The organism is Roseibacterium elongatum DSM 19469 (genome assembly GCF_000590925.1).
Lineage (GTDB): Bacteria > Pseudomonadota > Alphaproteobacteria > Rhodobacterales > Rhodobacteraceae > Roseibacterium > Roseibacterium elongatum.
This window is the reverse complement of sequence record NZ_CP004372.1, coordinates 2,635,757-2,691,738: the sequence shown is the minus strand read 5'-3', so window position 1 is coordinate 2,691,738 and position 55,982 is coordinate 2,635,757. Positions and strand designations below refer to the sequence as shown.

The following is a 55,982-nucleotide window of genomic DNA, read 5'->3' as shown; positions in this document are numbered from 1 at the left end:
GCCGATGTGGCACCCGGTCGACACGCCCGACACAAGGCCCGACGAGCCCGACGACGGCGACGACCCGTCCCAGCCCGCGCGCGGATTGATCGTGCAGTTCATTCTGCTCATGGGCATCATGGGCGTGGCTGGCTGGATCGTGGCGCAACTGGCGGGCGTGGTCATCGCGCGATACGAGCTGTCCTCGTCGGTCGTCGGTGCGCTGATGACAGCGGTCGTGACCTCGTTGCCGGAGCTTGTCACGACCCTTGCCGCCGTACGGCGCGGGGCCCTGCAACTGGCGGTTGGCGGCATCATCGGCGGAAACACCTTCGACATCCTGTTCCTGACGATTTCGGACATCGGGTATCGCGACGGGTCTCTTTTTCACGCGGTCGGGTCAGGCGACCTGTTCTGGCTGTCGGTCGCGCTCCTGATGAGTGCTGTCCTGCTGCTGGGTCTGATCTACCGCGAACGCTCGGGTCCGGGCCGCATCGGGCTGGAGAGCGCCGCGATGCTGCTCATCTATGGCGGCGCCATCGCGATCCAGACGCTCTGACGCAAAGGAACCCAAGGCGGGTCCTGCGGTTAGCACCATGACACCGACGGTAAGGAGATGTCCCATGGGCGATGCGAAATTCGACCTCCACTGGATCGACTATACAATTGTAATCGTTTATTTTTTAGGGGTGATCGCGCATGGGGTCTATGTCTCGCGCAAGAACGAGGAAGGCGCAGATGGCTATTTCCTCGCCGGACGCGCCCTGCCCTGGTACCTGATCGGGTTTTCGCTGTTTGCCTCGAACATGTCGGGCTCCAGTTTCGTGGGCCTGATGGGCGGCGCCTATGCCAACGGCATCGTCATTTTCAACTATGAGTGGACGGCCGCGCTTGTTCTGATCCTGTTCGCGATCTTCATTCTGCCGTCCTTTCTCAAGGCCAAGATCTCGACCGTCCCAGAATTCCTGGAAGAACGCTATGACGTCCGCTCGCGGCGCGCCTTCTCGATCTTCACCATTCTGGCAATCCTGTTCATCGATACGGCCGGCGCGCTTTATGCGGGCGGTCTCGTGATCTCGAATGTGACGGGGTATCTCAACCTGTGGACCGCGGTGGCCGTACTGGCCCTTGTGGCGGGCATCTACACCATTCTCGGCGGGCTGTCCGCCGTCGTGGTGACCGACACGGTGCAGGCCATCCTGCTCATCGTGGGGGCGGCGATCCTTTTCTGGCTGGGCCTGGACGAGATCGGCGGCTGGCAGGAGTTGTTCGTCGACGTGCCCGAAGGCCATCAGCACCTGATCCTGCCCGCCGATGACGACTTTCTGCCATGGACGGGCCTGTGGGGCGTCGTGCTGCTGGGCTTCTACTACTGGACGATCAACCAGTTCGTGGTGCAACGCACCCTGGGTGCCAAGAACCTGAAGGAAGGTCAGATCGGCGCGCTGTTTGCCGGGTTCCTGAAACTGCCCAACATCTTTCTGATGATCATCCCGGGCGTCATCGCGCTCAAGCTGTATCCCGAACTGGAGACGCCCGACCTCGCCTTTCCCACGCTTGCCTTCGAACTGATGCCGATCGGCGTGCGCGGGCTGATCATGGCGGCCCTGATCGCCGCGATCATGTCGTCGCTCGACAGTGCCATGAATTCTGCCTCGACGCTGGTGGTGAAGGATTTCGTCGAACCCATCTGGGATGTCAGCGAGGAGCGTCAGGTCTGGCTGGGCCGCATCGTGACCGGCATCGTGATGGTGTTCGGCGCCATCTACGCCCCGTCGATCGCCGGCTTCGAAAGCCTGTTCAGCTATTTCCAGTCATCCTTGAGCTACATTATCCCGACCATCGTGGTGGTGTATATCGTGGGCCTCTTCGTGCCCTGGCTGAACGGCAACGGCGCCTTCTGGACGATCATCCTGGGCCTCGTGGTGGGTATCCCGCTGTTCATCCTGAAGGAAGTGACCGGCATCTGGTCCGATCTGGGCCTGCCTGAAATTCACTACACCATCATGTCCACGATCATGATGTGCATCGGCCTCGTAACGCATTTTGGCATCTCGGCGCTGACGCGCACTCAGGACAAGGAAAACATCGAGGAACTGGTCTGGTCCGCCGCCGACACGCGCGAAATCTTCAAGCAATGGGAAAGCCCGATCTGGCAGGACCGCACGCTTTGGGCCGGCTTGCTGATCGTGTGTACCATCGGCTTCATCATCTGGTTCTGGTAGGTCATGGAACGCCTTCGAACCATTCTGGCGGAGGTGACGACGGCGGCGGGTCAACTGCCGGATTTCGTCACCCCCGCCGCGATCCTTCTTTTCACGGTGCTGGCGGCCCTGCTGCTGCACCGCGTCGCCTTCGGTGCGATCGGGCGGATCGGCGATACCGACAGTGGTCTTGCCGGCTCGTTGATCCGGCGGGCGCGCCGGCCGCTGCGGCTGGCCTTCGTGCTGGGCGGGCTTGCCCTTGTCATTCCGCGCCTCGACCTGCCGTTCGGGTGGGAGGACACGCTCGGCCACCTGTTCCTGATCCTGTTGATCGTCTTTGTCGGCTGGACGTCGATCACGCTGGTCAATCATTTCTCGGAACGGGCCGTCCGGCGGCACCGGCTGGATACTGACGACAATCTCGTGGCGCGCAAGTTCGTCACCCAGGTGCGCGTGCTGCGCCGGACCTCGAACATCGTGCTGGGCATCTTCACCGTCGCCGCCGTGCTGCTGACCTTCGAAAGCGTGCAGCGCTACGGGGTCAGCCTGTTCGCCTCGGCCGGCGCTGCGGGCCTGATCCTGGGGCTTGCGGCCAGACCGGTTCTGGCCAACCTGATCGCCGGCATTCAGATCGCCATTACCCAGCCCATCCGGATCGACGACGTGGTGATCGTCGAGGGCGAATGGGGCTGGATCGAAGAGATCTTCGCCACTTACGTGGTCGTGCGCATCTGGGACTGGCGGCGCATGGTCGTGCCGCTCAGTTACTTCATCGAAAAGCCATTCCAGAACTGGACACGGGAAAGCGCGTCGATCATCGGCGCGGTGTTCTGGTACATGGATTACACCGTCCCCGTCGCCGAGGTGCGCGACAAGCTGCAGGACATCGTCGGCACGTCGCCCCATTGGGACGGACAGGTCGTCAACCTGCAGGTGGTCGATACCGACAAGGACACGATCCACCTGCGCGGATTGATGAGCGCGCGCACCTCGCCCCAGGCCTGGGATCTGCGCTGCGAGGTGCGTGAGAAACTGATCGCCTGGCTGCAAGCCGAATACCCCGACGCCCTGCCGCGCCTGCGTGGCGAACTGGACATGAACCGTCCCGACCAGAGCGGCGGCGCCCGGAACGCGACATCACCACAAGAGGCCGCGTGACGACCTGCATGGGGCCGGGAACCCACGCGCCTGTCGCCGGTTTTTCAACCACAACCCACGCCAATCACCGAAACGGAGACTGACATCATGGACCTCGGCCTTACCGGAAAGACCGCGCTCATCACGGGCGGCGCGTCTGGGATCGGGCGCGCCACGGCGCGCCTGCTGCTGGACGAAGGCGCGCGCGTCATCCTCGTCGACCTGAACGGCGACAAGGTGGCCGACGCCGCCGAGGCGCTTGGAAAGGGGGCGCACGCGTTGCAGGCGGATCTGGGCGAGACCGACCAGGTCAAGGGCCTTGTCGAAACGGTACAGGAGCGCTTTACCCTGCCCGACATCGTCGTCTGCGCCGCCGGCGTGACCGGCGCCAAGGGCCATCCGCTCGAGATGACCGATGGCGATTGGGACGAAGCGTGGAATGTCGATTTCATGTCTGTCGTGCGAACCCTGCGCGGTTTCGTGCCACCGATGGAGAAAAAGGGATGGGGCCGGGTCGTCATCGTCTCCTCGGAAAACGCCGTACAGCCCTATGCCGACGAGGTCGTCTATAACGTTGCAAAGGCCGGGCTGCTGAATTTCGCCAAGGCGCTGAGCCGGGTCACCGCGGCCAGCGGTGTTCTGGTCAACACCGTGTCGCCGGCCTTTATCGAAACGCCGATGACCGATGGCATGATGGACAAGCGCGCCGAGGCCGAGGGCATTGGCCGTGACGAAGCCGTGAAGCGCTTTCTCGACGAAGAGCGCCCTTTTCTGGAACTCAAGCGCCGCGGCAAGCCCGAAGAGGTCGCCGCCGCCATCGCCTTTTTGTGCTCGGACCAGGCGAGTTTCGTCGTGGGGGCGAATTATCGCGTCGATGGCGGCTCGGTCGCGACAATGGCCGTCTGAGGCAGGCGACCCCCATCGCACGGGCACCAACCCCGCGTGCATCCGGCTCCCGCAATCCTGCGCGGCGCTGTGGCTGTCGCGCCGGGCCGGGCGGCCACGGGCCTTACATGGCCCCGCTGCAACCGGCCGGGAACCGCCCCCGGTTTCGGCGGTTGCCTCCTCAAGCAGAAGGATTGGATATCATGAGCACCGAGAAGATTGCCGTCGTTGCAGGCGGCACCGCAGGGGTCGGCCGCGCTACCGTCGACGCCCTTGTCGCCGAAGGCTACAAGGTGGGTGTCATCGCCCGCGGCCGCGACCGGCTGGCCGAGGTCGCCGATGCCTACGGCGCGCGCGTCATGACCTTGCCGGTCGATGTGGGCGATGCCCGCGAGATGACGCGTGCCGCCTCGGCCTTCGAAGAGGGTCTGGGCCCCATCGACGTCTGGATCAACTGCGCGATGCTCACCAGCTTTTCGCCTTTTGACAGGATGGCCCCAGAAGAGTTCGAACGCATCGTCGACACCACGTTCCTCGGCGTGGTGAACGGGACCCGCGCGGCCCTGTCGCTGATGAAGGCGCGCGGGGTCGGCAAGATCGTGACGGTGGGCTCCGGGCTGGGCTATCGCTCGGTGCCGTGGCAGTCGGCCTATTGTGCCTCGAAGCATGCGATCAACGGCTTTCTGTCGTCGGTCCGGTCCGAGTTGATCCATAACGGATCCGAGATCACCATCGGCGTCGTGCAACTGCCGGCGATCAACACGCCGCAATTCGACTGGGCCAAGAACCGGCTGGAAACACGACCGCAACCCGCGCCGCCGATCTACCAGCCCGAACTGGCCGCCCGCGCCGTGTTGCAGGCGGTCAGGGATGGCAATCGCGAGCTTCTGGTCGGGCAATCCGTGCTGCAACTGGTCTTTGGCGACATGGTCCTGCCGGACGTCATGGACCGTGTGCTGGCCCGTGCCGGTACCGAGCAGCAGAAATCGGACCGGCCAGATCCTGGTGATCGGCCCGACAATCTGCACCGCCCGGTCGAAAGCATCGGCGCAAACGCCCGCGGCAGCTACGGCGACAGCGCGCAGGACACCGGCCTGATCGTCGATGGCGACCAGGCGCGCATGGGCGTGTTCTTCGGCCTGCCGCTTGTGGCGCTCGGGCTCGGGCTCGCCGTTGGCTCGGCCATCGCCAAAACCCGTCTTCCCCGCTGATACGCCCATTCCGCGCCTCAGGAGAAATCCAATGTCCAAGCAATCCGCGATCCCCGGCCAGTCCCAGACTACGATGCCGGCCGATGAACACAAGATGCACCCCGCCCCCGACTACACGCCGCGCCATCGCGGTGTGGGCAAGCTGAAGGGCAAGCGCGCGATCATCACCGGCGGCGACAGCGGCATCGGTCGGGCCGTTGCCGTGCTGTTCGCCCGCGAGGGGGCCGATATCGGCATCATCTATTTGCAAGAGGACCAGGATGCCCAGGACACGCTGCGCCTGATCGAGAACGAAGGGACGCAAGGCCATGCCGTGCGCGCCGACATCGGAGATAGGACGCAGGCGTTCGACGCCGTCAACCACCTGGCCGACAAGCTGGGCGGTATCGACATTCTGGTCAACAATGCCGCGCAGCAATGGCTGGAGATGGACCTGCACGCGATCACCGAAGACCACCTGCGCCGCAGCTTCGACAGCAATGTCATGGGCTATTTCTTTTGCACGCAGGCCGCGATCGACCACATTCCCGAAGGCGGCAGCATCGTCAACACCGCATCGGTCAATGCGTTCAAGGGCAACGGAAAGCTGATAAGCTATTCCTCGACCCGCGGCGCGATCACCGCGTTCTCGCGCTCCATCGCGACGCAGCTGGTCGAGGACGGTATCCGCGTCAATTGTGTGGCGCCCGGCCCGATCTGGACGCCGTTCATCCCCGGCACGATGCCCGCCGAGATGGTCGAGGGGTTCGGCGAACACGTACCCATGGGGCGTCCCGGCCAGCCATGGGAGGTCGCGACCTCGTATCTTTTTCTGGCCTCCGATGACGGCGCCTATTTCACCGGCCAGACGCTGCACCCCAATGGCGGCGTGATCGTCGGATCCTGAGCGGTGGCATTGCAGGGCGACCGGCCCGAAAACCCGGTCATCTACCAGATCTATCCGCGGTCCTTCCGCGATACGTCGGGCACCGGCGAGGGCGACCTTCGCGGGGTCGTGGAGGGGCTCGATCACGTGGCGTCGCTGGGCGTCGACGCGATCTGGCTTTCGCCGTTCTTTCGCTCGCCGATGTGCGACGGGGGCTACGATGTCGCCGATCACTGCGCCGTGGACCCGCGATTTGGCACGATGCAGGATTTCGACGATCTTCTTGACCGTGCGCACGCGCTCGGGCTGCGGGTGATGGTCGATCTGGTGTTGAACCACACCTCGGACACCCATGACTGGTTCGCCAGATCGCTTGCGCGCGAAGAGGGGTATGAGGATGTCTATGTCTGGGCCGACCCCAAACCCGATGGCAGCCCGCCATCGAACTGGGTCTCGTTCTTCGGACACCCCGCCTGGCGCTGGCACCCGCAGCGTCGGCAATACTGTTTGACCAAGTTCCTGCCCTGTCAGCCCTGCCTCAACCATTACGACACCCGGGTCGGTCAGCGGCTGGGTGAGATCACGCGCTTCTGGCTCGATCGTGGTGTGGACGGGTTTCGCTACGACGCGGTCACCAGTTTCTTTCACGACCGCGCCTTCCGCGACAACCCGGCGGCCACCGACGCGCAAGCCGCGCTGATCCCCGGGCCGTCGAGCAACCCCTTTACGTATCAGTCCCATCGCCACGACGTCATGCCCAAGGATTGCGCCGCGTTCTGCACCCGCCTGCGCGAGATGGCCGGACCGGCTGCGTTCCTGCTGGGCGAGGTGAACAACGGCCCCCGCTCGATCGAGGTGCTGCGCGACGTCACGGCAGACGGACGCCTCGATGCGGCCTACACCGTCGATCTGCCCGAGCGCGGCCCGACGCAAGAGGTCCTGGCCGATGTCCTGACCCGACTGGACGGCGATGGGGGGCTGGCGTGGTGGCTGTCCTGCCACGACCAGCCGCGCCACGTCTCGGCCCATGGCGATGGCACGGCGCGGGACGCCAAACTTTTCGCCACGCTGCTCTGCGCCTTGCCGGGACCGCTGCTGATGTTTCAGGGCGAGGAACTGGGGCAGCCTCAGGCAAAGCTGGGCTTGGACGACCTCCATGATCCCTATGACCGGATGTACTGGCCCCAGCCTATGGGTCGTGACGGCGCCCGCGCGCCGATGGCTTGGGACGCCACGCTGCCCCGCTGCGGGTTCAGCGGCAACCGTCCGTGGCTGCCCATCCACCCCCCCGAGGATGGGGGCGCGGCCCAGCAGGCGGAAAACCCCGGTTCGGTCCTGTCCTTTTACAAACAGGCGCTTGCCTTGCGCCGCGCCCATGCGCTGTCGGGTGGCAGGATGAGCCTGCTTGATGCCCCGGACGGAACGATCCGGGCGCGGATCGAGACGGGCGACGCGCGTCTGCTGCTGGCCGTCAACCTGCGCGACAGCGACTGGACACCCGAGGTCGCGCCCACCGCCCCCTGCGCGTCGATCCTGCAGAGCGCCCCGCCGGGACCGGGCGGCGCCCTGGCGCCGCGCAGCGCCGCGTGGTGGCTGGAACCGGCGGACGGGCGGACGGGTTGACCCCGCAAAACGGAGCCCGCCACATGCAACCCATTCTCGATGAAGTCCTGACCCTTACCGCGCTGCCGTGGCAGGTGGTCCTGTTGCGGCTGGCCGGCGCGCTGGTTCTGTGCGGCCTGATCGGCCTGGAACGGGAGTCGCGCAAACGCCCGGCGGGTCTGCGCACGCATATGCTCGTGGGGCTGGCCGCATCGCTTTACTGCCTGATCATGCTCGAGGTTCTGGACGGGGCCGACGAATACACCGACCGCGTCGCGATGGACCCGCTGCGCCTGATCGAGGCGGTGACCAGCGGCGTGGCGTTTCTGGCGGCCGGAATGATCATCTTCAACGGCGGCAAGGTGAAGGGTCTGACCACCGGGGCCAGCCTTTGGCTGGCGGCCGCCATCGGGCTGAGCGCGGGGTTCGGCTTCTGGTTCATGGCGGGTGCCACCACGCTCCTTGCGTTGGTCATCATTCGCCTTGTCAAGCTCGGTGAGGATCACGCGCACAGCAGCCCCGAAGAGGACCGCCGCAAGCTGTAGCGCATTTTTTCCGGAACCCGAGCAGACCGGGGACGTTTTCAACCCAAGGGTCAGTCCACGAGGAGCCAGATGCCCAATTCCTTTTCACGTCGTGCCGTTTTGCAGGCTGCCGGGGCAAGTGGCGTGGCCGCCGCGATCGGGCTTCCCGCCATTCCGCGCCATGCCTTCGCCCAATCCGACACACGTCCCTGGGCCATCCTGACCGACACGCAGGCACGCTGGCTTGCGGCCGCCTGCGACGTGTTCATCCCCGAGGACGAGTTTCCCTCGGCTAGCCAGGCCGGTGTGGTCGATTTCATCGACCTGCAGATGGCCACGGGTTATGGCCGCGGCGAAGGTCTGTACCTGCAAGCGCCGTTCTACGACGGCACGCCGCAACAGGGCTGGCAGATCGACATGACACCGGCCGAGCTGCTGCTGGGGGGCATCGACGCACTGACCACCGAAACCACCCCGATTTTCGATCTGGATGCGCGCGGCCGCGCAGACCTTGTCCAGGCACTGTCGGAACGGCGCCAGCCCATCGGCGGCGACATGCCCGCAACCGATTTCTTCACCCTGCTGCACAGCCTCACGAACGAGGGCTATTTCGCCGACCCGATCTATCTGGGCAATCATGACTATGCGGGATGGCGCATGGTCGGCTTTCCCGGCGCTCATGCCTACTATCTCGACCGGGTGGACGATCACCGCCCCTCGGCCCCGCCCCCGCCCGACTGGGCATCGCCCATCAGCGCCGTGGCCGCGCCACCCCGCCACGCCCCATTCCGACCGGAGGGACGCGCGATGGCTGATCGGCGCTTGCCCAAAACGGATGTCGTCATCGTCGGCGGCGGGTGGACCGGGCTGACGGCCGCTTACGAGCTCGCCCATGCCGGTCAGCGCTGCGTCGTGCTGGAACGCGGCCATCATCGCCACGATGCGACCCATTTCGCCGGCCCGGCAGAGCATGACGAACTGAAATACGCGCTGCGTTACGGCCATATGCAGGACGTGAAGAAGGAAACGCTGACCTTCCGCAACCGCCGCGATCAGCGTGCGCTGCCGATGCGGCGGCTGGGTTCCTTCCTGCCCGGCACGGGACTGGGGGGCGCCGGCATCCACTGGAATGGCCAGATCTGGCGGCCCCTGCCCTCGGACCTGGAAATGCGCAGTCACTACGAGGCCCGCTATGGCGCGCAGTTCATCCCCGAAGACCTGAGCATTCAGGACTGGGGCGTGAGCTATGACGAGTTGGAGCCGCATTTCGACTTCTTCGAGAAGATTTGCGGCGCGGCGGGGTATGCCGGCAACCTGAACGGCGAAACCCGCGCAGGCGGCAACCCGTTCGAAGGCGTCCGTGCCAATGACTACCCCAACCCCGCCATGCGGCAGCCGATCTCGAATACGCTCTTCGGCCAGGCGGCAGAACGGTTGGGCTACAACCCCTTCCCGATGCCGTCGGCCAATGTCACGGCGGCCTACGAAAACCCCTATGGTGCGCAGCTGCACCCCTGCCCCTATTGCGGCTTTTGCGAACGTTTCGGCTGTGGCTACATGGCCAAGGCCGATCCCATCATCTGTGTCTACGACCGCATCAAGGATCACGAGAATTTCGAGATCCGCTTCGATGCGCAGGTGCTGCGCGTGACCAAGTCGAACGACGGTCGGACAGCCACCGGCGTCGTCTATCTCGACGAGGACGGACTGGAGGTGTTCCAGCCGGCCGACACGGTCTGTCTCAACGCCTATGCGCTGTGGAACGTTCACCTGATGCTGGTCTCGGAACTGGGTCGGCCCTACGACCCCGAGACGCGGCAAGGCACGGTGGGCCGAAACTACAGCTATCAGACGATTGCGGCCGTCGATGCCTTTTTCGACGACAGCGTGCAGACCGATCCCTTCATGGGGGCGGGCGCGCTCGGGGTCGTGGTGGATGATTTCAACGGCGACAATTTCGACCATGCCGAGCTGGGCTTCGTGGGCGGTGGTTATATCGCCTGCAAACAGTATCACGGGCGGCCGATAAGCTATCAGCCGGTGCCCGAGGGTACGCCGCCCTGGGGGGCCGAGTGGAAACGCGCAGTGCGCGAGAGCTATGCGCGCCATGCCGATCTGGTGATCCACGGATCCAGCATGTCGACACCCGAGAACTACCTCGATCTCGACCCGACCTGGACCGACGCCTATGGGCGGCCGCTCCTGCGCATGACCTTCAACTTCCCGCAGAACGATCGGCGCATGTCGGACTATGTCATGACCCGCGCCGTCGAGATCGCGCAGGAGATGGACAACGTCACCTCGGTCTCGAGCGTGAACCTCGCCGCCGAGGGCAACGACTATTCCATCGTGCCCTACCAGACGACCCACAATGTCGGCGGGGCGGTGATCGGCACCGATCCGCAGACCAGTGTCGTCAACCGCTATGGCCAGATGTGGGATCATCACAACGTCTTCGTCTTCGGCGCGTGTCTGTTTCCGCAGAACCTGGGTTACAACCCCACCGGTCCGCTCATGGGGCTCGCGTATTGGACGCTCGAGCACATGAAACGCGACTACCTCCCCAACCCGCGCCCCCTGATGGACGCCTGAGAAAGGATCGCCATGTCGACGCGCAAGACTGTCATGATCACCGGAGCCGCCACCGCCCTCGCCGCAGCGATGGCCGTGCCAATGCTGACCAATGCACAGGATTACGCCGCCGATCCTGCCATTTCCGAGCTTGAAGCCATGCTCGTCGACGACCGATCGCGCTTTCGTATCGAGGTCGAGCGCGACGTCACCGACGACCTTCTGGAACTCGGACGGCTGGTCGCCATGGGCGGCTCGCAGGCCGGTGGGTCGGGGATGGCCTGCATCGCCTGTCACGGCGTCGAGGGCGAGGGCGACGGCTCGGGCGCCTTTCCACGGCTTGCCGGGCAATCGGGCTGGTATCTCTACAAGCAACTGATCGACTACGCCTCGGGCGCGCGCCCGAACGACGTGATGAGCAGCGTCGCCGAACGTCTGACCGAACATGAAATGGAGGCCGTGTCGGCCTATTATGCGGCCATCGATGCGCCTTACGCCCCGGTGATGGGCGATATCGACCCCGGCATGCTGCAATGGGGCGGTCAACTGGGCGCGGTGGGCTCGGCCGAACGGGGCATCCCGGCTTGCGTGAATTGCCACGGCCCCTCGGGCACGGGCATGCCCCCCTCGGTGCCCTATCTGGCCGGCCAATACGCCAATTACATGACGCATCAGTTGCAACTCTGGGCCGATGGGGTGCGCGACAACGACGCCATGAACGTGATGTCCGCCATCGCCGACAAGATGACCGAAGAGGACATGCGCGCCGTGTCGGAATACTACGCCCGCGTCCGTCCGGCCGAGCGCGGCGAGGCCGAGATCGCCATCGAAGTCGACATGACCGCCCGGACCGAGTGACCCCCTGTGAGACGCCTCCGCACATACGCCATAGTGCTGGCCTTGATCGTGCTGTCGGTGATCGCGATGAGCTGGGCCGCGATGCGTCCCGGCGACGGCATGTGGCGCGCCCTGGCCGACACCGTGGACCAGACCGCCGCCGATCTGGCGCAATGGTATCGCGACGGTCCGGGTGACGGCCATCCCGACTGGGACGGCGCGGCAATCCGGATCTATGGCGCGAATGCCGATCGCGGCGCCCGCGCGATGATCGCCCATGGCTGCGGTGCCTGCCACACGATCCCCGGCGTGACCGGAGCGCGCGGCTCGGTCGGGCCGCATCTGGGCGGGTTCGCGGACCGCGCCTATGTCGCCGGGGTGTTGCCGAACACCCCCGACGGGCTGGTGCGCTGGCTCGTGAACCCGGTGGTCCACGCCCCCAGAACCGCGATGCCCGACCTCGGCGTGACCGAGGCGCAAGCGCGCGACATGGCGGCCTATCTCTATACGCTCAGGGGGCGCTGATGGACGAGGAGTTCGATATCCTCGGGGGGCGCACCCTGCGCGAGGCGCTGGGTCTCGAAGCCGAGGCACCCCTGCAGCCGGTCCCGCGCCCGGACACGGCGCAAGAGGCGCTCGCGGCTCTGGGCGAGCGATCGGCCCTCGACATCTTCGGCTCTCAATCCAGCCTGACCGTCGCGGGGTTGGGCGCGGATCGCATCTATGACCTCACCCTGTGGATGACGATCGGGTTCGGCCTGGTCTTCGTGGCTGTAATGGGCCTTGTCTGGCTGGCCTGGGCGCGTCACCGTCCCGCAGGGCACTGGTGGGTCTGGTCGGGCGGGATCGTCCTGCCGCTGGTGGCGATCATGACGCTGATGCTGGCCTCGACCGCGGCGCTGGTCGCCACCACCCGAGACCACCCCGACGCCCTGGTGATCGAGGTCACCGGCCACCAGTTCTGGTGGGATGTCGTCTATGACCCCCAGGGCATCGCCCTGCGAGATGCGAACGAACTGATCCTGCCGGTCGGCCAGCCCGTGACGCTGCGGCTACGCTCGGCGGATGTGATCCATTCCTTCTGGGTCCCGTCGATCGCGGGCAAGATGGACATGATCCCCGGGCGCGTGAACGAGCTGACGATCACCGCGACCGAAACCGGCCAGTTCCGCGGCCAATGCGCCGAGTTCTGCGGCCTGTCGCACCCGTTGATGGCCTTCGAGGTGACGGTGCTGCCCGCCGAGGCCTTCGCTCAGTGGCTGTGGGACACTCAAGGCGAGGCCCGTGATGCCGCCCGCCCCGACCTGCTGGCGGGACGCGACGTGTTCCTCGCGGCGGGCTGCGCCGCCTGCCACGAGATCCGCGGCGTCGCCGAGGGCGGGCGTCTGGGGCCGGATCTCACGCGGCTGGGCTCTCGTGCCTCGCTCGGGGCCGGCATGTGGCGGATGAACCAGGGCAATGTCGCGGGCTGGATTGCCGATGTGCAGGACATGAAACCGGGTGCGCAGATGCCCTCTTACAACCATCTGAGCGGCCCGGATCTGCGTAACCTTTCCGCTTATCTGGTGAGCCTGCGATGACCGACATTCCCCATGACACCGGCCGCGACAGTGACGTCGTCCCGCAACCCGAGGCGCAGGAGCCGGCCTATGACCGCGCGCCCAAGGGCGCGCAGGGCAAGGATTTCGAGGCCATCTGGGCGCAACCGCCGGGCTGGCGGGTCATCAGCTCGGTCTCGCACCGGGTCGTCGGCAAGCGGTTCCTGATCACCGGTTTCATCTTCTTCCTGATCGCAGGGGTGTTCGCCCTGCTGGTGCGGCTGCAACTGCTGGTGCCGGAAAACACCTTTCTGGACAGCGAAACCTACAACCAGCTTTTCACGATGCATGGAACGATCATGATGTTCCTCTTCGCGATCCCGATGCTGGAGGGGTTTGCCGTCTACCTCATCCCGCTGATGATCGGGGCGCGCGACCTTGTGTTTCCACGGCTCGGCGCCTTCGGCTACTGGTGCTACCTCTTCGGCGGAATCATCGTGCTGTCGTCCTTTCTGTTCGATGCGGCGCCCGCGGGCGGCTGGTTCATGTATGTGCCGCTGTCGACCAGCGCCTACACCGAGGGGCTGTCGGCCGATTTCTGGCTGATCGGGATCACATTGGCCGAAATCGCCAGCGTGACCGCCGCCGTCGAGATCATCGCTGCGATCCTGTGTTCGCGCGCGCCGGGCATGACGCTGACGCGCATGCCGATCCTGATGTGGTATTTCCTTGCCGCCGCCTTCATGATCGCGGTCGCCTTTCCGCCGCTGATCATCGGCTCGATCCTGCTCGAGGCCGAGCGGCTGTTGAACCTGCCCTTCTTCGATGTCGCTCTGGGTGGCGATCCGCTGTTGTGGCAGCACCTTTTCTGGCTGTTCGGCCACCCCGAGGTCTACATCATCTTCCTGCCGGCGGCCGGCATGGTCGCCACGATGCTGCCGGTCTTCGTGGGAAAGCCGCTGTTCGGCTACGGGTTCGCGGTGGCGGCCATCGTGACCATGGCCTTTCTCAGCTTTGGCCTGTGGGCGCATCACATGTTCGCCACGGGCCTGCCGGAAATGTCGCTGACCCTTTTCTCGGCGGCCTCGACCATGGTGGCGGTGCCGACGGGCGTGCAGATCTTCTGCTTCATCGCCACGCTGACCCTGGGAAAACCGCGGCTGACGGTGCCGATGCTGTTCATCCTGGGCTTCCTCTTCATATTCGTGCTTGGCGGGCTGACGGGTGTCATGCTTGCGGCCGTGCCCTTCAACCTTCAGGCCCATGACAGCTACTTCGTGGTGGCGCATCTGCATTACGTGCTGATCGGCGGGTTCGTCTTTCCGATGTTCGGCGCCCTCTATTACTGGGTGCCGCATTTCACCGGCCGCATGATGTCCGAGACCTTGGGCAGATGGGTTTTCTGGCTCATGTTCGCGGGCTTCAATCTGGCATTCTTCATGATGCACCTGACGGGTATGCGGGGCATGCCGCGGCGGGTGGCGACCTATCCCGCCGATATCGGATGGGACCGGCTGAACATGCTGTCGACGGTCGGTGCCTTCATCCTTGCCGCCGGGATCGCCGTCTTCATCTGGGATTTCTTCCGCCACCAGCGCGTGGGCAAGCCGGCCGGCCGGAACCCTTGGGGCGCGGCCACGCTGGAATGGCTCTATGCGCCCGCCCCACCGGGCTACAATTTCCGCGCCATTCCGCGCGTCACCTCGCGAGAACCGCTCTGGGATCAGCCCGAGCTGACCGAGAGACCGGCCGCCGAGGTCGACGGGGCCTTGCGCCGCTACCCCGACCATCGCCGCGAGACGCTGGGCTGCGACCCGATCAGCGGCGAGCCGATCCAGATCCTGCGCTTGCCGCACCCGACCTGGTTTCCGCTGCTTTCGGCCACCGGCCTGGCCATTCTGTTCGCCGCCACGCTGGCCGGGGTCTACTGGCTGTGCGGTGTCGGCGCGCTGATTGCCCTTGTCGGCATCACCGGGTGGGTGTGGGAACCCTCGGACAGCGGCGTCGCCCGCGACATCGGCCTCGAGGGGCTGCGTCTGCCGGTCAATGCCGTGGACAAACGCAGCCATCTGCATGTGGGCCTCATCGGGACGAACCTGATCCTGTCCGCCCTGTACGCGTCGCTGCTGTTCGCCGGTCTCTACCTGTGGAACACGCAGCCCGTCTCGGCCGAACAGACACAGCGCCCCGAGCGCATCTTCGCCCTTATGTCCCTGGGACTGGGCGTGATCGCTTTCGCGCTGAGCTGGATGACCGGTCGGGCCGCCGCGCGCGCGCAACTGTGGATGAGCGGCGCCTTGAACCTGTTGCTTGCCACCATCTTGGGCGCCCTTGCCTACACCATGGCCCGCGCACTCTTGCCGGTTGACCCCTGGAGCACCGCCTTTGCCGCCGTGGGCTGGGCCATGGGCGCCTTCCTGGCGGCGGTGTTCGGCGTCGCGCTGTACTGGGCCCTGTTCAATGCCCTTCGCAAGGCAGTGGGGGCCGTTCACCCCAGCCAGGGCCTGCCCGACCTGTTGCTGGGCAGCTATGGCAAGGTCGTATCGGTCATGGCGCTGGTGACGGCCGGCGCGTTCCTTGTCGCGGGGACGCCGCAATGACCCGCGCCAGCCTGTCGATATTCGGCCCCGTACTGATCTGGGCCCTGCAATTCGCAGCCGTCTACGCGCTGATTTCGGCGGCCTGCGCGCCCCGGGGCCTGCTCGAGGCCGACACGATGGCCGCGATCGTGGCGCTGCTGACGGGCCTTGCCGGCATTGGTTGCCTGGCCTTCCTGATCAGCGCCCGACGCCGCCGTCGGCGTGCCGAGGCGTTGGCGCTTGCACAGGCTGCCTGGTGGTCGGCGCTGATCTCGCTTCTGGCTGTCTTCGCCAATGCCTGGCCGATCGCAGTGCTGCCGGGATGCACGGGCTGAGCCAATGGAGGACACGATGGACACATACATTCCCTTTTGCGGTGCCCCGCCCCTGCCCGCCGAACTGTGGTCGCGCTGGACCCTGGAGCCCACGCTTCTGATCGGGTTGGCGCTCGTCTGGGTCCTGGGGTGGCGCATTGCCGAAAACCGCCTCCGCTTTGCGATGGCCTGGGGTCTTGTGACGGTTCTGTTCGTCTCGCCGCTCTGCGCCGCCTCGATCGCGCTGTTCTCGGCACGGGTGGGCCAGCATATCCTTCTGACGCTGGTGGCGGCGCCGCTCCTGGCCGCAGCGCTGCCCCGCCTGCGCTGGCCGCCCCTGCCTTTCGCGGCGCTGTTCGCCGGTCTGTTCTGGGTCTGGCATGCGCCTGCGCCCTACCAGGCGACGCTGGAAAGCGATGGCGCCTATTGGGCGATGCATATCAGCCTGTTCGCCGCTGCGACGCTGCTTTTTGCAACCATGCGTGCGCGCCCCGAGCGCGCGTTGCCCGCCGCGGCGCTGACGGGCGCGCAGCTGACGCTCTACGCCACCCTTCTGACGCTGGCCCCGGCCGCCTGGCATGGGTGGCACATCGCCACGACACCGCCCTATGGCCTCACGGCCCTGGCGGATCAGCAGCTGGCCGGTGCCTTGATGTGGGTCGCGGGCGGGGCCTTGTTCCTGACCTCGATCGCCAACCTCACCTTGCGGTTCTTCCGCGACACCCACCCCGACCGTCCGACCTCGTGAAGGAGAAGCCCCATGCAAGACGACACCCCGTTCCAGATGTCCCGGCGCGACCTTCTGCAGTTGATCGGCATGGCCGGCGGCGCCAGCGCGATGATGGGCGCGATGACGGCGATGGGCCATGCCCTGCCCTCGCCCTACGACGGGCCGCCCGACCTGCAAGGCGCGCCCCAGGGGGCACGGGTCCTGATCCTGGGCGCGGGCCTTGCGGGGATGACGGCCGCCTACGAGTTGCGCAATGCCGGCTACGACGTTCAGATCCTCGAGTATCAGCGCCGCGCCGGCGGACGCTGCTGGACCCTTGGCGCGAATGACGAGGTCGAGGAACTGGGCGGCTACCGGCAGACGGCGAATTTCGCACAGGGCCAGTACATCAATATCGGGCCGTGGCGCATTCCGCATCATCACCGGGCCGTTCTGGATTATTGCCGCCGCCTGAACGTGCCGCTCGAGGTGTTCGTGCAGGAAAACCAGAACGCCTATGTGCATTCGATCCGCGCCTTCGATGGCCGGCCACAGCGCTATCACAAGATCTGGGCCGACTATGTCGGTGGCATCAGCGAAATGCTTGCCAAGGGCGTGAACCAGGGCGCGTTCAGCGATCAGATCACGCAAGAGGACGCCGAGATGGTGCTGGAAAGCCTCAAGAGCTTTGGCGTTCTGGACGACCGCTACCGCTATGTCGAGCGTCTGGATGTGTCGTCCTATCGCGGCTATCCCGATGACGGCGCGCCCGGCGGGGGGGTGGATGAACGCCGAGCCGATGGCCGAACGCCCGATCGACCTGGGCGACATCGTTTCGTCGCGCTTTTGGCAGTACCTGCGCAACCACACCACCTATCGCCACCATGCCCCGATGTTCCAGCCGATCGGCGGCATGGAGGAAATCCCACACGGGTTCGAGCGCCAGGTTGGCGATCTCATCACCTACAATGCCCGCGTCACGCGGATCATGCAGGACAATGGCGGGGTGACGGTTGAATACGACGCCTCGGACGGCGCCGGGAGCGACATCCGGCGCGCCACGGCAGACTGGTGCGTATGCACCATCCCGTTCAGTGTTCTCAGCCAACTCGAGGTCGATGTGTCGGCGGATATGCGCGCCGCCATGCGGGAACTGCACTATCATGAGTCGGTCAAGGCGGGGCTGCAGATGCGCCGGCGCTTCTGGGAAAGCGACCATGCGATCTACGGCGGGATCACCTTTACCGACCTGCCCATCGCCGAAATCGGCTATCCCTCGAACGAGATGCATTCCTCCGGACCGGGCGTGTTGCTTGGCGGGTATATCTACGGGCCACAGGCCTATGCCTACAACTCCATGTCGCCCGACGAGCGGCTGGAAAGCATCCTGTCACAGGTCGAGCAGATCCACCCCGAGGCGCGCGAGGAATTCGACACCGGCGTGGTGTTGAGCTGGCATCGCGTTCCCTGGATGCTGGGATGCTATTCGAACTGGGACGAGAGGGGCGAAAGCTACCGTGCGGCCGCCCGGGTCGACCGCCGGATCGTCTGCGCGGGCGAACACCTGAGCTATCTGCCGGGCTGGCAGGAGGGCTCGATCCTCTCGGCGCTCGATGCGATCCGCCGCTTGCACGAGGTTGCCGCCAGCGGGCTGTACTCCACGCAACAAGGAGATGGCCAATGACCCGATTTGCCACCACCTGCACGGCCTTGACGCTGGCGGCCGCGTTGCCGGTCGCCGCCCAGGACAGCGAGGAAGGCCGGCACAGCGAAACCTCGGGCGCCTCGGCCGACCTGGGTGCCACCACCGAGGGCTTTCTGGCCGAAGACGGCGCGACGCTCTACCGGACGGCCTGCGCCGGGTGCCATCAGCCGCAGGGCCAGGGCGCTGTCGGCGCGGCGGCCTATCCGCCGCTGGCGGCCAATCCCCGGCTAGCGGGCTTTCGCTATCCGACATGGATCCTGCTGAATGGACAGGCGGCAATGCCGGCTTTCGGCGACTGGCTCAGCGATGCGCAAGTGGTCGCGGTGGTTAGCTACATCCAGCAGAATTTCGGCAACCGCTATGACGCGACCGTCACCGAAGCCGATGTCGCGGCCCTGCGCGACGCGCCCGCACCCTGAGTGTCATACGCGCGGCACATGACACTTTGCGCGCGCGCAGCCGCTGCCGCGACCCCATCAAGCGGCGGCGGGCAGGCCGCGCCCGATGCGCACGGCAAGCGCAATCATCAAGGCGCCCCAGACCGCCAGATCGATCCCGAGCAGCACGCCCAGAACCCATGTGGCGCTGAAAGGCAGGCCGAACCAGAGCATCACCGCGACCGCCACCGACAGGATGCCGAAAGCCAGCATCCAGCCGCCGCCCGAGCCGGAGTTGGCGCCGAGGCTCTTCGCGCCGTACCAGATGCGCAACAGGCCGCTTGCCCCGAACCAGGCGATGACCAAGGTCGTGAGCGCGAAGACGCCCGCGACAGGCTGCAGGAAAATCAGCACGCCGACGACGATCGACAAAAGCGCCACGGCGAAGGCGGCGGCGACGTGCCATCCTTCGTGACGGCGAAACGCGGTCAGCAGGCCCATCAAGCCACTGGCCACCAGGGCCGCGCCGGCCACGAACGCCGCCGCAAACGTTCCCAGAAGCGGCATCGCGATGGCGATGACGCCGCCAAGGATCGAGATGATGCCAAGGGCGTAGAGAACCCATTGGTTCGCGCCTGCGTGGCGGCCGGCATCATAGGCCGCTGCCTGCGCCTGCGGATCGCCGTCCTGGCGCGGCATCTGGTCGGAAAACTCGTTGCTGGACATGGGAAACCCCTTTGTGCGTGAAGTCGTCTGACAGGAAAATGCGCGGGCGGCCCCGCTGGTTCCGCCGTTCGCCCGGACAGATCGGCGCATCGGGATCCGCCGCACACCATCGAGGTCGCACGCTGCTGCGCCCCCGCCCGCGGCATGTCGCCCTTGCGGCGCAAACGGGGCTGGATCTGAGCAGAATGGGTCACGGCGGGGGACCGAGCGCGGCATCACCCGCGCGCGCGACCGTCAGACCATCGCCTGTGGAATGCCCGGCGCGCGACGGCCAAAGGCCCGCGCCGGTTCGGGGTCATGGGGCACCAGAAATCCCTTGCGCTCCTCGGGGGCGACCTCGAGGTTGCGCTGTGCGCGGGCCCTGATGGCGGCCACCGCCGTGTCGGGATTTGTAAAATCCTCCTCAGGTGGGTCGCCCAGCCAATGGGTCAGCACGCGCGCGCGAAAGTCGGTGATCAGCGCGGGATCGGTCAGTTCGATCCCCGCCTCGGTGTCCCATTGCAGACTGCGGCCATTCAGATTGGCCGAGGAGATGATCGCGCTTGTCGTGTCGAAGATCGAGACCTTCGCATGGACATAGATGATCGGCGATCCCGCGCTGCAATCGCGCCCGCCGCTGTCGAAGGCCTGCGGCCGCACGGGCGAGCAGATGGCGGCACGCGGGCCGAACGCCTGCTCTACGGTCTGGATCGCGGCGGCCTGCAGCCCTTCGCCGTAGCGCGCATCCATCGAGGTCTTGCCGTCGAAGGCCACGTCCTCTGGGGCTGCGGGCAGCACCAGGACCAACCTTAGATCGGGATTTGACCTCGCGGCACGGGCGAGGGCCTGTGCGATGCCGTGGTCACGGAAGAACTGCGTTTCCAGGTAGATCAGACGCCGCGCCGACCCGATCCGCGCCAGATGAGCGGCCTCGAGCGTGCGTCGCAGGGGTTTGGGCCCCATGAACGGCGTGGTGACCTGGCGCTTTCGCGACAGGGTGCTCAAGAGATGCGTGGCCGGCGGCGGATCGCTGTGGCCCGCAGTGACCTTGAGGAATGTCTCAAGATGGGTCTGCGCCTCGTCGACCGCCGGGCCGCCGCGGACCATGACCTGCACGTCATGCCAGGTCTCGTCGCGGCGGCGGCGATGCTCGGGGTCGTCATAGCGGCGTTCGTCCAGATCCAGCCCACCGACACACAGCAGATGCCGGTCGAAGACCGCTATCTTCTGGTGATGCGTGGCCGGCAGCAGGTCGGCAGGCGGCCATTTCTTCGGCCGCAAGGCGCCTGTGTCGCAACGCTCGACATGGCGGGCCAACCCCGGGAGGTGATGCAGCCGGCGGTCGCGGGTGGCCGGGTCGAGGGCATTGAGCCCATCGACCGTTTCCTTCAGACGCCGCCGCACCCATGGCCAGAACAGCAGCCGGTGCGGGCGGCCCACGCGCGCGGGATGGGCGGCCGCCACGAGGTCGAGCTTCGCCCCCTCGCCCGCCAGTTCGGCCGCCGCCAGAAAGGCCCGCATCGAACGCCATGTGTCGCGGTGAAGCGCGGTCGCCATGATCGGGTCGAAATCCGACAGCGCCATGTGGATATGCACACCGCGGCGCAACGTGTGCGTGATCAGGTCGAACCAAGTGTCGCCGATGGCGCGGCCCTCGGGGCTGCGCAGCCGCGTGAACAGATCGAACACCCGGTATCCGGCCCAGATTTCGTGCTGCGCCTCGAGAAAGGCGCGCTCCATCGCCGGATAGACCTCGGCAGCGGTAATCAGGGGAAGGATGGACGGTTCGGGGTCGAGGTCGGTATCGGATTGGGGTTGCGTCAGCATCTTGGCCTTTCGAATGGCGGCATCGGGGAACATGGTCTTGTGTTGCAAGGATAACGGATTTGGGTCGCGCATGTTCCCCGCACGGCAGATTGGTGTCATGACCCATGGAACCGGGACGCCCGCAATCGCGTTCACGCAGGATGAAACCGCATGACATCCCCCGACCAACGGGCCGGCGCGCATCATGAGCGACGCCGCCCCCGACACCCTGACCCGCACCCCCGTCGCCCGCGCCCTGCTCAAGATCAGCGCGCCGATGTCGCTCGGCATTCTGGGCGTGCTGCTGATTGGCCTGGCCGACGCGTATTTCCTGGCGCGCGTGGGCGAGGCGGAACTGGCCGCGATCGGCTTCGTCTATCCGGTCATTGTCGCCGTAAGCGCCTTTTCCATCGGCATGAGCGCCGGGGCGAACACGGCGCTGTCCCAGGCGATCGGTCGCGAGGCACCGCGCCCCCACGTGGCTAGGATGACCTTTTATGCCACGGGCTTCGGGGCGGCGCTGGGGTGTGCCATCGCTGCGTTGCTGGCGCTGTCCGCGCCTTGGCTCTTTGCCGCGCTGGGTGCGCGCGGGGCGGTTCTGGACGCGGTTCTGGCCTATATTCCGTGGTGGGCGGCCAGCTTTCCGATCCTGGTCGTCACCATGATCCTGAATGCCGCCTTCCGCGCGGCAGGCGACGGCGCCACGCCCTCGGCGATGATGGTGCTGACGGCGGTGCTCAACATCGCGTTGACCCCGCTGTTCGTCTTTGGTTGGGGCCCTATCGCAGCGTTCGGCATGGCCGGGGCGGGCATCGCGACGCTGATTGCACGGGCGATTGCCGGGGCGGTGGTCCTTGCGCTGGCCATCCGCCGCGGCCGCCTAAGCGCCGCGCGATGCGAGGGACCCAGCCTGCGGGCATCGATTGCCGAGATGACATCGGTCGGGCTGCCCGCCGCCCTGTCGCGCGCGATCAATCCCGCCGGCATGGCCCTTGTCACCGCGGCCGTGGCCACGGTGGGCGATCAGGCCGTCGCGGGTTTTGGCGCCGCCGCGCGCGTGCAATCGGTCACACTGGTGCCGTTCTTCGCCCTGTCGGCGGGCCTTGCGCCGATCGTCGGCCAGGCCTGGGGCGCCGAATTGCCCGACCGGGCACGCGAGGCCGTGCGCATCGGCACCTGGTTTGCCGTCGCCTACGGGTTGATCGCCGGTCTGGCGCTTTGGGTTTTCGCCATGCCGCTTGCGCAGCTGATGACCGACAGCGGAACCGCCGCCGAGTTCACCGCCCAATATCTGGGCATCGTCGGCTGGAGCCTTGCAGGCTATGGCCTGGTGATCGCGGCCAATGCCGCGTTGACGGCGCGGTCGCGCGCCGCCTGGGCGCTGGGGCTGAGCCTGACGCGGATCGGCCTGTTCTATGTGCCCCTGGCCTGGCTCGGCGTCAGCCTGTTCGGCTATGCCGGCATTCTGGCGGCCGCGGTGATCGCCAACGCGATGGGCGCATGGCTTGCCCTGTCGGCCACGCAGGTCAACGATCTGACGCGGGCGCGATGGCGTTTTCTGACCGCCCCGGCCGCCGCCATGCAACGTCTGTCGAGGCCCCGCCATGGCTGACCGTGTCCGCCCCTTGACCGAGCGGCTCGCCCGCCACCGGACCGGGCTGGGCGCCCTGTCCTTTGCCGAAAGCACGGTGGTGCCCATTCCGCTGGAAACCGTCGTCGCCCCCCTCGATGGTCGGCCATCACCGCCATTCCACCACGATTGCGGCGTCGATCTGGGTCGGCTGCCTGCTGGGGGCGGCGCTGTTCTATGGGGTGGGCCTGTGGCTGTTCGATCCCGTGGTGCGGCCCGTTCTGGAATGGATGGGATTGCTGGAGGATTTCAACGCCATGTCCGAGAACCTGGAGGGGAGCGGCTTTTTCTGGTCGGTGTTCCTCGTGTCGTTCTCGCCCGCCCCGATGCAGCTTGCCACATTGGGCGCGGGCGCGGTCGAGGGGAGTTTTCCGCTGTTCATCGCGGCGATCGCGGCCTCGCGCGGCATCCGGTATTTCGGACTTGCGGCACTGGCACATCTCTTCGGCCCCCGCATTGCGGAACTCGACATTCCTACGGGTCGTATCGTGCTGATCGTGCTTGTGCTTGGCCTCGGTGCGTGGGCGGTGATGCAACTGCTTTGACGGCGGGCGCGTGCCGCGCGGCATCCGCGCGCGTCTCAGCCGGGCCGCTGGCCCGTGCTCGGCGCATCCGGCGGCACGGCCGGGACGCCGGCCATCTGGCGCAGTCGCGCGGCGACGGCTTGTGGCGGAAAACAGGGCGCCCCTGTGGCCAGATCCACATGGACAAGCCCACTTTCAACCGTGGCACACAGCGTGCCATCATCCTTCGCGATCCGATGCCGCAGACGCAAATCGATACCATCGGCCCGGACCACATGCGTGTCGACCGACACATTGTCTCCGGCCGACAGCCCATGGGTATGGCACAACGCGGTTTCGCGGGCGGCCAAGCCCCAATCCGCCACGCCGCCCGCCACATCGCAGCCGACAACCTGCCGCAAACGATCCTGCGCCTGCGCGGCCAGCCGCAGGACCTGCGCCTCGCTCACACGACCCTGCGCATCGGCCCAGCTTTGCGGCACTCTGCGCCGGACCGTCAGAGGCGCGGGCAAGGCGGCCTCATGGGCGGTGATCGTGGCACCGGCCCCGCTCTGCGATCGTTTGAGCGTACGCAGGATGCCGACAAGGTTGTCATCGCGCAGGCGTTCCAACTCCCGGATCGACATATGCCCCGATTGCGCATCGGATTGCGCCGCGATCTGGTCGACAAGTTCCTGGGTTAAGTCGGGCACATCGGTCAGTTTCGTCCACGGCCAGCGCAGCGCCGGGCCGAACTGAGCCATGAAATGTGCCATGCCGGCTTCGCCGCCAGCGATGCGATAAGTTTCGAACAGGCCCATCTGCGCCCATCTCAGGCCAAAGCCCATGCGGATGGCCTCGTCGATTTCCTGCGTCGTGGCGACGTCGTCCTGGACCAGCCACAGGCTTTCGCGCCAGACCGCTTCCAGCAGGCGGTCTGCGATATGGGCGTCGATCTCGTGCCGGATGTTCAGCGGGAACATCCCGACCTCCCGCAGGATGGCGCTGGCGCGGGCGCGGTGATCGGCCGCGCCCACCAGTTCGACCAAGGGCAGCAGGTAGACCGGGTTGAACGGATGCGCCACGATCACGCTCGCGCCCTCGCGCGCCAGGTCCGAGGGTTTGAACCCTGAGGTCGAGGACCCGATCACCGCCATCTCGGGCGCGAACCGGGTCAGATCGGCATGCACCGCGTGCTTGAGATCGAGGCGTTCGGGCACGCTTTCCTGCACCCAATGAGTATCGGTCACGGCCTCGGCGAGGTCGTCATGGAAGCTCAGCCTGCCCTCGGGCGGAAGCGCCCGGTCATAGAGCGACGGCAGGGACCGGCGGGCATTGGCCAGAACTTCGCCGATCTTGCGTTCGGCCTCGGGGTCTGGGTCGAAAACGGCGACATCCCAACCGTTGAGCAGGAACCGCGCCGCCCACCCGCCGCCGATGACGCCGCCCCCGACGATCGCGGCCTTCCTTGCGCCCCTCATGACGGGACCGGGGCGCGCTTGGTCAGGCCCAGCCGGGCGCGCACCGCATCCGGGCCGATCACCCGCGCGCCCATGCCCTCGATCACCGTGACCGCGCGGTCGACCAGTTGCGCATTGGTGGCCAGAACGCCCTTGTCGAGAAACAGGTTGTCCTCGAGCCCGACGCGAACATTTCCCCCGGCCAGCACCGCCGCGGCGGCATAAGGCATCTGATCGCGTCCCAGCGAAAAGGCCGACCATGTCCAGTCGGGCGGGATCGCGTTGACCATCGCCATCAGCGTGTTGAGGTCGTTCGGCGCGCCCCACGGCACCCCCATGCACAGCTGCACCAGCGCCTGCGGGGCCAGCGTGCCCTCCTCCACCAGCTGCTTGGCGAACCACAGGTGGCCGGTGTCGAAGGCCTCGATCTCGGGCTTGACGCCCAACTCGGTCATCATCCGCCCCATGGCCCGCAGCATGCCGGGCGTGTTGGTCATGACGTAATCGGCCTCGGCGAAATTCATCGTGCCACAATCCAGCGTGCAGATCTCGGGCAGGCATTCGGCGATATGGGCCATGCGGGCAGTGGCACCGATCATGTCGGTCGCGTCGGCCTTCAGCGGCAGGGGCGCCTCGGTCGGGCCAAAGACCATGTCGCCGCCCATTCCGGCGGTCAGGTTCAGGACGACATCGACCTCGGCGGCGCGGATACGCTCGGTCACGTCGCGGTAGAGATCCAGACGGCGGGACGGCGCCCCTGTCTCGGGATCGCGCACGTGGCAATGCACGATGGCCGCCCCGGCCCTGGCCGCGTCGATGGCACTGTCGGCGATCTGCTTGGGCGAGCGTGGCACATGGGGGGATCGGTCCTGCGTGGCGCCCGACCCCGTGATGGCACAGGTGATGAAAACCTCACGGTTCATGGTCAATGGCATCTCATCCTCCCGTGTGCCGGGGCCCTGCGCCTTACCCCCTGCCCGGCGAGAGTGACCGCTTTTCCGCCGGATAGAAAGAGGGGCGCGCACGCCAAGGGCGACACCACGGTTGCCCCCGCGGCCCAAAGGCTTTATGCGCCGCCGCAACGCGGTCGGGTCCATCCGGTTTCCGGGCCGAGGCCCCTTTGGTGCCCGGCCCCGACCCGAGACGGCAACAGCGTGGGCGCAAGACGACGGATGCGCGCCCGCCACAGCATCGCAAACGGACAGGCAAAACATGATCTCCCTCGACGCGTATCGCGGCCAGTGGCTGGGCAATATTCGTGGCGACCTGCTGGCCGGTCTGGTCGTGGCGCTGGCCCTGATCCCCGAGGCCATCGCCTTTTCCATCATCGCGGGCGTGGACCCGAAAATCGGGCTTTACGCCAGCTTCTCCATCGCCGTGATCACCGCCATCACCGGCGGGCGGCCCGGCATGATCTCGGCCGCGACGGCGGCCACGGCGGTTCTGATGGTGACGCTGGTGCGCGACCATGGCCTGCAATATTTGCTGGCGGCCACGATCCTTGCAGGCTTGATCCAGATCGGCGCGGGGGCGCTGAAGCTGGGTTTCGTCATGCGCTACGTGTCGAAATCGGTGATGACGGGCTTCGTGAACGCGCTGGCGATCCTGATCTTCATGGCGCAACTGCCCGAGTTGGACCCGCGCAACGTCACCTGGCTGACCTATGCGCTGGTGGCGTTCGGGCTGGCGATCATCTACCTGTTTCCGCGGATCACCACGGCCGTTCCATCGCCGCTGGTGACGATCATCGTGCTGACCTCGCTGACGCTGGCGCTGGGGCTGGACGTGCGTACGGTGGGCGACATGGGCGAATTGCCCGACACGCTGCCGGTTTTCCTGATCCCCGACATTCCGCTGACCTTCGAGACGCTGGCGATCATCCTGCCCTATTCCATCGCAGTGGCGGTGGTGGGCCTGCTGGAAAGCCTGATGACCCAGAACATCGTCGATGACCTGACCGACACGAAATCGGATCGCAACCAGGAATGCATTGGCCAGGGCCTGGCCAATACCGCGACCGGGTTCATCGGCGGGATGGCGGGCTGCGCAATGATCGGCCAGTCCATCATCAACGTGAAATCGGGCGGGCGTGGGCGGTTGTCTTGTTTCGTGGCGGGCGTGTTCCTGCTGATCCTGGTGGTGGGCCTGGGCGATCTGGTGTCGGTGATCCCGATGCCGGCGCTGGTGGCGATCATGATCATGGTCTCGATCGGCACGTTCTCGTGGTCGTCGATCAAGGCGCTGCGGGTGCATCCGCGCTCCTCCTCGATCGTGATGATCGCGACGGTGGCGACGGTGGTCTACACCCATAACCTCGCCATCGGGGTGCTGGTAGGCGTTCTGCTGTCGGGGATCTTTTTCGCCGGCAAGATCGCGCAGCTGTTCCGCGTGCGCAGCGAGATCAGCGCCGATGGCCGGGTGCGCACCTACCATGTCGAGGGGCAGCTTTTCTACGGGTCGGTCGAGGATTTCATGGACGCGTTCGACTTTCGCGAAGCGCCCGAGCGCGTCGTTATCGACGTGAGCCATGCCCATATCTGGGATATTTCCTCGGTTCAGGCGCTGGACATGGCGATCCTGAAATTCCGTCGCGACGGGGCCGAGGTCGAGGTCGTCGGCATGAACGACGCCACCGAAACGCTGGTCGACAAGCTGGCCATCCATGACAAGCCCGGCGCGATGGATGCGCTGACCGATCACTAGGGGAAGACACGGCCATGAGTGACAAGATCATCGCATTGGTGGACGGCTCGATTTATTCCGAAAGCGTCTGCGAACACGCCGCCTGGATCTCGGGGCGCACGGGGGCCCCGGTCGAATTGATCCACATGCTCGACCGACGCGAGGCCCCGGGCAAGCAGGACCTGTCGGGCTCGATCCGGCTGGGCGCGCGCACGGCCCTGCTCGAGGAACTGGCCGAACTGGATGCGCAACGCGCCAAGCTGGTGACCCATCGCGGCCGCGCTATCCTCGAGGACGCCCGCGCCATCGTGGACAAGGCCGGCGTGGACGAGATCACGACGCGCCTGCGCCATGGCGACATCGTCGAGGGCATTGCCGATGTCGAGGCCGAGGCGCGCGTGATCGTCATCGGCAAACGCGGCGAGGCCGCGGACCTGGCCAAGGGGCATCTGGGCTCGAACCTGGAACGCATCGTGCGCGCGGCGCACCGGCCCGTTTTCGTGGCCTCGCGCGCGTTCACGCCCATCGAGACGGTGCTGGTGGCCTATGACGGCGGGCGCTCGGCGATGAAGGCGGTCGATCATATCGCGCGCAGCGCGCTCTTTGCCGGGTTGTCGGTGACAGTGGCGACGGTGGGCGCCGACACGGCGGCCGCCCAAAAGGAGCTTGCCGATGCCGAGGCCCTGCTGAGGGCCGCGGGGCTGAACACATCGACGCGCGTTCTGTCGGGACAGCCCGAGACCGCCCTTGCCAAACTGGTCGAGGATGAGGGCTTTGGCATGGTGGTCATGGGTGCCTATGGGCACAGCCGCATCCGCAGTCTCGTCATCGGCTCGACCACCACGGCGATGGTGCGGACCTGCAAGGTGCCGGTCGTCTTGATGCGCTGACCGGGCCGCGGCGGCGCCGGTGATGCGGCGCGTCCCGCCAAAGGCTCAGATCACGAAGCGCAGGTCGCGAAACCGGGCCCGAAACGTGCGCGTTTCATCGGCAAGGTCGGCGGGGTCGCCATCGCCCAGGGCCCGCGCAATCAGGTCGGCCAGGGCGGCCATGTCGCCCGCCTCCATGCCGATCCGCGCCAGTTCCGGGGTGCCCACGCGCAGCCCGTTCAGGTCACCGGGCACCTCGGTGATCGGCAGGCCGATGCCACAGGCCAGAAGCCCCGCCTGCCGCAGCCGCTTGGAGGCCGTCTGCCCACCGCCGAACCGCGCCGCCTCGACCGCGAATTGATGGCCCTCGGTGGCCTCGGCCCCGGCAAATATGGGGATCTGCCGCGCGGCAAGGGCCCGTGCCAGCGCGCGGGCCAGATCGACCATCGCCTTGGCATAGGCCGCGCCATGCACGCGCCAGTCGATCAGGGTCATGGCCAGCGCCGCCGATTTCGCCGCGTCGAAATTCGCCGTCATGCCGGGAAAGGCGATGGCATCGAGCCGCTGCGCCAGGCCGGCATCGCGCGTCACGATCAGGCCACCGGCCGGGCCGCCGAGGCTTTTGTAAGTGCTCATCGTCATCAGATGCGCGCCCTGCTCCAGCGGGTTGGGCCATTGGCCACCCGCGATCATCCCGCATTGATGGGCGGCATCCATCAACAGATACGCCCCGACCTCGTCGGCGATGGCGCGCAACGCGGCCACCGGGTGCGGCGCCAGATTCAGGCTGCCGCCGATGGTGATCAGGCGCGGGCGTTCGCGCAAGGCCATGTCGCGCAGGGCGTCCAGATCGACCGTGTAGGCCGCGGCATCGATCGGCGCATCCAGAATGCGCAAGCCGAACAGGCCGGCACAGCCCGCATCGTGATGGGTGACATGGCCGGCGATCGCGGCGGGTGGCGCGATGATCGTATCGCCCGGCTTGCAGGTGGCCATTAAGGCATAAAGGTTTGCCATAGCCCCCGAGGCGACGCGGATCTCGGCATGGGTGGCGCCGAACACCTCGGCGGCCAGTTCGGCGGCGATGACCTCGATCTCTTCGATCGCCTCCAGCCCCATCTCGTACTTGTCGCCCGGATAGCCGAGAGAGGGCCGGGACCCGATGCCTGAGGCCAGCAGCGCCTCGGCGCGCGGGTTCATGATGTTTGTCGCGGGGTTGAGGTTGAAACAGTGGCGTTCGTGAATCTCGCGGTTTCTGACCGCCAACCCCTCGATCCGCGCGGCCAGGGTGTCGCCGTCCTGGGCGGCCACCTCAGCCGCCACCTGCTGGATCAGATCCTCGCTTGCCGCGGGCACCCAGCCCCGTCGCACCAATGCCGTCATCCCCGTCCATCCCTGTTGGCGTTGCTTCCGTGCAGATTGGCCTGTTGCGCGTGCCTGCGCAAACGAGTCATCCTGAAAACTCGCTTTAGAAAAACTAGGGGTTAGAAATGTCACTGGCACCGCGCCGCCCGCGCCTGCCGCCGCTCAACGCCTTGCGCGCCTTCGAGGCGGCGATGCGTCTGGGCGGGTTCGCCCAGGCCGCCGAGGAGTTGGGCGTGACGCCGGCCGCCGTCTCGCAGCATATCAAAACGCTGGAAGGGTGGGCGGGCGCGGCGTTGTTCGACCGCCATGCCCGCGGCGTGTGCCCCACGGCCACCGCACGGCGGCTGGCCCCGGCGCTGAGCGGCGCCTTCGACCAGATCGCCGCGGCGCTGACCGATCTGCGCGAGGCGCATCCCCGCCCCACCTTGCAGATCGCGGCCCTGCCAAGTGTGGCGCAGATCTGGCTGGGGCCGCGCCTGCCGGCCCTGCGCACCGCCCTGCCGGGTGTCGAGATCGCGGTCCATGCCATCGAGACCCCGCCCGACCTGAACCGCGAGATGTTCGATCTGTCGATCTTCTTTCGTCCAGACGCGACCGGCGACCACCCGCTGCAGCGCGACGCCCTGTGCCCGGTTTGCGCGCCCGCGCTGGCCGAGCGGCTGACCCGACCCGAGGATCTGGACCATGTCGTGCTGTTGCATGACGAGGTCTGGGCGAGTGATTGGGCCACATGGGCCGAGGGGGCGGGTGTCGCCCTGCCATCGGCCCCGTCGAATGCGCGCTACTCGCTCTACAGCATGGCGCTGGCCGAGGCGATGGCGGGCGCGGGCGTTCTGATCGGTCACATGCCGCTGGTGGCCGATGCACTGGCCTCGGGCGCTCTGGTGCGCCCCTTCGCCGCCATCGTCGATACCGGGCAAGTGCTGTCGGTCGATCAGCGCCGGGGCAGCCGCCGCGCCGCGCAGGCCTTCAAGGTTCTGCGGGAGGCCCTGTAACCTTTCGCCCTACGCGCTACGATTGACGCGCGCGATCAGGCTTTCGCCGGTTTCCTTGCGCTCGCTGTAACGGTCGACCAGATAGTCGGCGCGATCCCGCGTCAGAAGCGTGAATTTCACCAGTTCCTCCATGACATCGACCATCCGGTCATAGAAGGGCGAGGGTTTCATGCGGTCATCGTCGTCGAATTGCTGAAACGCCTTGGGCACCGAGGATTGGTTGGGGATCGTGATGCAGCGCATCCAGCGACCCAGCACGCGCAACTGATTGACGGCGTTGAAGCTTTGCGATCCGCCGCAGACCTGCATCACCGCCAGCGTCTTGCCCTGCGTCGGGCGCACCGCCCCCAGCGACAGGGGGATCCAGTCGATCTGGCTTTTCATCACGCCGGTCATGGCGCCATGGCGTTCCGGCGAGCACCAGACCATGCCCTCGCTCCACTGCACCAGATCGCGCAGGTCCTGCACCTTTGGGTGATCGGCCTCGGCGTCGTCGGGCAGCGGCAGGCCGGAGGGATCGAAAAGCCGCGCCTCGGCCCCGAACCGGGCGAGGATGCGCGCGGCCTCTTCGCTCATCAGGCGGCTGAAGGACCGTGCCCTGAGCGAGCCGTAAAGCAGCAGGATCCGCGGCTTGTGCCCGGCGCGGGGCGGGGATAACAGGCGCTCTTCGTCAATCGGTTGAAAATGCGCCTCGGACAGCTGCGGCGTGTAGGTCATTGTCGATCTCCTTCTGCGGCGGCGGCGGTGGCGGTGGCGGACGGTCCCGGAAACCGCGCACGCGTGCGGTTGGCAAAAGCCACCAGCGACAGCATTACCGGCACCTCGACCAGAACACCGACCACCGTGGCGAGCGCCGCGCCGGAGTTCAGGCCAAAGAGGCTGATCGCGACGGCAACCGCCAGTTCAAAGAAATTCGACGTTCCGATCATGGCACAGGGCGCGGCGACGCGATGCGGCACGCGCAGCAGGTAAGCCGCACCGTAGGCCAGGGCAAAGATGCCGTAGGACTGGATCAGGATCGGCACCGCGATCAGGGCGATCAGCAGCGGATTTTGCAAGATCACCTGCCCCTGCAAGCCGAACAGGATCGCGACCGTCGCGATCAAGCCCACGACCGACCAGGGTTTCACGCGGGCGGTGAAGGCCGCGATCCGCTCGGGCCGGCGCAGCACGCGCCGCGTGGCTAGCCCCGCCATCAGCGGCAGCACGACATACAGCACGGTGGCCAGAACCAGCGTTTCCCACGGCACGTAGATCTCGGTCACACCCAGCAGAAAGGCCACGATGGGCGCGAAGGCCACGACCATGATCAGGTCGTTCACCGACACCTGCACCAGGGTATAGGTCGCGTCGCCCCGCGTCAGTTGCGACCACACGAAGACCATCGCGGTGCAGGGCGCGGCCCCCAGCAGGATCAGCCCCGCAATATATTGCGCGGCATCCTCTGGGTTGATGAGTGGCGCAAAGACATGGTCGAAGAACAGCACGGCAAGCAAGGCCATGGTAAAGGGCTTGATCAGCCAGTTGACCACCAGCGTCACCAACAGGCCCTTGGGCTGGCGCGCCACGCCCGCCACCGCAGCCAGATCGACGCTGACCATCATCGGGTAGACCATGGCCCAGATCAGCACCGCCACGACCAGATTGATCGAGGCGATCTCGGCGGCGGCAATCGCGGCGACAAGGCCGGGGGCGATCGTGCCGATCCCGATCCCAGCGATCATGGCAAGGGCGACCCAAAGGGTCAGGTAGCGCTCGAAGACGCCCATGGCGCCGCTGCTTTGGCTGGGTTCGGTCATCTGGGGCCTGTTTCGTTCAAGGACATGGAGAGGGGGACAGAAGATCGGCAAACCGCGCCGGGTCGATATTGCCGCCGGTGATGACGGTCGCCACGCTGCGGCCCGCGACGGGCACCTGCCCGTTGAGGATGGCGGCCAGACCGACGACCGCGCCGGGCTCGGCCACGATCCTGAAATGGTCGTAGGCAAAGCGCATCGCGTCGCGCACCTCGGCATCGGTGGCGGTGACGCCGCCCGCCAGATGCCGTCCGTTGATCGAAAAGGTCAGCTCGCCGGGAATGGGCGTCATGATCGCGTCGCAGATCGTGCGCCGCCCCTTGGGGTTGGGAACCCGCCCGCCGGCCAGAAGCGAGCGGCGCGTGTCATCGAACAGGGCAGGTTCGGCGGCGAAGACCTGTGTATCCGGCGCGGCCTCGGCCATGGTGATGGCCATGGCCGCCGTCAGGCCACCGCCGCCACACGGGACCAGAACCGCATCCAGCGGGCCCGCATCTTCGAGCAGTTCGAGCGCGGCGGTGCCCGCCCCGGCCAGCACCTGCGGATGGGCGCTTGGGGGCACCTCGACCCGGCCGGTCTCGGCGATGAGGCCGGCCACGACATCGGCGCTGTCCTGGCTGTCGCGGTCATAGGTCACGATCTCGGCCCCCATCGCGCGCACCGCCGCCATCTTGGCACCCGGCGCATCATCAGGCATCACGATCACGGCCGAGGATCCCAGCAGCTGTGCCGCGCGGGCCAGCCCAAGCGCGTGGTTGCCCGAGGAATAGGTTACCGCGCCCCGCGCCCGCTCGGTCCCGGACAGGCCCAGCATCCGGTGATAGGCGCCGCGGATCTTGAACGCGCCCGTGCGCTGCATGGTCTCGGCCTTGAGCAGCAGCCGCCCACCCAGCATCGCGTTCACATCCGGATTTTCCAGCACCGGTGTGCGGATCACGACGCCGCGCAACGCCACGGCCGCCTGCCTGATGTCGGACAGCGAAATGGGGCATCCGGGCATGTCAGGGGATATCCGCGGCAATCTGGAACAGGGCATCGCCGCGGCGCACCTGCGCCATGGGACGCAGGGCCAGAACAATCCCGCCAAAGGGCGAGGTCACGGCGACCGGCATGGCATCTGGCGTGTCGGGGCGGTGGATGCGCGCGACGACCTCGCCCTCGGAGACCGGGTCGGCGAGGCCCTTCAGCGGCTCGAACAGGCCCGCGTCATGGGCCGGGACCGTGCCCTTGGCGTGCAAGGCGCGGGTCCCGCGCCGCGCGTCGGGGGCATAGCCCGGCAGCATTCCCACGGCGTGCAGAATGCGCCGCAAGCCGCGCTCGGTCAGGGCCAGCACCTCGGGGCAGATACGCCCTGCCCCGCCCAGTTCGACCATGACGTTGATCACACCGGCCCGGTTCGCCGCGCCCATCGCCGTGCGGGCGGTGCTGGCCCGCCCGCCACCTCCGGTAAAGACCCAGGCATAGGGCAGATCGAAAGCGTCGCGCAGCAGGCGCAAGCCCGCCTTTTCCCCGGGCGAATGCGCTGGCCCATACAACAGCGTCGCGGGATAGTGCAAGGACGTGCCGCCCGAATGCAGATCGACCGCGTAGTCGGCCATCGGCAGCAAAACCGTTTCGTGGTAATGCGCGATCATCTGGCTGGGCGTGCCCAGCGGATCGCCCGGGTACAGCCGGTTGAGATTGCCATCATCCAGCGGCGAAACGCGCAACCCCGCCTCGCAGGCGGGCGCGTTCAGCATCGGCAACAGGATCAGGCGGCCGCGGATCTCGGCAGGCCGCAGGCGGTGGGCAAGATCGGCGACGGCGATCTGCCCCTCGTATTCATCCCCATGCACGCCAGCCGTCACGATCAGGGTCGGCCCGGCGCCGTTGCGGATCATCGTCACGGGCACGGGGATCCAGCCATAGGCCGAGCGGTGGACCGAATGCGGCACGCGCAGATAGCCGGTCTGCCGGCCCTCGGCCTCGAAATCGATCTCGGACTGGATCTGCGATCCGGCCATGCCGCCCCCCGGTTTGACATTTCGGCAGATGCCGAAGTGATCTCGGGCTACGCGGACGGGGCACCCTTGTCAAGCTTCGGCATTTCGGCCATTAACGAAATATGGAGGATCACGACGCCATCGATGCCTTGTCGGCCCTGGCCCAGACCAGTCGCCTGTCGGTTTTTCGGCTCTTGGTACAGGCCGGACCCGAGGGGCTGCCCGCGCTGGAGATCGCGCGGCGCCTCCACATCGTGCCCTCGACCTTGTCCGGCCACCTGGCGATCCTGAAGCGGGCGGGCATTCTGACCGCCACGCGCCGCCAGCGCGAAATCCACTACAAGGCCGATCTGGCCTGCATGAATGCCTTGATGGAGTTCCTGCTGTCGGATTGCTGCAACGGCCAGATCGACGATTGCCGCGGGGCATTGCCATCCTTCTGGCCGAAGGCGGCAGCCGAAGCCGACCCAAGCCCCGACGGGTAACGCCACGCATCGCGGAGATGGGCACCGCGCCCCCGACGTAGATGCCCCCGTGATGGCATGGGCGTGTTGGAAAGCATGGTCCTGATCAGTGGCGGAGAGACAGGGATTCGAACCCTGGAGACGGTTTCCCGCCTACACGCGTTCCAGGCGTGCGCCTTCGACCACTCGGCCACCTCTCCGTGCGGTGATGCGATAACGCAGGCACATGGCCGGTTGCAAGGCGCAAAACGCGCGAGACCCCGGTTCAGGCCAGAGAGATCGTCACGCGCCGGTTTTGACGCCCTTTCTTTTCGATCTTGCCGATGCTCAGCTTGCCGATCTCGCCGGTGCGCGCGACATGGGTTCCGCCGCAGGGCTGCAGGTCGATCTGCGCATCGCCCGCGCCGATCCGCACCAGCCTGATCCGTGCGGCGCCGCGCGGGGGCTGAACCGACAGGGTTTTGACCAGATCGGGGTTGGCGTCGAGCTCCGCTTCGGTGATCCAGTCCTCGCTGACCGGCAGGTCGCGGGTCACCAGCGCGTTCAACCGGCCTTCGAGCACGGTCTTGTCCTCGGGGGCGTCGGGCATGTCGAAATCCAGACGCCCCTTCTCGGCCCCGATGGCGCCGCCGGTCACGGGCAGCGGGATCACGACGGACAAGAGGTGCAGCGCCGTGTGGATGCGCATGTGGCCGTGGCGGCGGTCCCAGTCGAGCTGCTGTTCGACCTCGGCGCCGATCGGGGGCAAGACGCCGGGTTCGGCCGGCACGAGGACGAGATCGTCACCCTCGCCCTTCACGGCGGTCGCGATGGGCAGCTTGCCGTCCGCCCAGACCAATCGGCCGGAATCGCCCGGCTGGCCGCCGCCGCGCGGGTAGAACACCGTCCGGTCGAGGATGATCCCCCCTTCCCCGGTCAACCCGGTGACCTTGGCGGTGGCCGATTTGCGATATGGATCGGTGCGGAAAAGCATGTCGGTCATTGTCACGTATCCTGTGGCCCGTCGAAGACCCCGTCGTCCTGGGTCATGGCATCTTCGATCTGGGATTGCTCGGTGTCGAGATCGCGGTCCACGGGGTCGTGGCCCACGGCTTTCGGGGCGGGGCGCAAGGCCTCGGGGTTGCGCAGCCAGATATCGCGCTGGGCGAAGGGGATCTCGATCCCCTCCTCGGCGAAGCGTTCGGCGATACGGTGGTGGATCTCGGTCTTGACCGACAGCATCTGGTTCACGTCGCGCAGGATGACGCGGATGCGGAAATCGAGCGAATCCGCCCCGAAGCCCAGGAAATCCACCCCCGGTTCGGGGAAAGCCGCGACCACCGGGTGCTCGCGGGCGATGGCCATGAGGATGTCCTGCACCTTGCGGGTATCGGTGCCATAGGCCACCCCCACGGTGATGACCGCCCGCCCGATCGTGTTGCCGCGCGTCCAGTTGGTCACCGTGCCCGAGATGAAATCCGCATTCGGCACGATGACGTCGGTCTTGTCGAAGGTCTCGATCCGGGTGGAGCGCACCGAGATCCGCTTGACGATGCCCATGTAGGAGCCGACCTCGATCCAGTCGCCTTCGGAAATCGGGCGCTCGACCAGAAGGATGATGCCGGAGACGAAGTTGTTGACCACGTTCTGAAGGCCAAAGCCGATGCCGACCGACAGCGCCCCAAGCACGAAGCCAAGCGCGGTCAGGTCGATCCCGCCGGCGGTGATGGCGATCATCGCGGCAAGGCCGATGCCCACATAGCCGATGCCCGACACCACCGCGTTGCGCGCCCCGGCGTCAAGCTTGGTGCGGGGCAGCACGGTCGAGCGCAAGGCGCCCTGCAGCAGGCGGGTGGCGATGTAGCCAAGCGCAAAGACGAGAATGACCGCAAAGACACTGCCCGGCGTGATGCGGGCATCGCCAAGGGTCACACCCTCCCAGAACCGGCTATACACCTCGGATAGCTGCTGCGGTCGCATGCCCCAGGTCAGCGCCAGCAGCGGCAGCGCGCCAAAGGCCAACAGGAAGTTGACCAGAATGGGCAGCAGCGCTTCGGCGGCGGCATCGCGGCTGGTCCGGAAGATGACGGCATAGGCGTCGCGCACGACCGGCTGCAGCGCCACCAGCACCCCGAAGATCGCAAGGCTGACGGCGGTGGGCACCATCAGCCCCTCGGCGGCATGGACATAGCCGACGACCGCCAACGCGGGGCCGACAATCGCCACGAGGACCAGCGCCTGCCGGACCACGCCCAGGATGCGCCGCATGAACCCGGGCGACTCGTCCTCGGCCAGGTCTGTCCGGCCCCGGCGCAGAATGCGCGCTGCGCGCAGATAGGCCAGCGCGAGGCCGATATAGACGGGCAACTGCAAGACGCCCTGGCCGGCGGGCGGGATTTCGTCCATGGCGGAGATGGTTTCCATCAACACCGCCAGTCCGACCATGACGCCAATCAGAAAGACCGTGCGGCGCGCCGAGGCGCGCTGATGCGCATCCAACTCGATCACACCCATGGGCAGCTCGCCCTCGGGGAACAGACGCCCACCGAGCCAAAGCGCGAAATAGGATGCTATGGCCAACCCGGCCAAGGGTTCGAGCAACGTGCGCGCGTCGGTCCCGATCAGGCCCGAGGCCACCAGCCCACCCAGAACGAAAACCACCGCCACAACCGGGATCAGCATCTGCAACAGCGAAACGAAGAACACCAGTGTCGGGCGGCCGCGCGTATGGGTCCGGCTCTCCAGCCTGTGCGTCAGCCGCGCAATCCAAAGTCGCCCGCGCAGCAGGGCCACAAGCGCCACAAGCGCGATGATCGCCAGCGCAGGCGCGCTATCGAGCAGCAATTCGCGCTGCGCGGGGTTGGTCAGGCGGTCGGTCAGATCGGTCTGCAACGACACCGCCAGCGCCCGCAATCCCGTCAGCGCCGCCGGCCAGTTGACCGGGTTGGCGGGACTTGGCGACAGTTCCAGCATCTGCTGCTGCTGGCGTTCGCTGAGCAAGGTATCGATCTCGGCAATCAGGCCATCGGCGCGGGTAAAGGCCTGGCTGGCGTCGATACGGGGCAGTTGCGCCTCTTGCAACTGGTCGTTCAGGATCCGGCGCCGGTCTGCGATGGCGTCGGGCTCGGGCTGGCCGTCCGCCGGCACGGCCCCAAGGGCATCGATCTGGGCTTGCAGCGTGTTGATCCGGGCCGAATTCGCGTTCTCCGCCTCGAGAAACCGGGTGCGCCAATCGACCAGCGTGGCGCGGAGGTTCTCGAAGAACGCGGTCGAGGCCGTGCCGGCCTCGAGCAGGTTTTCGGCGCGGGTCGCGTCCGCCTCCCAAGCCTCGTAATCGATCCCGGCGCCCTCGGCGGCGGCTGGGGCGGACTGTGCAATCGCCGGACCCGGCACTGAGGGTGTGGCCGGCGGGGCCGCTGCCTCGGGTACTTCCGCGGCATCCGGCGCTTGCATCTGGGCCCGGACCGGCGACAGATCGAGCACCGCCAAGGTCGTCAAGACGAGCGCCAGGCTCAGGACGGCATGGCAAAGGGCCATACGAAGCGAGGACATGCGGTCAATCCTCGAAAACGGCGGGAATGTCGCGCGGCGCGGCCACCAGCCACTCGGGCACCGGCAGACCTTTCTCGCGCAGGAACTCGGGGTTGTAGAGCTTGGACTGGTAGCGCGTGCCGTAATCGCACAGGATCGTCACGATGGTATGACCCGGCCCCATCTCGCGCGCCATGCGTACCGCGCCCGCGACATTGACGCCCGAAGACCCGCCAAGGCACAGCCCCTCTTCGGCCAGCAGGTCGAAAACGATGGGCAGCGCCTCGCTGTCGGGGATCTTGTAGCAGGCATCGGGGGTGAACCCCTCGAGATTGGCGGTGATGCGCCCCTGCCCGATGCCTTCGGTGATCGAGTTTCCGCCCGCCTCCTGCCCGGTATAGAGCTTGTGGAGCCCCGAGCCCTCGGGATCGGACAGCGCGACCTTGACCCCCTTGGGTTGCAGCGCCGCGCCCACCCCGGCCAGCGTCCCACCCGAGCCGACGGCGCAGGTAAAGCCATGAACCGTCCCTGCGGTCTGGTCCCAGATTTCGGGGCCGGTCGTCTCGATATGGGCCTGACGGTTGGCCACATTGTCGAACTGGTTGGCCCAGATCGCGCCATTGGGCTCCGATTGCGCCAGCCGCTCGGCCAGGCGGCCGGAGTAGCGCACGTAGTTGTTCGGGTTCGCATAGGGCACCGCCGGCACCTGAATCAGCTCGGCCCCCGCAAGGCGCAGCATGTCCTTCTTTTCCTGGCTCTGGGTCTCGGGGATGACGATGACGGTCTTGAACCCCATCGACGCCCCCACCAGCGCCAGGCCGATCCCGGTATTGCCGGCCGTCCCCTCGACGATGGTGCCGCCGGGGCGCAGCAGGCCCTTGTCCATCGCGTCGCGGATGATGAACAGGGCGGCGCGGTCCTTGACCGATTGGCCGGGATTCATGAACTCGGCCTTGCCCAGGATCTCGCAGCCGGTTTCGTCGCTGACCTTGTTCAACCGGATCAGCGGGGTGTTGCCCACGGCGGCGGCGAGGTCTGCATGAACGGTCATGGCGGGCCCTTTCGGCTCTGGAAGGTCGGGGGTCTAGGGATAGGTGGGGTGCGGCCGATGATCAAGCCGCCGTCGCGGCCCGCAGGCGCGCGCGTCGGGCCATCAGCCACTGCATCGAGATGACCAGCGGGGCATTGGCCATGTCGCCCTGCTCCAGCATCTCGACGGCCAGATCGAAGGGCACCAGATGGCTCAGGATATCCTCGTCCTCGCCCGGATGGCCGCCGGTGCCGATGACGCTGTCGGGCAGATCGGCGATGCCGACATAAGACAGCAGCACCTGCGCGATGCCGCCCGGCGAGGGATAGTAGCGCGCGATGAAATGCAACGCACCAAGCGTCAGCCCGGCCTCCTCGATCGTTTCGCGCCGCGCTGTCTGTTCGGGGGTCTCGCCCGCGTCGATCATACCGGCAATGGGTTCCAGCAGCCAGGGCGACGGATCGCCATGCGCCAACGGGCCAAAGCGCAACTGCTCGATCAGCAGGATGCGGTCGCGCACGGGATCATAGGGCAGGACGGTGACGGCATCGGCGACGTGAAAGACGGCCCGATCGACCAGATGATCGCCCGCGCCATCGAACCGACGGAACCGCGCGCGCATTTCTTCGACGGCGAAAAACCCGTCATAGGGGTGGCGGCGGTTCTCGACCTGCACATCGGCCAGGGTCAGGCCGGCACCGATGCGCCGCGGACGCCGCCATTGTGCCGTGCTGAGACGTGACTGGGCGCGCGAGCGGACGATGCCGGCCACCCTGGCCGCCTCGGATGCGGGCACCTTGCCGAAACGGCGCATCATGTCTGCCGCGGCCATGGCCGTCACCGCGCCCCAGTCCTCTCGCCAAACGGCGAGGTCCCAATCGGGGCCACCGCGCTGATCCGCGCCTCCAGCGGGGCGCCAGAGCTGCGCAGGTGCCGGGCCATCGGCCGTCTCGACGCTCGTGTCCACACGTTCGTAGCCGAAGATGCCTTCGTAGAAATCCAGCCGCGCCAGCGCGGTGTCATCGACCTCGACCAGCAGGCCGTCGGCGCCGGCGCCGGGCACCAGAACCGGCCAATCCCCGTCGGCGGCCACGGCCGCGCGTTCATCGGGCAGAACGGCCGGTCTGCCCCCGGCCAGAGGCCGCCCTGTCACCGTCTCGAAGAGGCGCGCGTCACGCAGGGTGCCGAACAGAAAAATCGGTGTCATGGATCACTTCCAGAGCTTCGAGGCGATCTCGACCAGCGCGCCCGCGATGACGCCGCCGATCAGCAGCGTGCCCCAGATCGGGATGGTCAGCGATTGGATGAAATATTCCAGCACCAGTTCCAGCGTGGCGATCACCGCCGCACCGGGGTCGTCATAGCGCAGGTTGGCGGCGCGGCGGAACATCTCGCGCAAGGCAAAGAGCAACAGGCCGAAAAACGCGATCTGGACCGAGGTGCGCGCGCCCTGCCCCATTGAGGCCCGCACACCGCCCCCGGCATTGCCGCCGGCCACCATCCACCCCTGCCACAAGCCGATCAGCGCGATGGTCAGGGGAAAATAGGTGACCGCCATTTCCTCGGGCAATGTGTCGATCACGAACAGCGCCGCCACCCAGCCGATCCCGAAGAACAGGATCGCGCCCACGAGTTTGGCGGCGGTGGGCATGTCAGGCGGGCCTCTTGATCGTGATTTGCGTCACATCCGTGTTTCCGAAATGAAAGGTCGCGGCGCAAGCACAGAGATAGAAATTCCACATCCGACGGAACCTGTCGTCAAAGCCGAGGGCCGAAACCTCGTCCCAGCGGCCGTTGAAGGTATCGTACCAGCGGCGCAGCGTCTGGGAATAGCTTTCGCCGAACTCGATCGAATGCGCGATCTGCAATCCCGCGCGCTCGACCTGCTCGCGCAGCACCTTGGGCGCGGGCAGCATGCCGCCGGGAAAGATGTATTTCTGGATGAAATCGACGCCGCGCTTGTAGACGTCCCAGCGGCGGTCCTGCACGGTGATGATCTGCAGCGTCGCCTGTTTGCCGGGCTTCAGCCGCTCGCGCACCGTCTTGAAATAGGTGGGCCAGTATTTTTCGCCCACCGCCTCGAACATCTCGATGCTGGCGATGCCGTCATAGACCCCGGTCTCGTCGCGGTAATCCTGCATCTTGATCTCGACCTTGTCCGACAGGCCGGCCCGTTCCATCCGCGCCACCGCATAGTCATGCTGTTCCTGGCTGATGGTCAGGCCGGTGACCCGCAACCCGCGTTCCTTGGCGGCGTATTCGGCAAAGCCCCCCCAGCCGCAGCCAATCTCCAGCACGTGATCGCCGGGCTGCGCGCCCATCTGGTCGACCATGGACTTGTATTTCGCGATTTGCGCCGCCTCGAGGCCTTCCTGCCCCGTCTCGAACAGGGCCGAGGAATAGGTCATCGTGTCGTCCAGCCACAGACCGTAGAAATCGTTTCCAAGGTCATAGTGGTGCGAAATGTTCTTTTTCGCCTGCTTCCTGGAATTGCTTTGCAGCCAGAAGCGGAACTTTTCATAGGCGCGGATCAGGCCCATGCCCATGAAGCCGTCATAGATCTCCTCGTTCTCGGCATGGACCAGATCCATGAAGGCCTGCAGATCGGGCGTCGACCACCATTCATCCAGATAGGCCTCGCAAAAGCCAAGATCGCCCTCGCGGATCAGACGGCCGAAAATGTCGGTGTTATGGATGTGCAACTCGGCCACCGGGCCGGGCTTGGGCCCCTCGGCGCGAAAGGTCCGGCCATCGGGCAGCACCATGTCCAGCCGGCCGCAATCCATCTTTTGCGCCTGGTCGAAAACGGCCGCGAAATAGCGCGGCAGGTTGGTTTCACCCGTTGTGGTGGTCTTGATGTCCATGCTTGTCCCTTCGTCCCTTCCGCATCCTGCCCGGATCGCGGGTCGTTTCACAAGGCCCGGCCTGTCCCCGGGCCGGGCCGCCCTGTTTCAGAAGTCGCGGTTCTCATAGGCCGCGAGTGCGCGTTTGCGCCCCTCGGCGGCACTGACGATCGGCGCCGAGGGGTAGGCGTCGTCGGCCGTCATGCCCCAGCTTTCCGGGATCGCCTCGAAATAGCTGGTCGCCGTGTCGGGTGGCTGGCTGGTGATCTCGGCCAGCCAGCGGCGGCGATAGCGCCCATGCTTGTCGAATTTCTCGGCCTGGGTCTCGGGGTTGAAGACCCGGAAATATGGCGTTGCGTCGGGCCCCGAACCCGCCGACCATTGCCAGCCCATCGCGTTGCTGGCCGGGTCCCAGTCGACAAGGCATTCCTCGAACCAGTCCAGCCCGATCTTCCAGTGACACATCAGGTGCTTGGTCAGGTAGGAGGCCACCAGCATCCGCGCGCGATTGTGCATGCGCCCGGTCACATACATCTCGCGCATGGCGGCATCGACGATCTGCATGCCGGTGCGCCCCTGTTTCCACGCCTTCACCTCGGCGCGGCGTTCATCCTCGGTCCACGGAAAGGCATCCCATTCCTCGCGCCAGTTTCCGCTGGTGATGCGTGGCGTGTGGTAGACGAGGTGATAGGCGAAATCGCGCCAGACGATCTCCTTGAGAAAGGTCTCGGCCCCTGCCTTGCCCTCGTCCATCGCGCGTTGCCCCGCCCACCAGCAGGCGCGCGCGCTGATCTCGCCATAGGTCAGGTTTTCCGACAGGTGCGAGGTGCCGTTGGTCGCCAGATCGTCCCGCGCCGTAACATAGGCGTCGATCCCATTGGACATGAACGCACCAAGCCGCCCGCGCGCGGCCTCTTCCCCGATTGCCAGGTGGGGGTGCACGATGTCGGCGCCGCGCCGCATGGCCTTGCCAAGGCCCCAATCGGACGGGGTGTCGCTTTCGGGCCAGGTCTTGGCCGCCGGGATCTTCGGGGCCGACAGCGCCGGGCCCGGATCGCGCCCGCGCACCGCCTTCCAGAAGGGCGTATACACCTTGTAGAAGCCACCCGTGCCGGTTTCGACCGTCCAGGGCTCGAACAGGATGTGGCCGGCGTGGCTGTGGGCGTCGATGCCATCGGCCTTGAGGCCGGATTTCACGCCCTCGTCGCGCTGCCGGCTGTCGGGGTCGTACAGGCGGTTCCAATGCACCGCGGTCGCGCCGGTTTCCGCGATCAGGGCACGCAGCACCTCCAGCGCCGGACCGCGCCGATAGATCAGGCGCGATCCCGCCCCCTGCAACGCCGCGCCAAAGGCTTCGGCCCCCAACCCCAGCCGCCATTTCGGCGCGGCACCGTGCGTTTCGACCACCTCGTCGCAGATGAACACCGGGATGACGGGCGCGCCGCTGTCGCAGGCGGCGACCAGGGCCGGGTTGTCGGACAGGCGGAAATCGCGGCGGGTCCAGTAGAGGACGGGGGCATCGGTCATGTCTGTTGGACGGGTCCGTTGTTTTTGCGGTCCCCCGGTATCTAGCGCTTGGGGTGGGCGATCAAGCCGCCCTGCCCCTGTTTCTGCGCTGGCGCTCAGGCCGTGACGTCAACCACCACGCGGCCGCGCACGCCGCCCTTCAGAATGGCGCGGCCCAGATCGGGCAGATCGGCCAGCGTCGCCGGCTCGATCATCGCCTCGAGTTTGTCCATCGGCAGATCCTGGGCGATGCGCTTCCACGCGCGCAGACGGTTTTCATAGGGTTGCATGACGCTGTCGATACCCAGAAGGTTCACGCCCCTCAGCAAAAAGGGGATCACCGTCGCGGGCAATTGCGCGCCACCGGCCAGCCCAACGGCGGCAACCGAGGCGCCGTATTTCATCTGCCCCAACACGCGCGCCAGCATGTCGCCACCCACCGCGTCGACACAGCCTGCCCATGTTTCCGCCTCGAGGGGGCGCTTGGTGGTCTCGGCCAGATCACTACGCGCGACGATGCGGGCGGCGCCTAGGCTTTTCAGGTAATCCTCTTGCTCGGGCCGGCCGGTGACGGCGGCCACCTCGTAGCCCAGATGCCCAAGGATCGCGGTCGCGACCGATCCGACACCACCCGCAGCGCCCGTGACAAGAACCTCGCCATTTTCTGGTGTTAGGCCGTGATCTTCAAGTGCCATGACAGCCAGCATCGCCGTGAACCCCGCCGTGCCCACCGCCATGGCCTGCCGCGTCGTCAGCCCCTCGGGCAGTGGCACCAGCCAATCGGCCTTGACCCGCGCCTTCTCGGCGTAGCCGCCCCAATGCACCTCGCCCACGCGCCAGCCGGTCAGCACCACCTTGTCGCCCGGCGCGTAGCGGTCGTCGTCACTGGCCTCGACCGTGCCGGCCAGATCGATGCCGGGCACATGCGGGTAGCTGCGCACCAGCCCGCCGCCCGGCCCGATGCACAACCCGTCCTTGTAGTTCAGCGTCGAATACTCGACCGCGACCGTCACGCCGCCCTCGGGCAGACGTTCTTCGCCCAGCTCCTGCACCGAAGCGCTTGTCTTGCCCTCGTCATTCTTGTCGACCACCAGCGCACGAAAGGTCATCTCTGCATCTCCTCGTTCAAGTGTTGGCTGAGCCCTTCCGCTCAAACCCCTGTGTCAGTTCCAGAATTTTTCCTTCACCACCGCCTCGCGCGGGCCGTCGGGCGTCATGACGGTCAACGTCGCCCCCGCATCCCAATGGGTCATGCGGATCATCGCGATCGAGACGTTGACGCCGAAATCGGGCGAGAACGCCGCCGAGGACACGCGCCCGACCTTGCGGTGTCCGGCCATGACCGGCCAGAACTCTTCGACTGCGGGGACCGGGGCGCCGGACATGGCCAGCGGCCGGATCTGTTGCACCGGGCCTTCCTTGGCCACGCGCAGGAGGGCGTCGCGGCCGATACAGCCGATGGCCGTGGCCGTGTTGCAGAACCGGCCCAGCCCGCATTCATGGGGCGTGTTGTCGTCGGTCATGTCATTGCCATAGCTCAGCAAGCCGCTTTCGATCCGCTCGATCAGGTTCGGGCCGCCCGCGCGCACGTCCAGCGCCCGGCCTGCCTCTATCAGGGCACTCCACAGAGGCATGCCCAGATCACCCCCTTCGAGATAGATCTCGTAGCCGCCCTGTTTCGAATAGCCCGAGCGCGCGACCACCAATTGCCGACCGCCGAAGCCAAACAGGCCAAAGCGGAAAAAGCGCAGATCCCGCACCGAGTCGCCAAAAACCTCGGCCATCAGGTCATCGGCGCGCGGCCCCTGCACCGCCAGCGGCGACACATCGGGTTCGTCCACCAGAACGTCGAGGCGATAGCCATAGGCGATGCCCTTGACCCAGTAGAGCAGATCACTGTCGGCGATGGAAATCCACCACCGATCCTCGGTCAGCTTGACGACGACCGGGTCATTCAGCATGCCCCCCGTCTCATCGACGATGGGCATGTAGTAGCATTGTCCGGGAAGCATCCCGCGCAGGTCGCGCGGCGTCAGCATCTGCACCAGCCGTCCGGCATCGGGGCCGCGCACCTCGACCTGCCGCTGGCACGAGACGTCCCAGACCTGCACCGCGGATTTGAGATGGTGGTAATCCTCTTCGACCGAGCGGAACACCGTGGGCAACAGCATGTGGTTGTAGACGGTGTAACCGGTGACACCGGCGGCCAGCACCCCTTCGGTGAACGGCGTGCGGCGCAGGCGGCGCGACAGCGAGAGTTGAGCCATGGCAGGCCCCCTTGCGGCTGACGGGGCCTAGCGCCCCTGTGGTCCGACCCAGTCGATCTGGCAGATCTCGGCCGAGCGGCCATCGAAATCCCACACCCGGCCAAAGGCGCGCACGCGGCCCTTGGTGGCGGTGGCGACGGTGATGTCGGGGCCCATCCAGTATTGCGTGTTGGTCACGACGATATCGCTGTCGGGGTCGCTGCCGCCGACGGGCACGACCTCGCCCTGGATCTTCTTGCCCACCATCAGGCGACGCGCCTTGCCCTCGGTCTCGAAGATCACAGGCGCGCGCTCGGCCCCCAGGAACTCGCTCACCAGCAGGCTGAACAGGCCCGTGGTGCCGCGCGCCGCACCGGAAAAGATGTTCACCAGCCCGTCATAGGCGCCGTCATCGGCGCGCTCGTCGATGAAGGCCGCCGCCTTCCAGTTGCCGCGCGCCATCAGGCCGGGGATTTCCAGCAGCAGGCCCACGTTCAGGCCCGAGATATCCGCGTCTCCGTAGAACCCTTCGTCGATGCGCACCCCGGCCCAGGCCTGGCAGTACCCTTCGGTGGGCGCGTGTTTGCCAAGGCTGACCACGCAGGGGCAGAACACGGTGCAATTGCAGTTCAGGATCAACTCGCCCTTGATCGCCCAAGGGGTCTTGCCCGGCTCGTCGCGCGTGGTCTGCACCCCGGCTTCGGTCTCGACGTCATCATACATGGTCTTTCCTCCCTCCCTTTCAGATCGTCGCAAGCGCGGTCCAGATCCCGCCCGCGATCAATGCAATCCCCAAGGGCGCGGTCAGCCAGCGTCCGAGGACGGGCAGCTTCTCCAACGCCATCATCACCATCCCCAGCGCCATGAACCCAAGGCTCATGACCCCGCCGACAAAGGCCAGTGCCATCAGGGCCGCGCAACAGCCGAGGCAATCGGCCCCCAGCCGCAGGCCCTGCCGGAACGCGCCCTCGCCCCAGTGCTGCATGAAAAACGTCAGCGGCGCGCGGCAGCGACTGAGGCAGGCCTCTTTCAGCGATGAAAATTGGTAGAGGCCTGCGCCCACCAGCAGCGCGCCCGAAAACAGGGCCGAGCGGCTCTCGCCCAAGGCGCCCAGCAGACCGGCGCGGGTCAGGCCCAGTTGCGCCGCCGCCGCCAGCACGGCAAATCCCAGCCAGATCACCAGATAGCCCGCGACCAGCGCGCCAAAGCGCGTGGCCCCCGCATGGGACAGGTCGTCATAGGTGGCGAATGCCGGCAGCGCGGTGGGCGCCATCATGCCGCCCGCCATCAGCGCCCACATCAGCACGAGGCCGGGATAGCCCGCCCCGCCCGGCCCGGTGGTACACAGCGCCGCGATCAGGTCCGCGCCATAGATCCCTGCGGCCGCGCGCAGATCGGCGGGCAGCGCCATGACCCAAAGCAGCGCCCACGTCGCCAGGATGCCACCGTAAAGCGCCAGCCAATGCGGCGCGGCCATGGACCTGATGCGCGCGGCGATCATCGCGGCCCTCCCTTGCCGTGCTGAGTCGGTTTTCGCTTGCAGACCAAAATGTCAGACCTTTAAATGTCTGACAAATGAAAATCGATCCCAACAACCCGCGCGGCCTGCCCGCACAGATCGCCGATGCGATCCGCGACTCGATCGTTGCGGGCCGTCTGATCGTGGATGAACGCCTCCCCTCCGAGGCAGAGCTGGCCGAGCAGTTCGAGGTCTCGCGCCCCACGATCCGAGAAGCGCTGAAGCGGCTGGCCGCGCAATCGCTGATCCGCACGACACGCGGGGCTTTCGGGGGTGCCTTCGTCAACCGCCTGTCCTATGAAGAGGCCTATGCCCAGCAGATCACGACCGCGACGCTGCTGTTGTCGATGAACGGGGTCGCCTTTGAGACCGCCTGCGAGGCGCGCTATGCGCTGGAACGCGCCTGTGCACCGCTGGCGGCCGAACGGTGCAGCCCCGACCAGCTGGCCACCATGCGCGCCGAGATACACCGCCAGGGCCAGCCCGGCCTGACGGACGAGGCGTTCTGCGCCTCGGATGTCGCCTTTCACCGCGCCTTGGTGGATGCGGCGGGCAACCCGGTGCTGTCCTACCAGCTGGCCGGCGCGGTCGAGGCGATGCAGCCGCTGATGAACATGATCACCTTCACCGCCCGATCGCGCGAGCGGATCGGGGCGCTGCACACCTCGCTTGCCGATGCCATCGAGGCCGGCGACGGGCCGCGCGCCGCCGAGATCCTGAGCGCCCTGGAAGCCTACACGCTCGAACTGGGCCAATCGGTGCGCGCCGCCCGCGCGGCAAGGGCCGAGACGCGCTGATCCACGCGCGATTTCCCTTGCGGGGGGCTGGGGGCTTTCCTAACCTCTGCGGCAGTCTGTCACCGCAACACCAAAAGGGACATCTTGAGACATGAACAAGACCTTCACCCTCGGCACGGCGATCACGCTGGCGCTGTCCGCCCCCGCGTTTTCGCAGGATCTTCTGGTCTTCGATTATTCCGGCTTCGAGGATCCGTCCTTTCACCAACCGTATGTCGAGGCCCATGGCGGCAGCCCCGAATTCGTCTTTTTCGGCGACGAGGACGAGGCGTTCCAGCGCCTTCTGGCCGGGTTCCGGTCGGACGTGACGCATATCTGCGCCGGCTCCGTGCCGCGTTGGCAGGCCTCGGGCATCATCGAGCCCTGGGACACCGACCGCATCGCCGCCTTCGCGGATCTCAACTCGGATCTGGTCGGCGCGGATGTGCTGGCGGGCTCGTCCGAGCTGTTCTTCCTGCCGACCGATTATGGCTCGACCGCCGTGGTCTACAACACCGACGAGGTCCCGGCCGAGGATGTCGCCAGCCTCGAGATCTTTACCAATCCCGCCTATGCGGGCCGCGTGTCGATCCCCGACAATGTCGATGACGCCTATGCGCTGGCCTATCTGGCCACCGGCGTGTCGGACTGGTCGGACGTGACCGATGCCCAGTTCGAGGCGGCGACCGCCTGGCTGCGCGGCATCCACGAGAACCTGCTGAACTACTGGGGCGACCCGGCCGAGTTGCAGCAGCAGATGGCCTCGGGGCAGATCCTGGCCTCGTGGGCGTGGAACGAGGTGCCCGTCGCCCTGGCCGACGAAGGCTTTCCTGTCGGCTTTGCCCGCAACACCACCGAGGGCACCAGCGTCTGGCTCTGCGGCTACGTGAACATGGCCGAGGGCGAAGGCTCCGAGGATCTGGCCTATGACTACGTCAACGCGCTCTTGTCCGAGGCATCGGCCGGCCCGCTGTTGGAAAACGGCTTCGGCTCGGCCAATGACGCGGCGCTGCAGGCCCAGGGGGCCGAGGCGCTCGAGGCCTCGGGCCTGGGCGAGGTGAGTGTGCCGGTTCTGGCGCAACTGCCGATCTCGAACGAACAGCGCGAGCGTCAGGCCGAAGCGTTCGAACGGATCAAGGCCGGCTTCTGATCCGACGCCTTGACGAGCGAGACAGGGGCGCCCGATGCGGCGCCCCTTTCTTCGTGCCGGCGATGCGCAAGGCCCCGCGCGCTCAGCCCACCGCAGGCGATGCCGCAGCGAAAACGCGCCCGTCCCGGCCCCGCAACTGGCGCCGTGCCGACGGGTAGGCCTCGCCCTCGGCCAGGTCGGGAAACAGGGCGAACAATTCGGCCCGCTGTGCGGGGGCCAGCATGCCAACGGTCTTGGCATAGGGGTGAAAGCTTTCGGCTTCGACGCCCTCGGCATAGACCACCTCGTGCCGCGCAAAGGCCATGTGCACATAGGTGACGCCGCCCTTGGAGCGGTCCAGCCGGATGGTCGTGTCATTGACCAGTGAAAAGGCCGGGGTCAGCACGCCGTCATCATCGGCGGCAAAGAACAACTCGGCCCGCCAGTCGTGGATCAGGATGCGATGCTGACGCGAGACCAGCAGGTCGCGCTCGGGCAGGCCGTGGCCAAGGGCCCCGGCCGAGATCCGCACCGGCCGCGCCTCGGGGCGGTGGGCCAGGGCGTGATCGGGCAGCGTGGTCGACCCGATCCAGCGGATCGCCTGCAGACCGTGGTCGCGGGTCATCACAAGGTCGCCGGGGGCCAGGCATTCGATGGGTTTTGGTCCCTCGGGGGTCAGGATGCGGGTTCCGGCGACGAAACAGATGAAAAGCGGCAGGATCAGACCGTCGACCGTCAGCGTGTCGCCCGTCGGGTGGAACACGGCGCGCACGGCCACATCCAGCGTCTCGCCCACGACATAGGGATAGCCCGTAACGGTTTCATGCGACAGGCGGTAGCCAAGGGGGGTGGTGATGATGCGCGGATCGTCGGCCGGGATCGTCTCGATGACCGAGCCGTTCACCAGGATCTGGATTTCCTGCAGATCCGGCAGCGGCGGCGGCGTGTTGATGACATCGGCCAGTTGCGACAAGTCGGTGACCTGCGTGGCCGTGCCGGTGTTGTCGATCACCTCGAGCTGGGTCAGAGACGAGTTCGCCCCCACCCCGATCGCGGTGATATCGGCATCGAACTCGGCCTCGATGGCCGCAAGCTCGCTGTTGAAATTCGTGCCATCCACGGTCGGCCGCCCATCCGAGAGGAACACGATCAGGTTGGTATCATCCGCCGTCACCTCGGAGGGCGGGCTGTCATCGGCCGCGCCGTCGGTCGTTGTGCCGCGCCACTCGCGCAGCACCTCGTCCAGCGCATCGTCGAAATTCGTGCCGCCACCCGCATCGAGGCCATCGACCGCGGTTTCGAACGCGTCCTGCTGGGACAGGGTGAAGTTGCCCACGGTCTGTCCGGCATTGTTGTATTCGATCAGCGTGACGGTCACGTCCTCTGGGTTGTACCCGGCCTCGAGCAGCGACTGGAACAGCGCCTTGGCCGCGGCCTGCTGCGCCGCGAGATAGGTGTCGTTGATCCCGTCGCCATCCACGTCCGAGCCCGAGTCGCCGGCGGTCGAGCCCGAGGTATCGATCACCAGGGCCACGTTGATATCCTGGCTCAGCGCGCCGGTGGTGATATCGGCCGATACATCGAACGTATCGGTTGCGAAGGTCGGCAAGGTCGCCGTCAGGCCGACATCGATGCCGTTGATCGTGCCGGTATCCGACCCGCTTTGCGTGTCCGATGTGCTCATGATGTGTACCCCCAGGTGATCGTCACGGCCCCACAAGACAGGGGCTGGTCGTTACCTACCGATCTTTCGGCACAAAACCAGACGCATCATGCATTCGCCCCACCAGCTATCCGTCCGGATAGGGGCGCCCGCATTTGCGCGGGCGAGACGGGCGAGACGCTTGAAATACGCCGCCGCGCACCGTATCTAAGGCGTGTCCCGGCAACGGGACTATGGGCATAAACGCGCGTGAAATAAGCGGTTCGGACCCGGGGGCGGTACCCGGCGGCTCCACCAGACATCCCGTCGTTGGGGGATCATGGGGCCGAAACAGGATCGACGAACGTGTAAAGACGTGGCTTTGTCCCGGTGAGGTACCACCGTTATCGGTCCGTAAAGCATAATTGCCAACGACAATCGTGCTCCGGTTGCTCTGGCTGCGTAAGCAGTTCGAGGAATCGAAATCTAAGCCCTTGCGCCTAGCCGCGTAAGGCGGGGTTCGCAGGCACCTGGCAACAGAAGCCTGCACTTCCCCTCAAAGCCAAAGCCTGACAGCGCCAGAAATTTTTCGCGATCTTTGCGGATGAAAAAAATAATTCACATCCGAGTGATCCGCCGCCCTGCCTCATGCGTTTAAGAAGAAAGTGGCAAAGAGAGAGTATCCCATGCTGGGCGCATTCACCGCGATCGACATCATCAACATGACCGTAGGCCTTCTGACCATCGGCCTGGGCCTGCTGGGCTGGCTGGCCCCGCGCTGGACGATGGAACAGTTGGACATGGTCGCCGGGCCGACACACATGGCCTATACCGAGGTGTCGGCCGTGTCGGGTGCGCTGTTCGTCGGGATGGGTCTGGGCGCGATGGTGCTGAACGAACCGCTGGGCTGGGTGGTGATGGGTCTGGCCTATGGCGGTGCAGCGGTCGGGCGCGTGACCTCGATCTTTCGCGACAACGCCGCCTCGCGCCAGAGCTGGACGTTCTTCGGGGCCGAGGCGTCGCTGGCCTCGTGGCTCATCCTCGCGAACATCTGACGAAGACACCGGCCTCCAAGCCGGACCAGATGGCCGCATCTCTCAGGGGGTGCGGCTTTCTTCTGCGGCGGCTTTCGAATCGGGCTCAAACGTCTATGGTGGGGGCACCTGCTCAGAGGAAACCTCCGTCATGTCCGACAAACCGCAAACCATTGCCTATGGCCGTTTGATGCATCATGCGATGCGGGGCCTGATCCAGACGGTCCTGACGGAGGTGGCGCAGAACGGATTGCCGGGCCATCATCATTTCTTCATCACGTTCGACACGCAGGCCGAGGGCGTCGATATCGCGCCATGGCTGACAGATCGCTACCCCGACGAGATGACCATCGTGATCCAGCACTGGTACGATGCGCTGGAGGTCGATGACGACGGGTTTGCGATCACGCTGAACTTCGGCGACAGCCCCGAAAGGCTGTCGATCCCGTTCGATGCGATCCTGACCTTCGTCGATCCATCGGTCGAATTCGGCCTCCGTTTCGAAAGCATCGGGGTCGAGGACGCCGAAGACGAGGATACGCCAAGCGCCGAAACCCCGGCAGCACCGGCCCCAAGCGACAGCGTCGCCGCGCCCGAGCCGCACAAGGATGCCGAGGTCGTCAGCCTCGACACCTTCCGCCGCAACCACTGACACGGCGCCGAAAGGCCACCGCGCCGCGATCGGGGCTTGCCTTGGGCGGCCGGCCATGGCCTGTGGGCCGCAAAGGATTTTCAACGCGGCTCAGGCGGATATTTCACATGGCCACGTCCGATTTTGCCCTGTTCATGGGGCAGCTTCTGCGCAGACCGCATCAGGTGGTCGCACTGGCCCCATCCTCGCGCTTTCTCTGCGCCGAAATGGTGGCCGAGATCGACCCGAACGCCGGCCCGGTGATCGAACTGGGTGCCGGGACCGGCAACATCACGCAGGCCATCCTCGATCGCGGCGTGGCGCCGCAGAACCTGCATTCCATCGAGATGAACCCCGACTTCTGCGCCCGATTGCGCACGCGTTTTGCCGGCCTGAACGTTTATCAGATGAGCGCGGGCGATGTCGGCACCCTGCCGGTCGAGGGCGCGCAGGCGGTGGTTTCGGGCCTGCCCCTGCTGTCGATGCCCATCGATCTGCAACGCGCCATTCTGTCGGGCACGTTTCAACGGGTCAAACCGGGGGGCAGCTATGTGCAATTCACCTATGGGCCAAAGCCACCCGTCGCACGCCCGGTGCGCGAGGATTTGCAGCTTGCTTGGCGGGTCAGCCGAAAAATCTGGTGGAACATGCCACCCGCACGGGTCTATCGCTTTACGCAACGCGCCGCAGGCGCCTGCGCCATTTGATGCCGTTGCGCTGCGACCCTGGGTCAGGCTAAACGGCATGCAACAGCATACCGGAGGGACAACATGACCGCCACTCGCCCAGAAACCCGCACCGAGTCCGACAGCTTCGGCCCGCTCGAGGTGCCCGTCGACAAATACTGGGGCGCACAGACGCAGCGCAGCCTGATGAACTTTCCCATCGGATGGGAACGGCAGCCCATTGCCATCGTCCGCGCGCTCGGCGTCATCAAGCGCGCCTGCGCCGAGGCGAACAAGGCCTCGGGCAAGCTGGACGCCAAGCTGGCCGATGCGATGATCGCCGCCGCCACCGAGGTGATCGAGGGCAAGCTCGACGGCCACTTCCCGCTGGTTGTCTGGCAGACCGGGTCCGGCACCCAGTCGAACATGAACGCGAACGAGGTGATCTCGAACCGTGCGATTGAAATCCTTGGCGGGCAGATCGGCTCGAAGGACCCGGTGCACCCGAACGATCACTGCAACATGGGCCAGTCGTCGAACGACACGTTCCCCACAGCCATGCATATCGCCGCGGCCACAACGGCGCATGAGGTGCTGATCCCCGGCCTTGAGAAACTGGCGGCGGGGCTGGAGGCCAAGTCCGCGGAGTTCAAGGACATTATCAAGATCGGCCGCACCCACACGCAGGATGCGACGCCACTGACGCTGGGGCAGGAATTCTCGGGCTATGCCAAGCAGGTGCGCAACGGGATCGAGCGGATCAAGATGGCGCTGCCCGGCATCTACGAACTGGCGCAGGGCGGCACCGCCGTGGGCACCGGGCTGAACACCTCGCCGGGCTGGGACACGACCGTCGCCAGCAACATCGCCACGATCACCGGCCTGCCCTTCGTCACCGCGCCGAACAAGTTCGAGGCGCTGGCCGCCCATGACGCGATGGTCTTCATGTCGGGTGCCATCAAGACGGCGGCCATGGCCTGCTACAAGATCGCCAATGACATGCGCTTTCTCGGCTCGGGCCCGCGCTCAGGCTTGGGCGAGTTGATCCTGCCGGAAAACGAGCCCGGTTCTTCGATCATGCCGGGCAAGGTCAACCCGACCCAGGCCGAGGCCATGACGCAGGTCTGCGCCCATGTGCTGGGCAATGACGCGGCCATCGGGTTCGCCGGGTCGCAGGGCCATTTCGAGCTGAACGTCTACAACCCGATGATGGCCTATAACCTGCTGCAGTCCATGCAGCTTCTGGGCGATGCCGCCGACAGCTTCACCGAACGGATGCTGATGGGCACCCAGGCCAATGTCGAACGTATCGACCGGCTGATGAAGGAAAGCCTGATGCTGGTCACCGCGCTGGCGCCCACCATCGGCTATGACAACGCCACCACCGTCGCCAAGACCGCGCACAAGAACGGCACCACCCTCAAGGAAGAGGCGATCCGCCTCGGCTTTGTCGATGAAGAAACCTTCGAGCGGGTCGTGCGCCCCGAAGACATGATCGGGCCCAAGTGAGCGGCAAGATCGTGAACCTGTCGCGCGCGCGCAAGACCCGCGCGCGCGACGACAAGCGGCGGCAGGCGGATGCGAATGCCGCCCGCTTCGGCCGCAACAAGGCCGAGCGCGATCTCGATCAGGCCCGCACCGGGAAAGAGGCAGCCCATCTCGACGCCCACCGGCGCGACGGGGCCGACGAGGAATGAACGCCCGCCCGCGAAAACGGTCGCTGACCCTGAAAGGGCATCGTACCAGCGTGTCTCTCGAGGATGCCTTCTGGACCGAGTTCCAACGCATCGCGGCGGCGCGCGGATCCTCGGTCAACGATCTGGCCGCCGAGGTGGACGCCGCGCGGGGGCTCAGCTCGGGCCTGGCCTCGGCGATCCGGGTGTTCGTCCTGGACGAAGTCAAGGCCGGGCGGTAACCGGGCCTTAACCCTTCTGTGGCAGGGTGGCTGCATGGAAAACCTGCCCCCGAACCATTCGCCCGAGGCCTTTCTCGCCGATGTTTTCGGCACGCGCCTTGTCCGCGATGGCAAGGTCCTGCGGCGCAGCGCGCGGGATATCGAGCGCTATTTCGGAAAAGAGGTCTTCGTCGAAGAGGTCTATCGCCGCGGCTTTCGCGCCATCGAGAATGCCGGTCAGATCATCGTCTTCTGCAACCGGG

General features: G+C 66.3%; 53 protein-coding genes, 1 tRNA gene, 1 other RNA gene and 1 pseudogene (2 of these 56 running past the window's edge). 34 read left to right on the top strand and 22 right to left on the bottom strand.

Annotation, left to right across the window (positions count from 1 at the left end; genetic code table 11):
- The 18 genes and pseudogenes from ROSELON_RS13075 to ROSELON_RS12995 form a co-directional block, all read left to right on the top strand.
- On the top strand, positions 1–538 hold the 3' portion of the coding sequence (locus tag ROSELON_RS13075; RefSeq protein ID WP_025312803.1) for a sodium:calcium antiporter. Its footprint begins 488 nt before the window's first position; only the last 538 of its 1,026 coding nucleotides appear in the window; the start codon falls outside the window, past its left edge; its stop codon occupies positions 536–538.
- A gap of 64 nt (positions 539–602) precedes the next feature.
- Entirely contained in the window at positions 603–2,204 is a 1,602-nt protein-coding gene (locus ROSELON_RS13070) for a sodium:solute symporter (protein ID WP_025312802.1), read from the top strand.
- Positions 2,205–2,207: 3 nt separating this feature from the next.
- A complete protein-coding gene (locus tag ROSELON_RS13065) occupies positions 2,208–3,341 on the top strand; it encodes a mechanosensitive ion channel family protein (protein WP_051508420.1) in 1,134 nt (377 codons plus the stop codon).
- Positions 3,342–3,428: 87 nt separating this feature from the next.
- The gene (locus ROSELON_RS13060) at positions 3,429–4,226 is read left to right on the top strand and encodes an SDR family NAD(P)-dependent oxidoreductase (protein WP_025312800.1); all 798 of its coding nucleotides are present in this window, start codon (positions 3,429–3,431) and stop codon (positions 4,224–4,226) included.
- Between the two features lie 182 nt (positions 4,227–4,408).
- Positions 4,409–5,416 carry an SDR family oxidoreductase gene (locus tag ROSELON_RS13055; protein ID WP_025312799.1) on the top strand — a complete coding sequence of 336 codons (1,008 nt, stop codon included), beginning with the start codon at positions 4,409–4,411 and terminating at the stop codon, positions 5,414–5,416.
- Between the two features lie 31 nt (positions 5,417–5,447).
- Positions 5,448–6,302 (top strand): SDR family oxidoreductase, encoded by an 855-nt coding sequence (locus ROSELON_RS13050; RefSeq protein WP_025312798.1) that lies wholly within the window; start codon positions 5,448–5,450, stop codon positions 6,300–6,302.
- A gap of 3 nt (positions 6,303–6,305) precedes the next feature.
- A complete protein-coding gene (locus tag ROSELON_RS13045; RefSeq protein WP_025312797.1) occupies positions 6,306–7,904 on the top strand; it encodes an alpha-amylase family glycosyl hydrolase in 1,599 nt (532 codons plus the stop codon).
- A 23-nt stretch (positions 7,905–7,927) separates the two neighbouring features.
- Positions 7,928–8,428, top strand: a complete 501-nt coding sequence (locus ROSELON_RS13040) for an MgtC/SapB family protein (RefSeq protein WP_025312796.1) — start codon at positions 7,928–7,930, stop codon at positions 8,426–8,428.
- A gap of 69 nt (positions 8,429–8,497) precedes the next feature.
- Positions 8,498–10,999 carry a GMC family oxidoreductase gene (locus ROSELON_RS13035; RefSeq protein WP_084613788.1) on the top strand — a complete coding sequence of 834 codons (2,502 nt, stop codon included), beginning with the start codon at positions 8,498–8,500 and terminating at the stop codon, positions 10,997–10,999.
- A 12-nt stretch (positions 11,000–11,011) separates the two neighbouring features.
- Entirely contained in the window at positions 11,012–11,836 is an 825-nt protein-coding gene (locus ROSELON_RS13030; protein ID WP_245605347.1) for a c-type cytochrome, read from the top strand.
- Between the two features lie 6 nt (positions 11,837–11,842).
- A complete protein-coding gene (locus ROSELON_RS13025; RefSeq protein WP_084613786.1) occupies positions 11,843–12,340 on the top strand; it encodes a c-type cytochrome in 498 nt (165 codons plus the stop codon).
- Entirely contained in the window at positions 12,340–13,395 is a 1,056-nt protein-coding gene (gene coxB, locus ROSELON_RS13020) for a cytochrome c oxidase subunit II (RefSeq protein WP_025312792.1), read from the top strand. The genes ROSELON_RS13025 and coxB overlap by 1 nt, the downstream gene beginning before the upstream one ends.
- Positions 13,392–15,953, top strand: coding sequence for a cytochrome c oxidase subunit I (gene ctaD, locus ROSELON_RS13015; RefSeq protein WP_025312791.1), 2,562 nt, complete (start codon positions 13,392–13,394; stop codon positions 15,951–15,953). Before coxB ends, ctaD begins: the two co-directional genes overlap by 4 nt.
- Positions 15,950–16,267 carry a hypothetical protein gene (locus ROSELON_RS13010; protein WP_025312790.1) on the top strand — a complete coding sequence of 106 codons (318 nt, stop codon included), beginning with the start codon at positions 15,950–15,952 and terminating at the stop codon, positions 16,265–16,267. Before ctaD ends, ROSELON_RS13010 begins: the two co-directional genes overlap by 4 nt.
- Positions 16,268–16,283: 16 nt before the next feature.
- On the top strand, positions 16,284–16,994 hold the full coding sequence (locus ROSELON_RS13005; protein ID WP_025312789.1) for a cytochrome c oxidase assembly protein: 711 nt from the start codon (positions 16,284–16,286) through the stop codon (positions 16,992–16,994).
- A 12-nt stretch (positions 16,995–17,006) separates the two neighbouring features.
- Positions 17,007–17,534, top strand: a pseudogene (locus ROSELON_RS19095) (FAD-dependent oxidoreductase); the annotation flags it as partial.
- Between the two features lie 136 nt (positions 17,535–17,670).
- On the top strand, positions 17,671–18,639 hold the full coding sequence (locus tag ROSELON_RS18805; RefSeq protein WP_342665294.1) for a flavin monoamine oxidase family protein: 969 nt from the start codon (positions 17,671–17,673) through the stop codon (positions 18,637–18,639).
- The gene (locus ROSELON_RS12995) at positions 18,636–19,079 is read left to right on the top strand and encodes a c-type cytochrome (protein ID WP_025312788.1); all 444 of its coding nucleotides are present in this window, start codon (positions 18,636–18,638) and stop codon (positions 19,077–19,079) included. The genes ROSELON_RS18805 and ROSELON_RS12995 overlap by 4 nt, the downstream gene beginning before the upstream one ends.
- A 57-nt stretch (positions 19,080–19,136) precedes the next feature.
- Here ROSELON_RS12995 and ROSELON_RS12990 read toward each other — a convergent pair whose 3' ends face one another.
- Together ROSELON_RS12990 and ROSELON_RS12985 are read right to left on the bottom strand one after the other, a co-directional pair.
- Positions 19,137–19,763, bottom strand: coding sequence for an HdeD family acid-resistance protein (locus ROSELON_RS12990; protein WP_025312787.1), 627 nt, complete (start codon positions 19,761–19,763; stop codon positions 19,137–19,139).
- A 234-nt stretch (positions 19,764–19,997) separates the two neighbouring features.
- Positions 19,998–21,602: a phospholipase D family protein gene (locus tag ROSELON_RS12985; protein ID WP_025312786.1), complete on the bottom strand. Its 1,605-nt coding sequence runs from the start codon at positions 21,600–21,602 to the stop codon at positions 19,998–20,000.
- 151 nt (positions 21,603–21,753) lie between these two features.
- Between ROSELON_RS12985 and ROSELON_RS12980 the strand changes: the two genes are divergently transcribed.
- Together ROSELON_RS12980 and ROSELON_RS12975 are read left to right on the top strand one after the other, a co-directional pair.
- Positions 21,754–23,160, top strand: coding sequence for an MATE family efflux transporter (locus ROSELON_RS12980; protein ID WP_025312785.1), 1,407 nt, complete (start codon positions 21,754–21,756; stop codon positions 23,158–23,160).
- Between the two features lie 116 nt (positions 23,161–23,276).
- Positions 23,277–23,723 (top strand): YqaA family protein, encoded by a 447-nt coding sequence (locus ROSELON_RS12975; RefSeq protein WP_051508417.1) that lies wholly within the window; start codon positions 23,277–23,279, stop codon positions 23,721–23,723.
- A 35-nt stretch (positions 23,724–23,758) separates the two neighbouring features.
- Here the strand turns inward: ROSELON_RS12975 and ROSELON_RS12970 are convergent, their stop codons facing one another.
- Positions 23,759–25,162, bottom strand: a complete 1,404-nt coding sequence (locus ROSELON_RS12970) for a carnitine 3-dehydrogenase (protein ID WP_025312784.1) — start codon at positions 25,160–25,162, stop codon at positions 23,759–23,761.
- On the bottom strand, positions 25,159–26,076 hold the full coding sequence (locus tag ROSELON_RS12965; RefSeq protein WP_025312783.1) for a BKACE family enzyme: 918 nt from the start codon (positions 26,074–26,076) through the stop codon (positions 25,159–25,161). The genes ROSELON_RS12970 and ROSELON_RS12965 overlap by 4 nt, the downstream gene beginning before the upstream one ends.
- 277 nt (positions 26,077–26,353) lie before the next feature.
- Here ROSELON_RS12965 and ROSELON_RS12960 point away from each other — a divergent pair, with 277 nt between their 5' ends.
- Together ROSELON_RS12960 and ROSELON_RS12955 are read left to right on the top strand one after the other, a co-directional pair.
- Positions 26,354–27,844 carry a SulP family inorganic anion transporter gene (locus tag ROSELON_RS12960; protein ID WP_025312782.1) on the top strand — a complete coding sequence of 497 codons (1,491 nt, stop codon included), beginning with the start codon at positions 26,354–26,356 and terminating at the stop codon, positions 27,842–27,844.
- Between the two features lie 14 nt (positions 27,845–27,858).
- Positions 27,859–28,713, top strand: a complete 855-nt coding sequence (locus tag ROSELON_RS12955; RefSeq protein ID WP_025312781.1) for a universal stress protein — start codon at positions 27,859–27,861, stop codon at positions 28,711–28,713.
- A gap of 45 nt (positions 28,714–28,758) precedes the next feature.
- On the opposite strand, the gene ROSELON_RS12950 is transcribed toward ROSELON_RS12955, so the two are convergent.
- Entirely contained in the window at positions 28,759–30,075 is a 1,317-nt protein-coding gene (locus ROSELON_RS12950; protein ID WP_025312780.1) for a serine hydroxymethyltransferase, read from the bottom strand.
- A gap of 107 nt (positions 30,076–30,182) precedes the next feature.
- Here ROSELON_RS12950 and ROSELON_RS12945 point away from each other — a divergent pair, with 107 nt between their 5' ends.
- On the top strand, positions 30,183–31,052 hold the full coding sequence (locus ROSELON_RS12945; protein ID WP_025312779.1) for a LysR family transcriptional regulator: 870 nt from the start codon (positions 30,183–30,185) through the stop codon (positions 31,050–31,052).
- Between the two features lie 9 nt (positions 31,053–31,061).
- On the opposite strand, the gene arsH is transcribed toward ROSELON_RS12945, so the two are convergent.
- The 4 genes from arsH to ROSELON_RS12925 are packed head-to-tail and all read right to left on the bottom strand — an operon-like array spanning position 31,062 to position 34,851.
- The gene (gene arsH / locus ROSELON_RS12940) at positions 31,062–31,769 is read right to left on the bottom strand and encodes an arsenical resistance protein ArsH (RefSeq protein WP_025312778.1); all 708 of its coding nucleotides are present in this window, start codon (positions 31,767–31,769) and stop codon (positions 31,062–31,064) included.
- On the bottom strand, positions 31,766–32,821 hold the full coding sequence (gene arsB, locus ROSELON_RS12935) for an ACR3 family arsenite efflux transporter (protein WP_198020809.1): 1,056 nt from the start codon (positions 32,819–32,821) through the stop codon (positions 31,766–31,768). Before arsB ends, arsH begins: the two co-directional genes overlap by 4 nt.
- Positions 32,822–32,867: 46 nt before the next feature.
- A complete protein-coding gene (locus ROSELON_RS12930; protein ID WP_038650418.1) occupies positions 32,868–33,848 on the bottom strand; it encodes a threonine ammonia-lyase in 981 nt (326 codons plus the stop codon).
- 1 nt (position 33,849) lies between these two features.
- Positions 33,850–34,851: a succinylglutamate desuccinylase/aspartoacylase family protein gene (locus ROSELON_RS12925; RefSeq protein ID WP_025312775.1), complete on the bottom strand. Its 1,002-nt coding sequence runs from the start codon at positions 34,849–34,851 to the stop codon at positions 33,850–33,852.
- A 101-nt stretch (positions 34,852–34,952) separates the two neighbouring features.
- Here ROSELON_RS12925 and ROSELON_RS12920 point away from each other — a divergent pair, with 101 nt between their 5' ends.
- Positions 34,953–35,315, top strand: coding sequence for an ArsR/SmtB family transcription factor (locus ROSELON_RS12920; protein ID WP_025312774.1), 363 nt, complete (start codon positions 34,953–34,955; stop codon positions 35,313–35,315).
- An 89-nt stretch (positions 35,316–35,404) separates the two neighbouring features.
- Here ROSELON_RS12920 and ROSELON_RS12915 read toward each other — a convergent pair.
- From ROSELON_RS12915 to ROSELON_RS12860, 12 genes are all read right to left on the bottom strand, one after another.
- A tRNA-Ser gene (locus ROSELON_RS12915) sits at positions 35,405–35,494 on the bottom strand.
- 65 nt (positions 35,495–35,559) lie between these two features.
- Positions 35,560–36,276, bottom strand: a complete 717-nt coding sequence (locus tag ROSELON_RS12910) for an alanyl-tRNA editing protein (RefSeq protein ID WP_025312773.1) — start codon at positions 36,274–36,276, stop codon at positions 35,560–35,562.
- Positions 36,277–36,278: 2 nt separating this feature from the next.
- Positions 36,279–38,825 (bottom strand): DUF3772 domain-containing protein, encoded by a 2,547-nt coding sequence (locus ROSELON_RS12905; protein WP_084613784.1) that lies wholly within the window; start codon positions 38,823–38,825, stop codon positions 36,279–36,281.
- Between the two features lie 4 nt (positions 38,826–38,829).
- Positions 38,830–39,855, bottom strand: a complete 1,026-nt coding sequence (locus ROSELON_RS12900) for a cysteine synthase A (RefSeq protein WP_025312771.1) — start codon at positions 39,853–39,855, stop codon at positions 38,830–38,832.
- 61 nt (positions 39,856–39,916) lie between these two features.
- The gene (locus ROSELON_RS12895; protein ID WP_025312770.1) at positions 39,917–41,041 is read right to left on the bottom strand and encodes an NUDIX domain-containing protein; all 1,125 of its coding nucleotides are present in this window, start codon (positions 41,039–41,041) and stop codon (positions 39,917–39,919) included.
- A gap of 3 nt (positions 41,042–41,044) precedes the next feature.
- Positions 41,045–41,485, bottom strand: a complete 441-nt coding sequence (locus ROSELON_RS12890) for a TrgA family protein (protein ID WP_025312769.1) — start codon at positions 41,483–41,485, stop codon at positions 41,045–41,047.
- Between the two features lies 1 nt (position 41,486).
- Entirely contained in the window at positions 41,487–42,698 is a 1,212-nt protein-coding gene (locus tag ROSELON_RS12885) for an SAM-dependent methyltransferase (protein WP_025312768.1), read from the bottom strand.
- Between the two features lie 87 nt (positions 42,699–42,785).
- On the bottom strand, positions 42,786–44,204 hold the full coding sequence (locus ROSELON_RS12880) for a cryptochrome/photolyase family protein (protein ID WP_025312767.1): 1,419 nt from the start codon (positions 44,202–44,204) through the stop codon (positions 42,786–42,788).
- A 95-nt stretch (positions 44,205–44,299) separates the two neighbouring features.
- Entirely contained in the window at positions 44,300–45,292 is a 993-nt protein-coding gene (gene acuI / locus ROSELON_RS12875) for an acrylyl-CoA reductase (NADPH) (protein ID WP_025312766.1), read from the bottom strand.
- A 54-nt stretch (positions 45,293–45,346) separates the two neighbouring features.
- Positions 45,347–46,450, bottom strand: coding sequence for a dimethylsulfoniopropionate demethylase (locus tag ROSELON_RS12870; RefSeq protein ID WP_025312765.1), 1,104 nt, complete (start codon positions 46,448–46,450; stop codon positions 45,347–45,349).
- Positions 46,451–46,477: 27 nt separating this feature from the next.
- Positions 46,478–47,152 carry a DUF1326 domain-containing protein gene (locus ROSELON_RS12865; protein WP_025312764.1) on the bottom strand — a complete coding sequence of 225 codons (675 nt, stop codon included), beginning with the start codon at positions 47,150–47,152 and terminating at the stop codon, positions 46,478–46,480.
- A 19-nt stretch (positions 47,153–47,171) separates the two neighbouring features.
- Positions 47,172–47,930, bottom strand: coding sequence for a DUF2182 domain-containing protein (locus ROSELON_RS12860; protein ID WP_025312763.1), 759 nt, complete (start codon positions 47,928–47,930; stop codon positions 47,172–47,174).
- A gap of 74 nt (positions 47,931–48,004) precedes the next feature.
- Between ROSELON_RS12860 and ROSELON_RS12855 the strand changes: the two genes are divergently transcribed.
- Both ROSELON_RS12855 and ROSELON_RS12850 read left to right on the top strand, forming a co-directional pair.
- Positions 48,005–48,745, top strand: a complete 741-nt coding sequence (locus ROSELON_RS12855; protein ID WP_025312762.1) for a FadR/GntR family transcriptional regulator — start codon at positions 48,005–48,007, stop codon at positions 48,743–48,745.
- 91 nt (positions 48,746–48,836) lie between these two features.
- Positions 48,837–49,874, top strand: a complete 1,038-nt coding sequence (locus ROSELON_RS12850) for an ABC transporter substrate-binding protein (RefSeq protein ID WP_025312761.1) — start codon at positions 48,837–48,839, stop codon at positions 49,872–49,874.
- 82 nt (positions 49,875–49,956) lie between these two features.
- Here the strand turns inward: ROSELON_RS12850 and ROSELON_RS17575 are convergent, their stop codons facing one another.
- Entirely contained in the window at positions 49,957–51,537 is a 1,581-nt protein-coding gene (locus tag ROSELON_RS17575; RefSeq protein ID WP_025312760.1) for a Hint domain-containing protein, read from the bottom strand.
- Positions 51,538–51,693: 156 nt separating this feature from the next.
- Here ROSELON_RS17575 and ssrA point away from each other — a divergent pair.
- The 8 genes from ssrA to ROSELON_RS12810 form a co-directional block, all read left to right on the top strand.
- Positions 51,694–52,046: a transfer-messenger RNA gene (gene ssrA, locus ROSELON_RS17855) on the top strand.
- A gap of 135 nt (positions 52,047–52,181) precedes the next feature.
- Positions 52,182–52,550 (top strand): DUF4345 family protein, encoded by a 369-nt coding sequence (locus ROSELON_RS12840; RefSeq protein ID WP_038650414.1) that lies wholly within the window; start codon positions 52,182–52,184, stop codon positions 52,548–52,550.
- A gap of 130 nt (positions 52,551–52,680) precedes the next feature.
- Positions 52,681–53,181: an SspB family protein gene (locus ROSELON_RS12835; protein ID WP_025312758.1), complete on the top strand. Its 501-nt coding sequence runs from the start codon at positions 52,681–52,683 to the stop codon at positions 53,179–53,181.
- A gap of 107 nt (positions 53,182–53,288) precedes the next feature.
- Positions 53,289–53,867: a class I SAM-dependent methyltransferase gene (locus tag ROSELON_RS12830; RefSeq protein WP_025312757.1), complete on the top strand. Its 579-nt coding sequence runs from the start codon at positions 53,289–53,291 to the stop codon at positions 53,865–53,867.
- 63 nt (positions 53,868–53,930) lie between these two features.
- Positions 53,931–55,334: a class II fumarate hydratase gene (fumC, locus tag ROSELON_RS12825; protein WP_025312756.1), complete on the top strand. Its 1,404-nt coding sequence runs from the start codon at positions 53,931–53,933 to the stop codon at positions 55,332–55,334.
- Positions 55,331–55,522: a DUF4169 family protein gene (locus ROSELON_RS12820; RefSeq protein ID WP_025312755.1), complete on the top strand. Its 192-nt coding sequence runs from the start codon at positions 55,331–55,333 to the stop codon at positions 55,520–55,522. Before fumC ends, ROSELON_RS12820 begins: the two co-directional genes overlap by 4 nt.
- Positions 55,519–55,740, top strand: coding sequence for a ribbon-helix-helix domain-containing protein (locus ROSELON_RS12815; protein ID WP_025312754.1), 222 nt, complete (start codon positions 55,519–55,521; stop codon positions 55,738–55,740). The genes ROSELON_RS12820 and ROSELON_RS12815 overlap by 4 nt, the downstream gene beginning before the upstream one ends.
- Positions 55,741–55,774: 34 nt before the next feature.
- Positions 55,775–55,982, top strand: the 5' portion of a protein-coding gene (locus tag ROSELON_RS12810; protein WP_025312753.1) for a hypothetical protein. 56 nt of this gene lie beyond the right edge of the window; the window shows 208 of its 264 coding nt (coding positions 1–208); its start codon is at positions 55,775–55,777; its stop codon lies off the right edge, out of view.

Excerpts from the sequence above, each read along its gene's own strand:
- ROSELON_RS12855 (WP_025312762.1), top strand. The coding sequence starts at position 48,005 with ATGAAAATCGATCCCAACAACCCGCGCGGCCTGCCCGCACAGATCGCC.
- ROSELON_RS12995 (WP_025312788.1), top strand. The coding sequence starts at position 18,636 with ATGACCCGATTTGCCACCACCTGCACGGCCTTGACGCTGGCGGCCGCG.
- ROSELON_RS12890 (WP_025312769.1), bottom strand. The coding sequence starts at position 41,485 with ATGCCCACCGCCGCCAAACTCGTGGGCGCGATCCTGTTCTTCGGGATC.
- ROSELON_RS12865 (WP_025312764.1), bottom strand. The coding sequence starts at position 47,152 with ATGTATGATGACGTCGAGACCGAAGCCGGGGTGCAGACCACGCGCGAC.
- coxB (WP_025312792.1), top strand. The coding sequence starts at position 12,340 with ATGGACGAGGAGTTCGATATCCTCGGGGGGCGCACCCTGCGCGAGGCG.
- ROSELON_RS13030 (WP_245605347.1), top strand. The coding sequence starts at position 11,012 with ATGTCGACGCGCAAGACTGTCATGATCACCGGAGCCGCCACCGCCCTC.
- ROSELON_RS13070 (WP_025312802.1), top strand. The coding sequence starts at position 603 with ATGGGCGATGCGAAATTCGACCTCCACTGGATCGACTATACAATTGTA.
- ROSELON_RS12990 (WP_025312787.1), bottom strand. The coding sequence starts at position 19,763 with ATGTCCAGCAACGAGTTTTCCGACCAGATGCCGCGCCAGGACGGCGAT.
- ROSELON_RS18805 (WP_342665294.1), top strand. The coding sequence starts at position 17,671 with ATGTCGAGCGTCTGGATGTGTCGTCCTATCGCGGCTATCCCGATGACG.
- ROSELON_RS13060 (WP_025312800.1), top strand. The coding sequence starts at position 3,429 with ATGGACCTCGGCCTTACCGGAAAGACCGCGCTCATCACGGGCGGCGCG.
- ROSELON_RS13065 (WP_051508420.1), top strand. The coding sequence starts at position 2,208 with ATGGAACGCCTTCGAACCATTCTGGCGGAGGTGACGACGGCGGCGGGT.
- ROSELON_RS12925 (WP_025312775.1), bottom strand. The coding sequence starts at position 34,851 with ATGGCCGGATCGCAGATCCAGTCCGAGATCGATTTCGAGGCCGAGGGC.
- ROSELON_RS12965 (WP_025312783.1), bottom strand. The coding sequence starts at position 26,076 with ATGCCATTGACCATGAACCGTGAGGTTTTCATCACCTGTGCCATCACG.
- ROSELON_RS12945 (WP_025312779.1), top strand. The coding sequence starts at position 30,183 with ATGTCACTGGCACCGCGCCGCCCGCGCCTGCCGCCGCTCAACGCCTTG.
- ROSELON_RS13035 (WP_084613788.1), top strand. The coding sequence starts at position 8,498 with ATGCCCAATTCCTTTTCACGTCGTGCCGTTTTGCAGGCTGCCGGGGCA.
- ROSELON_RS12960 (WP_025312782.1), top strand. The coding sequence starts at position 26,354 with ATGATCTCCCTCGACGCGTATCGCGGCCAGTGGCTGGGCAATATTCGT.
- ROSELON_RS12910 (WP_025312773.1), bottom strand. The coding sequence starts at position 36,276 with ATGACCGACATGCTTTTCCGCACCGATCCATATCGCAAATCGGCCACC.
- ROSELON_RS12830 (WP_025312757.1), top strand. The coding sequence starts at position 53,289 with ATGGCCACGTCCGATTTTGCCCTGTTCATGGGGCAGCTTCTGCGCAGA.
- ROSELON_RS12885 (WP_025312768.1), bottom strand. The coding sequence starts at position 42,698 with ATGGACATCAAGACCACCACAACGGGTGAAACCAACCTGCCGCGCTAT.
- ROSELON_RS13040 (WP_025312796.1), top strand. The coding sequence starts at position 7,928 with ATGCAACCCATTCTCGATGAAGTCCTGACCCTTACCGCGCTGCCGTGG.
- ROSELON_RS12850 (WP_025312761.1), top strand. The coding sequence starts at position 48,837 with ATGAACAAGACCTTCACCCTCGGCACGGCGATCACGCTGGCGCTGTCC.
- ROSELON_RS12975 (WP_051508417.1), top strand. The coding sequence starts at position 23,277 with ATGGTCGGCCATCACCGCCATTCCACCACGATTGCGGCGTCGATCTGG.
- ROSELON_RS12920 (WP_025312774.1), top strand. The coding sequence starts at position 34,953 with ATGGAGGATCACGACGCCATCGATGCCTTGTCGGCCCTGGCCCAGACC.
- acuI (WP_025312766.1), bottom strand. The coding sequence starts at position 45,292 with ATGACCTTTCGTGCGCTGGTGGTCGACAAGAATGACGAGGGCAAGACA.
- ROSELON_RS13050 (WP_025312798.1), top strand. The coding sequence starts at position 5,448 with ATGTCCAAGCAATCCGCGATCCCCGGCCAGTCCCAGACTACGATGCCG.
- ROSELON_RS12970 (WP_025312784.1), bottom strand. The coding sequence starts at position 25,162 with ATGAGGGGCGCAAGGAAGGCCGCGATCGTCGGGGGCGGCGTCATCGGC.
- ROSELON_RS12905 (WP_084613784.1), bottom strand. The coding sequence starts at position 38,825 with ATGTCCTCGCTTCGTATGGCCCTTTGCCATGCCGTCCTGAGCCTGGCG.
- fumC (WP_025312756.1), top strand. The coding sequence starts at position 53,931 with ATGACCGCCACTCGCCCAGAAACCCGCACCGAGTCCGACAGCTTCGGC.
- arsH (WP_025312778.1), bottom strand. The coding sequence starts at position 31,769 with ATGACCTACACGCCGCAGCTGTCCGAGGCGCATTTTCAACCGATTGAC.
- ROSELON_RS12880 (WP_025312767.1), bottom strand. The coding sequence starts at position 44,204 with ATGACCGATGCCCCCGTCCTCTACTGGACCCGCCGCGATTTCCGCCTG.
- ROSELON_RS12950 (WP_025312780.1), bottom strand. The coding sequence starts at position 30,075 with ATGACGGCATTGGTGCGACGGGGCTGGGTGCCCGCGGCAAGCGAGGAT.
- ROSELON_RS12930 (WP_038650418.1), bottom strand. The coding sequence starts at position 33,848 with ATGCCCGGATGCCCCATTTCGCTGTCCGACATCAGGCAGGCGGCCGTG.
- ROSELON_RS13010 (WP_025312790.1), top strand. The coding sequence starts at position 15,950 with ATGACCCGCGCCAGCCTGTCGATATTCGGCCCCGTACTGATCTGGGCC.
- ROSELON_RS12980 (WP_025312785.1), top strand. The coding sequence starts at position 21,754 with ATGAGCGACGCCGCCCCCGACACCCTGACCCGCACCCCCGTCGCCCGC.
- ROSELON_RS12860 (WP_025312763.1), bottom strand. The coding sequence starts at position 47,930 with ATGATCGCCGCGCGCATCAGGTCCATGGCCGCGCCGCATTGGCTGGCG.
- ROSELON_RS12840 (WP_038650414.1), top strand. The coding sequence starts at position 52,182 with ATGCTGGGCGCATTCACCGCGATCGACATCATCAACATGACCGTAGGC.
- ROSELON_RS13055 (WP_025312799.1), top strand. The coding sequence starts at position 4,409 with ATGAGCACCGAGAAGATTGCCGTCGTTGCAGGCGGCACCGCAGGGGTC.
- ROSELON_RS12870 (WP_025312765.1), bottom strand. The coding sequence starts at position 46,450 with ATGGCTCAACTCTCGCTGTCGCGCCGCCTGCGCCGCACGCCGTTCACC.
- arsB (WP_198020809.1), bottom strand. The coding sequence starts at position 32,821 with ATGGGCGTCTTCGAGCGCTACCTGACCCTTTGGGTCGCCCTTGCCATG.
- ROSELON_RS12835 (WP_025312758.1), top strand. The coding sequence starts at position 52,681 with ATGTCCGACAAACCGCAAACCATTGCCTATGGCCGTTTGATGCATCAT.
- ROSELON_RS13005 (WP_025312789.1), top strand. The coding sequence starts at position 16,284 with ATGGACACATACATTCCCTTTTGCGGTGCCCCGCCCCTGCCCGCCGAA.
- ROSELON_RS17575 (WP_025312760.1), bottom strand. The coding sequence starts at position 51,537 with ATGAGCACATCGGACACGCAAAGCGGGTCGGATACCGGCACGATCAAC.
- ctaD (WP_025312791.1), top strand. The coding sequence starts at position 13,392 with ATGACCGACATTCCCCATGACACCGGCCGCGACAGTGACGTCGTCCCG.
- ROSELON_RS12955 (WP_025312781.1), top strand. The coding sequence starts at position 27,859 with ATGAGTGACAAGATCATCGCATTGGTGGACGGCTCGATTTATTCCGAA.
- ROSELON_RS12815 (WP_025312754.1), top strand. The coding sequence starts at position 55,519 with ATGAACGCCCGCCCGCGAAAACGGTCGCTGACCCTGAAAGGGCATCGT.
- ROSELON_RS12900 (WP_025312771.1), bottom strand. The coding sequence starts at position 39,855 with ATGACCGTTCATGCAGACCTCGCCGCCGCCGTGGGCAACACCCCGCTG.
- ROSELON_RS12895 (WP_025312770.1), bottom strand. The coding sequence starts at position 41,041 with ATGACACCGATTTTTCTGTTCGGCACCCTGCGTGACGCGCGCCTCTTC.
- ROSELON_RS12985 (WP_025312786.1), bottom strand. The coding sequence starts at position 21,602 with ATGTTCCCCGATGCCGCCATTCGAAAGGCCAAGATGCTGACGCAACCC.